Origin of the sequence: Morganella sp. TYF_1 (assembly GCF_043105645.1) — a bacterium.
Lineage (GTDB): Bacteria > Pseudomonadota > Gammaproteobacteria > Enterobacterales > Enterobacteriaceae > Morganella > Morganella morganii_B.
The window spans coordinates 115,098-172,212 of record NZ_JBICLU010000015.1 but is presented as its reverse complement, the minus strand read 5'-3'; the positions used below and the strand labels follow the sequence as shown (position 1 = coordinate 172,212).

Below are 57,115 nucleotides of genomic sequence, written 5' to 3'. Positions count from 1 at the left end.
AGCCAGATACACAGCAACCCGGCGGTTGCCCCCACCGCTTCAATCCAGGACAGCGAATAAGACCCTTCTTCCCAATAGGGGATCACCACGAGAATATTATGAATATCAAAAAATTCCATTCCGTCACCTGTACTAAGTCTGTTTCCTGTCATCGGTGGTCAGCCACTGAGACCAGGTTTAGTTAACTGTATCCTGCCCTGCTGTTTCCGGTAAAATCATCCCATGGTAACAGCATTTGTTTAATATGCTAAACATCATAACGTTTTTTTAACCTGAACTCTCCCGCTATTTTTGATTATGACGTACTATCAGCCCAGCGATTAATTATATGAATGAGATGTAAGATGGAATCAATTGAGCAAATTATAAACACTATAATTTCTTTTGCCCTATTAGATCCCCGTATCGATGCGGTTATTATCACCGGCTCTGTGGCACGCCAGAACCAGGCAGACCGTTTTTCGGATATTAATGCCGAACTGATCGGCAGCAGTCATGATGATTTATTTCAGGACAGCCGCTGGCTGAGCCGGTTTGGTGTGCCGCTGATTATCCGCAAAGAGGCTTCACGTGATGACGACAGCCTCTGCTGGCCGTCTTGTCAGGTTCTGTATGAAAAAGGCCGTAAAGTTGATTTTGTGCTGGCCGGGCGCGAACGTATCAAACATATGGCTGCACACGGACTGGACAGCATCTATCAGCGCGGTTATGCCGTTCTGCTGGATAAAACCGGTCTCACTGCCGGGTTGCCTGAGTATGCTGATCCGGCTGCCGTGCTCACTCCGCCGGATCAGCAGACCTTCCTGTCAAACTGGCAGAATTTCTGGCTGGAAGCCTCACAGGCACCGGTTTATTATCTGCGCAATGAACTCTGGACTGCCCGGCTGAAAGATACCGCTATGAAACAGTGGCTGATCACCCTGCTGGAGTGGCATGTGCTGCTGCGCAGTGACGGTACACAGGATGTCTGGTATGCGGGTCGTCATCTGAGCACCTGGTTGCCTCCGGGCCTGTACGGGCGTTTTATGGCAACACTGGACAACCGTGATCGTGTCCGTGCCGCACGGGCGCATATGGCGATGCTGACACTCTACCGCGATGTGGCACTCCGCGTGATTGAAGCACAGAAATTTGATATCGATATCACGCTGGCAGATAAAATTATTGCACTGGTCACTGACCGGCTGAATGCCGATGATTTACTCGCGCCGGAGAATGAATAATAACAAACAGGTGATCGCCGGTGTGATACCGGTGAAAACAAAAAATCAGAGGGAAAATAGTGACGATGGTGGGTCGTACAGGATTCGAACCTGTGACCAATTGATTAAAAGTCAACTGCTCTACCAACTGAGCTAACGACCCATCGTAATACTGCTGAGGGAGGTCTGAAATGGTGGGTCGTACAGGATTCGAACCTGTGACCAATTGATTAAAAGTCAACTGCTCTACCAACTGAGCTAACGACCCGTTTCAGATTTCGGGCAAAAGAGAATGGTGGGTCGTACAGGATTCGAACCTGTGACCAATTGATTAAAAGTCAACTGCTCTACCAACTGAGCTAACGACCCGTACTCTCTTGCCAACGGCACGATATAATACTGATTTATCCGGCCGGTGCAACGATTTTTTCAAATTAACTTATTCAAACGCTTATAATTCACTCACTTAGCCCCGGTTGAGCAAAAAACTCTCCGGTCGGGGCTATACTCTGAGCAAAAAAACAAACCGGCGGTTATAAACCAGCCAGTTTTTTCTCAGCCAGCTTCGCACCGGCAGAGCCCGGGTATTGTGCGACAACCTGCTGATAAATCGCTTTCGCTTTCGCTTTATCCCCTTTCTCCTGCATGATCAGCCCGACTTTATAGAAGGACTCCCCTGCTTTCTGGGATTTCGGCCAGTTTTTTACCACAGAAGCAAAATACGCCGCAGCGTCATCTTTTTTGCCTTTGTTGTAGTTCATCTGACCTAACCAGTAATTGGCATTAGGAAGATAACCGGATTTCGGATAGCTTTGGATAAAACGCTGAAATGCGCTGATTGCACCATCGTAATCTTTGGTGTTCATCGCCATGTTTACCGCGGCGTTATAGTCATCTTTCTCATTGCCCTTACTTGCAGCAGCAGGAGCGGAGGTTGCGGCAGTATCCGCAGAACCCGTATTACCGGATGCCGCGGATGTATTATCTGTTGATGCACTGCCGCCACCGGTGAGGGAATCCACCTGTGAGAAAAGTTCGCGTTGGCGTTCTGTCAACTGATTCAGCTGGTACTGACTTTCCTGGATTTGCCCGCGCAGCATATCGATATCGCGCTGGTTGTCCATGACTTGTTGCTGAAGTTGGGTTAATAGCTGACCATGAGCGTTAGAAATACGCTCGAGCTGCGTGAGGCGGTCATCAGTGGAGCCTGAGCCGATATTGATGATGGGTGCCTGAGCAATAGCGGCCCAGGGGGCCGCTACACCTATCAATAACGACAGACTCACCATCAGGCGTCTGAAGTTACTTTTCATGTATATCTCTTAGTATACGATGACTGCACGACGGTTTTTAGCGTAGTCAGCTTCGGTGTGACCCAGAACTGCCGGCTTCTCTTTACCGTAAGAAACGATAGAGATTTGTTCGCCGTTAACGCCTTTACCCTGCAGGTACATTTTCGCTGCGTTAGCACGACGCTCGCCCAGTGCGATGTTGTACTCCGGAGTACCACGTTCGTCAGCATGACCTTCTACAGTCACTTTGTAAGACGGGTTGTTACGCAGGAATGCAGCGTGTGCATCCAGCATCTGCTGGAATTCAGGAGAGATATCGTATTTGTCGAAACCGAAGTATACGATATTGTTGTTCTGAAGTTCCTGCAGCTGCTGGCGTGCCAGTTCTTCCGCAGACATACCAGCGTTTGCGCCATTATCGACAGTGCCCGCATCAGTCTGGTCGTTTTTGTTAGAACTACATGCAGCAACAGCCAGAACAGGTAAAGCTAACATCAGCCCTTTAAGCACTTTGTTAAGTTGCATCTCTTTGATCCTTTTATAATTTGCCATACATATTTTTAATGCATCACAGATACGGCGACCAGGCAGGGAATTTTACCTGTCCGTCAGTCGCCGGAAGACGCGCTTTGAAACGCCCATCGGTCGAAACCAGCTGCAATATAGTTCCCATACCTTGCGAGGAGCTATAAATAACCATAGTGCCGTTAGGTGCGATACTTGGCGTTTCATCTAGGAACGTATCCGTTAAAATCTGGAAATTGTTCGCTACTAGATCTTGTTTGGCGATATGCTGTTTCCCGCCGCCTGAACTGACCATTACCAGGAAACTGCCGTCAGCACTGACGTCACCATTCTGGTTCTGAGTCCCATCCCACGTCAGGCGCTCAGGCGCACCGCCATTAATCCCAACCTTATAGATCTGCGGACGACCAGCCTGATCAGACGTGAACGCTAACGTCTGGCTGTCCGGGAACCATGAAGGTTCGGTGTTATTACTGCGACCATCTGTTACCTGACGCATCTGGCCTGAGCCGAGATCCATCACATACAGATTCAGACTACCGGTTTTTGATAACGCAAATGCCAGTTTGGTTCCGTCCGGTGAAAATGCCGGGGCACCGTTGTGACGCGGGAATGAGGCAACCTGGCGCACCTGTCCGCTGGACAGATTCTGAATAACCAGGGCTGAACTTCCGCTCTCAAAGGTAACATACGCCAGTTTCTCGCCATCCGGTGACCATGCCGGTGACATCAGCGGCTCCGGTGAACGGTGAACGGTGAACTGGTTGTAGCCGTCATAATCAGACACGCGCAGCTCGTGACGATAGTCACCGCTGTTTTTAACCACCACATACGCGATCCGGGTACGGAATGCACCACGAATACCGGTTAATTTCTCAAATACTTCATCACTGGCAGTATGTGCCGCATAACGCAGCCACTGTTTGGTGACTTTAAACTGGTTCTGTGCAAGTACGCTGCCCGGAGCACCGGAGGTGTCCACCAGCTGATAGCTCACCAGATAGTTGCCGTCAGCGCCCGGCTGAACCTGGCCGACAACAACAGCATCAATGCCTAACGCCGTCCAGGACTCAGGAACCACTTCAGATGCGGTACCCGGTAACTGCGGCATACGATTAGGGTCGATCGGGTTAAATTTCCCGCTGTTACGCAGATCCGCGGCAATGATCGCGCCGATGTCTTCCGGAACAGCGCCACCGCCGGCGACCTGGAAAGGTACGATGCCGATAGGACGTGCTGAATCAACACCCTGAGTAATCTCGATACGAACTTCAGCCTGAGCAACTGCCGCCCACAGCATCAGAAAACCGAGCATGTATTTCACTGCCTGCTTCATTCTCTCTCCCTCGTTGTGCCAATGCCCGCATCAGACTCATATTTTAACAAACGTTCCTAACCAAAACCAGATACCGCAATAAAAACTAACAACCGGATATATTTGGTTAGTCACACTGTATTACAGCTTATTCCGGCTTAAAGTCCAGTTTAGTATTCTTAAACTGCTGCCAGACCGATTTGCTCGGCGGAGCAGGAATACGGGCCTGCTTCGCCGCCGCGAGTGCAGCCTGACATAAACCGTCATCACCACCAACCGCATTCACACTGATAAGTGTTCCCTTATCTGTGATATTAATTTCCAGCGTACAGGTCTTACCGCGGTACAGATCCGCATTGTAGAACTTCGCCTGGATCGCTAACCGGACCTGTGCGATATAACCGTTCATATCACCATCCGAGTTTGTTCCGCTCTTCTTGCCACCGCCCTGACCGGCTGCGGATGCACCGCCGCTTTCTGTGCCCGGGGCGTTGGATGCCAGTCCGCCGAGGAGGTCATCCACTTCGCTGGCCTGTTTTTTCGCGGCAGCTTTGGCGGCTTTTTCTTTAGCCGCTTTGTCTTTGGCTGCTTTTTCAGCTTTGGCGGCTTCTGCTTTGGCTGCTTCTGCTTTAGCGGCTTCAGCCTTGGCGGCTTTTTCCTGAGCCGCTTTTTCGGCTTTGGCTTTTTCTTCTTCAGCCGCTTTCTGTGCAGCAGCTTTCTCGTCAGCCTGCTTCTTCGCCAGCGCCTGCTCTTTAATTACGTTTTCTTTTTCAGCCTGTGCTTTGGCTGCGGCTTCTTCCGCCAGCTTCTGCTCTTCTTTGGCTTTCTTCACGGCTTCCTGAGCTTGTTTTTGCTGCTCTTCAGCCTGTTTTTTCTGATCTTCCACTTTTTGTTCGGTCTTCAGGCGCTCTTCTTCAATCGCTTTTAAGCGCTCCTGCTCGCGCAGTTCTTTCTGACGTAATTCTTCTTCCTGCTGCTTCGCTTTTTTCTCACGCTGCGCCTGAGCCTGTTTTGCGTTGGCCTGCTGCTGTTGCTGCTGGTTGAAGTTTTCCACCATCGCGTTCGGATCAACCATAATGGCGTCGATCACCTGACCGCCTTCACCACCGCCGGTCAGTCCTGATTTGGTGACAAACGATCCCCAGATCACAAGCGCAATCAGCAAAAGATGCAACACCACAGAGGTGATGACAGAACGATTTAATTTATCTTTACGCTCTTTCAGCTTTCCCACGCTTAATTCCCTAACCTTCTGAGTGAAAACATCTGCATAACAAACCTTACATCGGCTTCGTCATCAGGCCCACAGATTTCACTCCGGCCTGTTTCAGAATATTCAGGCCGTTAATAATCTCTTCGTAAGGCACATCTTTAGCGCCGCCGACCAGGAAGACAGTCTTCGGATCTTCAGCCAGATACTGTTTTGCCGCTGCAATGATCTGCTCTTCCGGTAACAGTTCCAGACGATCCTGCTTCACCACCAGGGTGTAGCGGCCGACACCGGAGACTTCCAGGATCACCGGCGGATTATCATTAGTGGAAACGGCCTGAGAATCGGAGGCATCCGGCAGATCCACTTCCACACTCTGACTGATGATCGGCGCTGTTGCCATGAAGATCAGCAGCAACACGAGTAACACGTCCAGTAAAGGAACAATGTTAATTTCGGATTTCAGCTCCCGCCGGCGTCCGCGATGACGTGCCATGATAATCTCCTGCCTTATTTCTTATCAGCAGTAGCAAAGGCCTGACGGTGTAAAATCGCCAGAAATTCTTCGCTGAAGTTGTCGTAGTTCTGTTCTAATTTATTCACGCGCTGATTAAGACGGTTGTATGCCATAACCGCAGGAATTGCGGCAAACAGACCGATTGCGGTTGCAATCAGGGCTTCCGCGATACCCGGCGCCACCATCTGTAATGTTGCCTGTTTTACCGCACCGAGGGCGATAAAGGCGTGCATGATCCCCCAGACTGTCCCGAACAGGCCGATATACGGGCTGATAGAACCGACAGTACCAAGGAACGGGATGTGGTTTTCCAGATTTTCCATCTCACGGTTCATGGAGATGCGCATTGCACGCGCCGCACCGGTTTCCACCGCCTGCGGAGAGTGCACATTCGCCTGATGCAGGCGGGCAAATTCTTTAAAACCGGAGTAGAAGATCTGCTCAGTCCCGCTCAGTTCATCACGGCGGGCCTGGCTTTCTTTATACAGACGGGACAGTTCGATTCCTGACCAGAATTTGTCTTCAAACGCTTCTGCTTCACGGGTGGCCGCATTCAGGACTTTGGTGCGCTGAATAATAATGGCCCACGAGGCAACAGAAAAGCCCAGCAATACCAGCATGATAAATTGCACGAGGTAACTTGCTTTCAGGAATAAATCCCAGATATTCATGTCAGTCACTGCTTAAACTCCGCGACAATAGACTCAGGAAGCGCTACCGGCTTCATTAAAGAAATATTCACGCAGGCGACCAGTACCTCTGCGCGACATAAAAGAGTTCCGTTTTTATGCATAAGTGTCTGCGTAAATGTCAGAGACGCACGACGGATATCGGTGATCTCACTGCGTACCTCTAACAGATCGTCTAACCTTGCCGGATGGTGGTAATCGATAGTTAATTTGCGGACCACAAAGCCGAGCTGCTCTTCCAGCAGACGCTGCTGGTGAAAGCCCCGTTCCCGTAACATTTCGGTTCTGGCACGCTCAAGAAATGCCAGATACTGCCCGTGGTATACCACACCACCAGCATCGGTATCTTCGTAATAAACCCGTATAGGCCAACTGAACATTGAATATCCCGCAACTTACTTTTATCAGACAACATGCCTTGCAAACTATACGTGAAGAGCAAACGTATTGAAAATGCTTAGTTCGTAAAGATAAGAAAAGCCCGTTTGTCCGCGCGCTAATCATACTCGCCTTTATCCAACACGCAAGCCCCCGGAAGGGTTGAGATGAAAAAATATTTTGTTACGTATTACAATGCCTTAGCGGCATTATTTTTTGCTCAGAAAGCTATCATTAAACACTTATTAAAAGACATTTTTCCTCACGAACACGCAAAAATCCGGAATTATCCGGATTTTTCTGCTACCGATTTATTTACAGGATAATCTAACTTATTGTAATTTCATAAATTAAATCACCTTGTTTTTATTTTGTGAAAACAGGATTTATGACCCCTGTTTACCGGCTGAAAAACCGGCCGTCAACCCGCCGGTGTTGTTTTATGCAGACAGCGGCGTTTCATGTAAATAATGCCACCGCCACTTTCCGGTATCCTCCCGGCGGAGAATAGCCAGCGAGCGCCGTACGGTGGTGCTTCCGGCAAAATGCTGTGTCTCCAGATAACGTACTGACAGGGTGTTTTCTGTCAGGCTGACACAGTGATATTCCGACGTTTCAATCGGTGCTCCCTGCCTCTTACCCTGTATACGGGTGAACATCTCCGTCACCGCCGCAAGGTCAATAACAGCCCCGCTGATACCGGTCATGGAAAACTCAGATGTGAAGTGGGTCAGCAATTCAGACAGTGCTGCCTGCCCTTCTGCTCCCGAAACCGTAAAGGTTTTAAAAATCAGGTCATGAACATGATGAATTTCATCACACGCCTGCTGAAACAACATCGTATTACTCACGGATAATCTCCTCTGCGGGTTTTAATGAAGTACGACACTGCGGGCGGATCAGGAAAATCAGCGGGATTAACCCAGCCAATGCGCCCCCCAGAAATGTCAGGGCAAATGCCTGCCCCGGAACAACCGTATTCAGGGTCTGATACAGCGTCATCATGACGGCGGCACCAATACTGAACACCACCTGACGGTTAATATTCCAGATCACACTGGCTTTGTTCAGCTGTGCGCCGTGAAAATCATACAATGCAGTAGTTTGTGCGCAGTTGGCAGCGATACCGCCGCCGGTGCCTGTCAGCAGGTAAATCAGACCGATGAAATACAACGGCGTGTGGCTGTCTGTCAGGGCAAACAGCGCGATACCGCCGCTGTGCAGCAGCAGACTGATAATAAACAGACGCCCGGCACCGGTCCGGTTATACACTGCGCCGCTGATCAGCATTGCCACCATCGCCCCCGCCGCATACAGCAGCATAAATGCACCGGTGACGGCGGTACTCAGACCGGGAACCGTGGTCAGATAAAAGATAGCGAGGATGTTCGCCCCGGTAAACACCCCCGGTACTGCGTAATACACCGCCACCGACAGCCACAGCCGGGTATTTTTCAGCAGCGATAAATCAATAATCGCCTGCGGGGTCTGCCGGTAATGGCGGTAATAAAGCCCGGCACTGCACAGCATCAGCCCGCCGAGCGCCAGTGCGCCGGTGATATTGTGATATTCCCCGTATAGAGAGAGGGCAATCAGCAGGGATGCCAGCGTCAGGCTGACCAGCAGCAGCCCTTTGAGATCCGGCGCATCTCCGGCAGCGGTTTTCGGTTCACGGATCCAGCACCAGGCCAGCAATGCTGTAAAGAGTGCCACCGGCGCATTGACATAAAAGACAGGCCGCCAGCCGGCCAGATCAACAATGATCCCCCCGGCCATCGGGGAAAGCGCAGGCGCAATCAGCGCGATCATCATAATAATGGTGGATATTTTGCTTCGCTCACGCCCCTGAAAATACTGAAAAGTCAGTGACTGCCCGGCGGGGATCAGTAATCCGCCTGCCACGCCCTGTAAAAAACGCCAGAAAATCAGCGAAGCAAAGGATCCTGCACTGCCTGCCAGCACAGCCGCTGCGGCAAACAGCAGCATGGAAGCCGTCATCAATTCGCGGATCCCGAAACGGGCCGCCAGCCGGGGACTGAGCGGAATAATCAGTGTCAGCCCGAGAATATAGCTGTTTGCCACCCAGGTCACCGACAGGGATGACACCTGCATGGCCTTCGCAATAGCAGGCAATGTGATGGCCGACATAAAGATATTGATGCAATCAATAAAAAAGCCCAGCAAAAAAATCAGGGCGATACGGTAACGATAAGTCATGGTTTCCTCCGGTCAGCAGTGTAAAAGCAGTTGACCACAGCCGTCTATGCATCAAAATAGACAATACTGTTTGAGAAAACGAAACAATCTGATGCTGACATCCGTTGAGAAGATCAATACCTTTATTTATGTTGTGGACACCGGTTCCTTTACCCGGGCCGCTGCACGCCTGAATCTGAGCAAATCGGTGGTCAGCCTGCATATCAAAGCCCTGGAATCCGAGCTCAGTACCACACTGCTGCACCGGACCACGCGGCAGTTTACCCTGACGGAATCCGGCCAGGCGCTGTATCAGCAATTCAAACCGCTGTTACAGCAGTTTGACAGTGCGATGGATGCCGTCAGAACGGGAACCGCTCAGCCACAGGGGCCGCTGAGTTTCAGTGCTGCCGCCGAATTCGGCGGTCAGTTTCTGCTGCCGCAACTGCCCGCCTTTACACAACGCTATCCGCTGATCAGGGCGGATTACCGTGTCGATCACAGCCTGAGTGATTTGATTGCCCTGAAACTGGATGTGGTGTTCCGGCTGGGCACGCTGAGTGACAGCGGTCTGCGGTTCCGCAAACTGGCTGATTTTCCGGTCTGCTATGTGGCAACGCCTGAATTTATCCGGCAGTACCGGATAACGGAAAACAGTGACCCCGCCGCCCTGCCCTTTATCGCCAACAGTAATTTCACCGCCCGTTTAAGCCGTCGTCAGCATCTGCCCGCGCCGGACAACCGGGTGTTTATCTCTAACGCGATTCAGGCGATCCGCACCATGACACTGGCACATCAGGGTTACAGCCTGCTGCCGGTCTGGTATATCCGGGAACAATTAGCTGAGGAGAAGCTGGTTCCGGTGTTCACCCGTCAGCCGGTGCCGGATCAAAGTATCAATATGGTATTTCCGCCCGCTGCGCATTTGCCGCAGAAGGTCCGGGTGTTTATTGATTATTTTGCCCGGTTTTTTGCCGGTAATGCCGCATTGCTGCACTATCCGTGAACCGGAGCGGAGGCAAAAAAGAAAAAAGCCGTTCATATGAACGACTTTTTAGTCATAAACGTTTGTATCAGCTGAACAAATGATAAAGGCCGTAACCCAGAATCACCACCGCCGGAAGCGGATGGAACAGAATCTTCCAGATTGTGCGCTTCGGCCGGAATGCCAGACCGAAAATGGCACCGTTACATACCGCCCAGATCATCAGCAGTCCCTGCCAGATCTGTAATGAGCTGGTGTTTGCCGCAAAACGCGACGGATCCCAGATCACACTCAATGCCAGCCCCAACGCCATCAGCAGGACAAGGACCCGGATGGGGCCCTTATCCAGTAGTTGGTAAGACTTATCCAGCATCCGTCTTACTCGCCTGAAGCGGCTTTATCTTCCTGGTGCTCAATAGCCAGTGCTGCAATAACAGCAATACTGCAGGCCAGGAGCGTTCCGAGGATCCATGCAAAATACCACATATTCGTCTGCTCCTTAGTACAGTGAATGTTTGTTCTCTTCGATGAAGGACTTATCAAGACGCCCTGCCATCTTCACGTAACACCAGATGGTGTACAGGAGAACAATCGGCACAAAGATAATCGCAACAACCGTCATCACCTGGAGAGTAAACAGACTGGAGGTTGCATCCCACATGGTCAGGCTGACGTTCGGGTCGATGCTTGAAGGCATAACGAACGGGAACATCGCTGTACCGCAGGTCAGGATCACACCGGCAATGGTCAGTGAGGTGAACAGGAATGCCCATGCACCTTTATCCATGGCAGTGAACATCACAACCAGCAGCGGTGATACCAGACCAATAGCAGGCAGGATCCACAGGATTGGATACGCATTGAAGTTTGCCATCCATGCGCCGGCTTCCTGTACCACTTCTTTATTGACCGGGTTAGACGCACCGAAATGGTCGATGTCAGAGACAACACGGAAACCTTCGATACCGCCCCACATCAGCCATGCACCCGCCGCCGCAAACAGAACAAATGTCAGCAGCGCTGTGATCGTGGTGGCTTTACGCACACGCACATGCAGATCACCGGTGGTACGCATCTGCAGGTAAGTCCCGCCGTGCGCCACGATCATCATCAGGCTGATTAAACCGGCTAACAGACCGTACGGGTTCAGCAGACCGAAGAAGCTCCCTGCATAAGACACCTGCAGCTGGGAGTTAACTTCTACCGGTACACCCTGTAACAGGTTACCGAAGGCCACACCGATCACTAATGACGGTACGAAACTGCCGATAAAGATACCCCAGTCCCACATACCGCGCCATTTTGGTGATTCCAGTTTTGAGCGATAGTCAAAACCGACCGGACGGAAGAATAATGCCGCCAGGACCAGAATCATTGCGATATAGAAACCGGAGAATGCTGCCGCATAGACCATCGGCCATGCTGCGAACAGTGCACCACCTGCGGTGATAAGCCATACCTGGTTACCGTCCCAGTGCGGTGCGATCGCGTTAATCATGATACGGCGTTCAGTGTCATTTCTGCCGATAACACGCAGCAGAACACCCACGCCCATATCAAAGCCATCAGTTACAGTGAAGCCAATCAGCAGTACGCCAATCAGGATCCACCATACAAACCGTAATATTTCATAATCAAACATAAGTGGGCTCCTGTTTACTTAGCGTCTTGTGCCGGGGACGTTTCGAAATGATAACGGCCGGTTTTTAAGCTGCTTGGACCAAGACGTGCAAATTTGAACATCAGGAACATTTCAGCAATCAGGAATAAAGTATACAGACCGCAAATCAGCGCCATAGAGAACAGAATGTCTCCGGCTGCCAGATGTGACGTTGCATATGCTGTCGGTAATACTTCACCAACTGCCCATGGCTGACGGCCATATTCTGCAACGAACCAGCCCGCTTCAACACCAATCCACGGTAACGGCAGGCTGAGGAAAGCAGCACGCAGCAGCCATTTTGATTTGCCGACACGGTTACGCAGTACACTCAGGAATGACAGACCGAGAACGATCAGCATCAGACCACCGGCTGCCACCATCAGGCGGAATGCCCAGAACAGCGGTGCAACGCGTGGAATGGAGTCTTTGGTTGCTGCCTGAATCTGCTCTTCCGTTGCCTGACCGACGTTGTCGGTATAGCGTTTCAGCAGTAAGCCGTAACCAAGGTCTTTTTTACTCTGATTAAAGGCATCACGGACTGCCGGGTCGGTATTACCACCGCGCAGCTGCTGTAACAGATCATACGCCACCATACCGTTACGGATACGCGCTTCGTGCTGCACCATCAGGTCACGCAGACCGAGAACCGGCGTATCAATGGAACGGGTGGTGATAAGACCCATCAGGTACGGAATCTCAATCGCAAAACTGTTTTCCATTTTTTCCTGATTCGGGAATGCGATCACGTTAAATGATGCAGGCGCAGGCTGGGTATGCCATTCACCTTCAATCGCGGCGAGTTTGGTTTTCTGCACGTCACCCATTTCATAACCGGATTCATCACCCAGCACGATAACGGATAACACGGCGGCGATACCAAAGCTTGCTGCAATCGCAAAAGAGCGTTTTGCAAACGCGATATCACGGCCTTTCATCAGATACCACGCACTGATAGACAGTACGAAGATCGCACCGGTACAGTAGCCGGCAGCCACTGTGTGCACAAATTTAACCTGTGCAACCGGGTTGAGAACCAGTTCGGAGAAGCTCAGCATCTCCATACGCATGGTTTCAAAGTTGAAGTCAGCAGCAATCGGGTTCTGCATCCAGCCGTTTGCCACCAGGATCCACAGTGCAGAGAAGTTGGAACCGAGTGCAACGAACCAGGTCACCATCAGGTGCTGTTTCTTGCTGAGGCGATCCCAGCCGAAGAAGAACAGACCCACAAAGGTGGATTCGAGGAAGAATGCCATCAGACCTTCGATTGCCAGAGGCGCACCGAAGATATCACCGACATAGTGAGAGTAGTATGACCAGTTTGTCCCGAACTGGAACTCCATGGTCAGACCGGTAGCAACACCCAGAGCAAAGTTAATACCAAATAACTTACCCCAGAACTTCGTCATATCTTTATAGATTTGTTTACCGGACAGGACGTAGACCGTTTCCATGATCGCTAACATGAAGGACATCCCTAATGTTAGCGGTACAAATAAGAAATGGTACATCGCTGTTAAGGCAAACTGTAATCGCGACAGTTCGACAATATCAAACATCTTGACTCCTTGCTCCTAGCAGGAAGACACCGACATGCGGCAACCCAAGCTTTCCTGAAGAAAGAAAGCAACATAACTACCAGCAATAAATGCCTCTAAATGCAATAACAAATTAGCAACAAAAAAACACCTAAATAGACACCCTAATAATAGTACGCTTATATTTGCACACAATAAACCGCTTTTGCGTGATTCAGATTGGAATTCTGAGGATATATCAAATAATGCGCAGCGTAGTCATTTTCGGCTATTTTGATCTGCCACAATTTAAACAAACTACCGAAATAATGCCAGTGCAATATATTGATTTACGTCAATTTTCCCGTTACGTGTTAATTAAAATCGCAGATATGGTCATTGCGTTATTTTATTGTTAATGTGATGTACACATAAATACAACCAAACAGAAAAATACCAATAATATATGCGCTTTTTATTAACCTTTTATTTTCATCAGCAATCCTGGTTAATTTTATGAGCCGGATAATTCAATTATAAATAAATTATCACTAAAACTGTTATTGTCTGTTTGTATTAACGCATGACAATAATCGTTTTCGGCGCAAAAATTAAGTATAAATCAAGATGATAAAAAACGCTCTTTTATACCTGAGACTTTTTGCTGTGTAAACGATACAGCAAGCGTTTCAGAACAATTCAGAAAATTGATTAAAACAACAGCAATAACAGAAGGCAGCGCGTAAACGCGTGTAATCAGGCAGAAATGGCGGAATTGTGTTCAGATCAAAAAACAGCCGGAAGCGGCATGAAACCAGCCCCGGCTGTATAATACTGGCAGAAATTATTTATTCAGAATCGCTTTTACCGCATCACCGATATCGGCCAGACTGCGGACCGTCTTCACACCGGCAGCTTCAAGGGCCGCAAATTTCTCATCTGCGGTGCCTTTTCCGCCTGCGATAATCGCCCCCGCATGACCCATACGTTTGCCTTTCGGTGCAGTCACACCCGCAATGTACGCCACAACCGGTTTGGTGACATGGTCTTTGATAAAGGCAGCCGCTTCTTCTTCCGCACTGCCGCCGATTTCACCGATCATCACAATCGCTTCTGTCTGCGGGTCATTCTGGAACATACGCAGGATATCAATAAAGTTAGAGCCCGGAATCGGGTCACCACCGATACCCACACAAGTGGACTGTCCCAGACCGGCATCCGTCGTCTGTTTCACTGCTTCATAAGTCAGCGTACCGGAACGGGAAACGATCCCCACTTTACCCGGCAGATGGATATGTCCCGGCATGATCCCGATTTTGCACTCACCCGGAGTGATAACACCCGGACAGTTCGGGCCGATCATCCGCACACCGGCTTCATCCAGCTTCACTTTGACGGTCAGCATATCCAGAGTCGGGATACCTTCCGTGATGGTGATAATCAGCTTGATCCCTGCATCAATCGCTTCCAGAATGGAGTCTTTGCAGAACGGTGCCGGAACATAAATAACAGAAGCGGTCGCACCGGTGGCTTCCACCGCGTCACGCACCGTGTTAAAGACCGGTAAACCTAAATGTGTTGTACCGCCTTTGCCCGGCGTCACACCGCCGACCATTTTGGTGCCGTACGCAATTGCCTGTTCAGAGTGGAAAGTCCCCTGGCTACCTGTGAATCCCTGACAGATAACTTTGGTGTTCTTATCGATTAAAATAGACATTATTTCGCTCCCACTGCTGCAACAACACGTTTCGCAGCATCCGTCAGGCTGGTTGCCGCAATAATATTCAGACCACTTTTCGCCAGTTTTTCCGCACCCAGTTCCGCGTTGTTCCCTTCCAGGCGCACAACCACCGGCACGCTGACACCGACTTCCTCAACGGCACCGATGATCCCGTCCGCAATCAGGTCACAACGGACAATCCCGCCGAAGATATTGACGAAGACCGCTTTGACGTTTTCGTCAGACAGAATGATTTTAAAGGCTTCCGTCACACGTTCTTTGGTTGCGCCGCCGCCGACATCCAGGAAGTTTGCCGGTTCACCGCCGTGCAGTTTGACGATATCCATGGTGCCCATTGCCAGACCGGCGCCGTTCACCATACAGCCGATATTGCCGTCCAGTGCCACATAGTTCAGTTCCCACTGTGCAGCCTGTGCTTCGCGGGCATCTTCCTGTGACGGATCATGCATTTCACGCAGTTCCGGCTGGCGGTACAGGGCGTTACCGTCAATACCTAATTTGCCGTCGAGGCAGATAAGTTCGTCCTGTGTGGTGATCACCAGCGGGTTGATTTCCGCCATGGCCAGGTCACGCTCCAGGAACATGGTTGCCAGTCCCATAAAAATTTTGGTGAACTGGCTGACTAACTTACCGGTCAGACCCAGTTTAAAGGCCAGTTCGCGCCCCTGATACGGCATCGGGCCGGTCAGCGGGTCAATCACCGCTTTGTGGATCAGTTCCGGTGTTTCATGTGCCACTTTCTCAATTTCGACACCACCTTCAGTGGAGGCCATAAAGACCACACGGCGTGAACCGCGATCCACCACGGCACCCAGATAAAGCTCTTTGGCAATATCTGTTGCGCCTTCCACCAGCACCTGATGCACAGGCTGACCCAGTGCATCTGTCTGATAGGTTACCAGACGTTTGCCTAACCACTGTTCGGCAAACGCGCGAATTTCATCTTTGCTTTTAACCAGTTTCACACCGCCCGCTTTCCCGCGGCCGCCGGCATGAACCTGGCATTTTACGACCCACGGGCCGCTGCCGATTTTGGATGCTGCTTCTTCCGCTTCACGGGGTGTGGAGCAGGCATAGCCTGCCGGTGCAGGTAAACCATACCGAGTGAAGAGTTGTTTTGCCTGATACTCGTGTAAATTCATGATGTTCTATCCATAATTTGTCTGATGAGAGCGGACTCTCTTATTGTTGTTGCCTGGATAGCGCCGGTTTCCCGGCGCAGGGACACAGATTCACTGTCGCGAGTTCAGCCGGGCGGTTTTAGCGCGATGCCGCCCGGATGAGGGGTGACTACACGTCGAGCAGTAAACGTGCCGGATCTTCTAACATCTCTTTAATGGTCACGAGGAATCCGACAGATTCACGGCCATCAATCAGACGGTGGTCATAAGAGAGTGCCAGGTACATCATCGGCAGGATCACCACCTGACCATTTACCGCCATCGGACGATCCTTAATCGCATGCATTCCCAGAATCGCACTCTGCGGCGGGTTAATGATAGGTGTGGACATCAGTGAGCCGAATACCCCGCCGTTGGTAATGGTAAAGTTACCGCCGGTCAGATCTTCCACGGTCAGTTTGCCTTCCTGACCTTTGACAGCCAGCTCTTTAATGCGTTTTTCGATTTCCGCCATGCTCAGCGCATCTGCATCACGCAGGACCGGGGTCACCAGACCGCGCGGTGTGGAGACCGCAATACTGATATCGAAATAGTTGTGATACACCACATCTGTACCGTCGATAGAGGCGTTCACTTCCGGATAACGTTTCAGTGCCTCAACCACCGCTTTCACATAGAAAGACATGAAACCGAGGCGCACACCGTGGCGTTTTTCAAACGATTCGCCGTACTGTTTGCGCATATCCATCACCGGCTTCATGCTCACCTCGTTAAAGGTGGTCAGCATTGCGGTGTTGTTTTTCGCTTCCAGCAGACGCTCTGCCACACGCTTGCGCAGACGGGTCATCGGTACACGTTTTTCACTGCGGTGCGGTAAACCGGCCTGAGAAACCGGCTCAGCAGCAGCTTTCTCCGGTGCTTTCGGCTGCTGTGCCAGGTGTTTCTCAACATCTTCACGGGTCAGACGACCACCGACACCACTGCCGGCAATATCTGACGCTTTCAGGCCGTGCTCTGCGAGCAGGCGGCGCACCGCCGGGCTTACCGCATCATTGGTTTCTTCATCCAGACCGGCGTTCTGACGCTGTGCCGGTGTGGACTGTACTTTTTCTTTTATTTCTGCTGGCAGACCGGTGCTGTCGCCCAGACGGATGCGTCCGAGCAGTTGTTTAGAGAGAACCGTCGCCCCTTCTTCTTCCAGCACCGCTTCCAGAACGCCGGAATCACTGGCAGGTACTTCCAGCACGACTTTGTCTGTTTCAATTTCCACCAGCACTTCATCACGTTCGACGCTGTCACCCGGTTTTTTGTGCCAGGTTGCCACCGTGGCATCGGCAACAGACTCAGGGAGATCAGGAACCAGAATTTCTATGCTACTCATTGCTTTTCCTTAATTTATTCAACGTTCAGTGCATCATTAACCAGCTCTTGTTGTTGCTGCTGGTGAACAGACGTATAACCCACGGCCGGAGAGGCGGATGCCGGACGGCCCGCATAACGCAGTGCCGCACCTGCCGGAACCGCATCACGGAAATTATGCTGACAGCAGTACCACGCGCCCTGGTTGAGCGGCTCTTCCTGACACCAGACAAAATCTTTCACATGGCTGAATGGTGCGAGAATCGCATGGATATCTTCATGCGGGAACGGATAGAGCTGTTCAATACGGATAATCGCCACATCCGTCTGATTATTCTTACGGCGCTGCTCCAGTAAATCGTAGTAAACCTTACCGGAACACAGCACAACGCGCTTCACATCTGCCGGATTCAGCTCATCAATTTCACCGATAACTGCTTCAAAGCGGCCTTCGGCCAGTTCTTCCAGAGAAGAGACCGCCAGCGGATGGCGCAGCAGTGACTTCGGTGACATGACAATCAGCGGACGGCGCATACCGCGCAGTGCCTGACGGCGCAGCATATGGTAAACCTGAGCCGGGGTTGACGGAACACAGACCTGCATATTCTGTTCGGCGCAAAGCTGGAGATAGCGTTCCAGACGGGCGCTGGAGTGCTCCGGCCCCTGACCTTCATAGCCGTGCGGCAGTAACATCACCAGTCCGCACATCCGGCCCCATTTCTGTTCGCCGGAGCTGATGAACTGGTCAATCACGACCTGCGCCACGTTGGCAAAGTCACCAAACTGCGCTTCCCAGATAGTCAGACCGCGCGGATCCGTGGTTGCATAGCCGTATTCAAAGGCCAGTACCGCTTCCTCAGACAGGACAGAGTCCCACACATTGAAGCGCCCCTGGGCGTTATGGACATTCATCAGCGGCACATAACAGGAGCCGTTGCTCTGGTTATGGATAACCGCATGACGGTGGAAGAAGGTACCGCGACCCGCATCCTCACCGGACAGACGCACCGGAACACCTTCATCCACCAGCGTGGCGTAAGCCAGATTCTCCGCCGCACCCCAGTCGAGCAGTTTGTTGCCTTCCGCCATTTCCGCGCGGTCGGTATAGATTTTTTCGACACGCGGGTGCATATGCACTTCTTCCGGCACGGTACTGATACGGCGCGCCAGATCACTGAGGCGTTTCAGTTCCACTTTATTGGCGTAGCCGTCATTCCAGTTGTGATTCAGGTACGGTTCCCAGGTGAGCGCGGCTTTACCGATTTCACGCCACTCTTCCACCACACAGTCACCGCGATCCATGGCATCACGGTACATATTGACCATTTCAGTCACATCACCGGCAGCCACCACCCCTTCCGCAATCAGTTTATCGCCGTAGATTTTACGCGGTGTCGGATGCTGTTTGATTTTCTGGTACATCATCGGCTGGGTTGCACTCGGCTCATCCGCCTCGTTATGGCCGTGACGGCGGTAGCAGACCAGATCGATCATCACATCGCGGTTAAAGGTATTACGGAAATCCAGTGCCAGACGGGTCACAAAGGCCACTGCTTCCGGATCATCCGCATTCACGTGGAAAATCGGTGCCTGTACCATCTTCATAATGTCAGTACAGTATTCTGTTGACCGGGTATCTTTCGGGTTGGAGGTGGTGAAACCAATCTGGTTATTGATAACAATACGGACAGTCCCGCCCACTTCATAGCCCCGTGCCTGTGACATGTTCAGGGTTTCCTGAACAATCCCCTGGCCGGTTACTGCGGAGTCACCGTGGATGGTGATCGGCAGAACCATTTTGCTCAGATTTTGCGGCAGACGGTCACGGCGGGCACGGACAGACCCAATCACTACCGGGCTGACAATCTCAAGGTGAGACGGGTTAAAGGCCAGCGCCAGATGCACCTGAGCCCCTTCTGTCACAAAATCGGACGAGAAGCCCTGGTGGTATTTCACGTCACCGGTACCCAGATGATCTTTGTGTTTACCGGCAAATTCATCGAACAGATCCGCCGGTTTTTTACCGAACAGGTTGACCAGGACGTTCAGACGACCACGGTGCGCCATACCCAGCACCACTTCGCGGGTGTCCTGCTTACCGGCATGACGGATAAGATCTTTCAGCATCGGAATAAGGGAATCGCCCCCTTCCAGTGAGAAGCGTTTTGCCCCCGGGAATTTCGCCCCGAGATAGCGCTCCAGCCCTTCAGCCGCAGTCAGATCGGCCAGGAAACGCCGTTTTTCATCAGCACTGAACAGTTTACTGACGTCAACGGATTCCAGACGTTGCTGGAGCCAGCGTTTCTCTTCGGTATTGGTGATGTGCATGTACTCGGCACCGATGGAGCCGCAGTAAATGCGCTTTAATGCATCAAACAGTTCACCCAGCGGCATGGTTTCACGGCCGATGGCAAAAGAACCGACGTTAAAGGTTTCATCAAAATCGGCTTTGGTCAGGTTGTGGAACGCCGGGTCCAGATCCGGAACCGGTTCCTGTTTCCACAGGCCGAGCGGGTCAAGATTGGCATTCTGATGACCGCGGAAGCGGAATGCGTTGATAAGCTGCAGGACTTTAACCTGCTTGGAATCCGTTGCCGGATCGCTGACCGAGGTGTGGTAGCGGGTTGAATCTTTGGCCAGACGACGAAAGTAGTCGCGCGTCTGTGAATGAGGTTGTTCTGTGATGTCCGCTTTCGGCAGTGAGTCGAAAATCTCCCGCCAACTTCCATCGACGGAGGACGGATCGTTCAGATAATCTTCATAGATATCTTCTATGTAGGCCTGGTTTTCTCCAGCCAGAAAGCTGGAATCCAGCCAGTCCTTCAGTGCGCCGTTCTGCATTATGATCCCTTAAGCTTAGAGCTTCATTCCCGTTGTCTTTCCGGCTGCGGTGTACCGGCTGCGTGTCTGTCCGGAAAACAGAGTGACTCTGTTCTGCGGATTACCCCGTCTGCCGCTGCCCTGCAACCTGAATGAGGCCGGGTTTAGTTTTCGCCGTGATAACTAATACCGCGATACATTGCGGTGCGTAAAGGATTCCCGGGTGGTGCTTATGCATCTTATGTTCTGTGTATCCCTGAGGAACCTTTAGCAACGGAATAACCGTTGCTGAAGATCCCTGTGCTGTCTATAACCATACTTACATTTAAGCCAAAAAACTCACATCTTAATCACAATTAACTACATTTATTGCCGCTTCTAACACTTACTACGATAGATTATGCCTATTGTTACGGGTTAGTAAAAGATGCCTGCCGGGCAGGCATCTTATTATTATCAATCGTTTAAGCAGAATAAAGTCAATTATGCACTACGTTTCAGTAACATTGATTTAATATGACCAATTGCTTTTGTCGGATTCAGCCCTTTCGGACAGACACTGACGCAGTTCATGATGCCGTGACAGCGGAATACGCTGAACGCATCACTGATATCGTCAAGACGGGATTCTGTCTCAGTATCACGGCTGTCCGTCAGGAAGCGGTATGCGGCTAATAAACCGGCCGGGCCGATAAACTTGTCCGGGTTCCACCAGAAGGACGGGCAGGATGTCGAGCAGCAGGCACACAGGATACATTCGTACAGACCATCGAGCTTTTCGCGCTGCGCCGGTGACTGCAAATGCTCACGTGCCGGCGGGTTTTTGTTGTCGTTGATCAGATACGGGCGGATCTTTTCATACTGCGCGTAGAACTGCCCCATATCCACCACCAGATCCCGCACCACCGGTAAGCCCGGCAGCGGACGGATCACCACTTTTTTGCCGCCTTTCATCAGTGCCGACAACGGTGTGATACAAGCCAGACCGTTTTTGCCGTTCATATTGATGCCGTCAGAACCGCACACCCCTTCACGACAGGAGCGGCGGAATGACAGGCTCGGATCCTGCTCTTTCAGCAGAATAAGTGCATCCAGCACCATCATGTCCCGGCCTTCTTCCACATCCAGCTGATAGTTCTGCATGTGTGGTGCGTTATCCACATCCGGGTTATAGCGATAAACTGAAAATTCAACTTTCATAGTATTCTCTCCGCAAATGCCTCATCACCACACATCAGTAAGTACGAATCTTCGGCGGGAAGGGATCACGCAGCTTCGGCTGCATGTTCACCGCACGACGTGTCATGGTTTCAGATTGCGGCAGGTACAGGGAATGACACAGCCAGTTCGCATCATCACGATCCGGATAGTCAAAACGGCTGTGCGCACCACGGCTTTCAGTACGGAAGTTAGCGGCCATTGCAGTGGAATACGCCGTTTCCATCAGGTTATCCAGCTCCAGACACTCAATGCGCTGGGTGTTGAATTCTGATGAGGTGTCATCCAGACGCGCGTACTGCAGGCGCTCTTTAATGGCTTTCAGTTCTTCCAGTCCTTTGGCCATTGCATCCCCTTCGCGGAATACCGAGAAGTTGTGCTGCATGCAGGATTGCAGGGCCTTGCGGATAGCAACCGGATCCTCACCGCTGCGGGTGTTGTTCCAGCGGTTCAGACGCACCAGCGCCGCATCAACATCCGATTCACCGGCATCACGCATTGCGCCCTGCTCCAGAATGGATTCTTTCAGATGCAGACCGGCTGAACGGCCGAAGACCACCAGGTCAAGCAGTGAGTTACCGCCGAGGCGGTTTGCGCCGTGAACAGAAACACAGGCAATTTCACCGACCGCGAACAGACCCGGCACCAGCACATCCTCACCCTGCTCATTCATGGTCACAACCTGACCGGTGACTTTGGTCGGGATGCCGCCCATCATATAGTGGCAGGTCGGGATAACCGGAATTGGCTCTTTGACCGGATCGACGTGGGCGAATGTCCGTGACAGTTCCAGAATACCCGGCAGACGGGATTCCAGCACCTCTTTGCCCAGATGGTCGAGTTTCAGTTTGGCATGCGGTCCCCACGGACCGTCACAACCCCGCCCTTCGCGGATTTCGATCATAATGGAACGGGCAACCACGTCACGCCCGGCAAGATCTTTGGCGTTCGGTGCATAGCGCTCCATAAAGCGCTCACCATCTTTATTGAGCAGATAACCGCCCTCACCACGGCAGCCTTCAGTGACCAGCACCCCGGCACCGGCAATCCCGGTCGGGTGGAACTGCCACATTTCCATATCCTGCAGCGGAATACCGGCACGGACCGCCATACCGACACCATCACCGGTGTTGATATGGGCGTTGGTGGTGGACTGATAGATACGCCCTGCACCACCGGTCGCCAGAATCGTGGCTTTGGCTTTGAAATAGACCACTTCACCGGTTTCGATACAGATAGCGGTGGTCCCCATAATGGCGCCGTCCTGGTTTTTCACCAGATCGAGGGCATACCATTCGGAGAAAATCGTGGTGTGATTTTTCAGGTTCTGCTGATACAGCGTATGCAGCAGTGCGTGACCGGTACGGTCAGCCGCAGCGGCAGTACGGGCTGCCTGCTCGCCCCCGAAATCTTTGGATTGTCCGCCGAACGGACGCTGATAAATACTGCCGTCGTCCAGACGGGAGAACGGTAACCCCATGTGCTCCAGTTCCAGCACCGCTTCCGGGCCGGTTTTACACATGTATTCGATAGCGTCCTGGTCACCGATGTAATCCGACCCTTTTACGGTGTCGTACATGTGCCATTCCCAGTTATCCGGATGGGTATTCCCCAGCGCCACCGTGATACCGCCCTGGGCGGATACGGTATGAGAGCGGGTCGGGAATACTTTGGATAACAGGGCGCAGGACAGGCCGGACTGAGAAATCTGAAGTGCCGCGCGCATACCTGCGCCGCCTGCACCGATAACAACTGCATCAAACTCTCTGACAGGTAAGCTCATTTAGACACCCCACACAATGATTGAACCGTAAATGACATAAGCCGCCAGTACAATAATGACAATAAATTGCAGCAGCAGGCGCAGGCTCAGGCACTTGACGTAATCCGTCAGTACCTGCCATAACCCGACCCAGGCATGGGCGAGAACGGCGATCAGTGTCAGGGTGGTGAACACCTGAGTGAATGATGCGGTAAAGAAGCGGTACCAGACGTCATAAGTGATGTCGGAGGTAAAAGCTACAAAACCGATGAGGTAGAGTACATAAAGTGTAATCACAATGGCGCTGGCACGCAGAATTAACCAATCCTGTATCCCGTTACGGCCGAGCGTGGTCGCACTGATTTTTGAATTTTTCACCATACCAGAACCCCCGCCAACACGGCTAAAATCACAGTCAGAACCATGGAAATCTTCGCGGATGAAATGCCGGCAGCCAGCGTTTCATCAACAACTCCGAAATCCATTAACATGTGACGAATACCACCGCAGATGTGGTAAGCCAATGCAGTGAGGATGCCCCAGAGGATAAACTTCGCGAAGAAACCGCTCATGATATCAGCAGCCTGCGCAAACCCTTCCGGCGAGGACAGCGACAGCCCTAACAGCCACAGCAGAATCGCTACAGCAATAAAGGTAATGACGCCTGAGACACGGTGTAAAATTGAAGCGATTGCAGGGATCGGAAAGTGGATCGTCTGCAAGTCTAAATTGACAGGTCGTTGTTTTTTCACAATTTTGCCCACACAGCTCTTTATTATTTTTCCTTCCTCCGGACCCGGGCGGAAATCAGACAGCGCTGGGGTAATAAGAAAAATCCTTAAGTAAAATCCACATCCGTATTGTTTTACAAAAGTAATGATTCAGTTACGCTGGGTGCTCCTGCTTCAGGGAATTCCGGAGACCTTGGGGCAGTATATGGACTTCACAATATGATTACAATTCCCATACAAAATGTTTGGTCAGATTTAGCCAGAACAGTGAATAAGATCACGGTTCACACAATAAAAACGCCCATTATTATTACTTGTGACATTTTGACAACATTTGGGTCACAAAGTATGGTTAAATACAAAAATTAAAACGACAATTACCGGCAAGAAAGACTTCCCGTAAGTGCAAACTTATGCAAAAGTGTAACTTGCAAAAAATGCACAATATCTTGCTGTACAACATAACTTTTATCGCAACACAAAGTTTCATTAACAATCTGATAACCCATCATGCGCCGTACCGGATAACGTAATACCAGGTACGGTATCCATTCAGGTAACGCATCAGTGGTTATCACAAAAGATTGCAAAACAAATAATAAATGCGCTAAGGAGACCTACATGTCTAATACAAAGGCGGAGCTGACACTAAACGGCGTCAGGGTTACAGATCTGGATATTCTGAGCCCGACTCTCGGCCAGCCCGTGGTTGATGTCCGGACGCTCGGCGGGAAAGGCTACTATACCTTTGACCCCGGTTTCACCTCCACTGCGTCCTGTGAATCAAAAATCACGTATATCGACGGTGATCAAGGTATCCTGTTACATCGCGGCTTCCCGATAGAAGAGCTGGCGATGAAATCTGATTATCTGGAAGTGTGCTATATCCTGCTGTACGGCGAAGCACCTGACCAGAAAGAGTATGACGAATTTAAAGAAACCGTTAAACGCCACACCATGATCCACGAGCAGATCACCCGCTTATTCAACGGGTTCCGCCGTGACTCTCACCCGATGGCCGTGCTCTGCGGCGTCACCGGCGCACTGGCGGCGTTCTACCATGATTCGCTGGATGTGAATAATCCGCGCCACCGCGAAATTGCGGCCTACCGTCTGCTCTCCAAAATGCCGACTGTCGCGGCAATGTGTTACAAATATTCTGTCGGGCAGCCGTTTGTCTATCCGAAGAACAATCTTTCCTACGCCGCTAACTTCCTGCGTATGATGTTTGCCACCCCGTGTGAAGAGTATGTGGTCAATCCGGTGCTGGAACGTGCCATGGACAGAATCCTGATCCTGCACGCAGACCACGAACAGAACGCCTCTACTTCCACTGTCCGGACCGCCGGTTCTTCCGGTGCCAACCCGTTCGCCTGTATCGCAGCCGGTATTGCCTCCCTGTGGGGACCTGCTCACGGCGGCGCGAACGAAGCCTGCCTGCGTATGCTGGAAGAGATCCAGACGGTCGATCACATCCCGGCCTTTATTGAGCGCGCGAAAGATAAAAATGACTCTTTCCGTCTGATGGGCTTCGGTCACCGCGTGTACAAAAACCATGATCCGCGTGCCAAAGTGATGCGCGAAACCTGTCACGAAGTGCTGAACGAACTGGGCCTGAATGACAGCCTGCTGGAAGTGGCGATGGAGCTGGAACGTATCGCACTGAACGACCCGTACTTCATTGAGAAAAAACTCTACCCGAACGTGGATTTCTACTCCGGTATCATCCTGAAAGCACTGGGTATTCCGTCAAATATGTTCACGGTGATCTTTGCCATCGGCCGCACCATCGGCTGGATCGCCCACTGGAGCGAAATGCACGACGACGGCCTGAAAATTGCCCGTCCGCGCCAGCTTTATACCGGTTACACTGAGCGTCCGTTTGAAACCAAAGTCACCAAACGCTGTTCATCGTGACAATACCGTATCAATCCTTATAAAACCCTCTCCGGAGGGTTTTTTTATGCATTTTTAACTCCGGACTATTCATTTACCCATATATTCACCGGGTGTTTTCCCGGTCATCTTACGGAAGAAAGAGACAAACGCGCTGTCACTGGCAAATCCGAGCGCCTGTGCAATATCACTGCTGCGGTATTTTTTCGCCAAAAGTTCAACAGATTTTATTAATCGCCACTGCTGCCGCCACTGCTGGTAACTCATACCGGTTTCCCGCCGGAAAATCCGGGTGATCGTCTTTTCCCCGGCACCGCAGCGGGATGCCAGTTCATTAAGCGGCGGCGGCAGTATCCGGGTATCCAGGGTTTTCAGCCGCCGGTCCGACGGCAGTGGTAACTGCATATCTTCCCGCCCGGCCAGCAACAGCTCATCCAGAAACACCGCCAGCAGATGCTGTAAGCGGGGTTGTGTCCAATTACTGTCAAACGGCAGCCCGGCAAAGAGAAACAGGATCTCACGCAGCAGCGGCGATACGCCGAAAATTTCACAGGTCGGCGGCAGACAGGCACTGAGCCGGGCATCCGGATACAGCGAGCGGTAACCGACAGCCTCAAACATCTGCGCGCGGTGCAGCATCTGCGGCGGGATCCACGCCACCCGCGTCGGTGGCAGAACAGAGAGCGTGTCCGTCAGGGTGATCTGAATCGCCCCCCGTTCGGTAAACAGCAATTGTCCGCGCTGATGGCGGTGAAAACCGGAATCATGCTGTGCCGCCATCTCTGCGGCAATGCCAATCAGTGGTGCGGAATAGCTGTCCGCATCAAATGCATCACTTTGCTTCAGCCACGCCATATTGTCCCTTTTGATAAACAGAATGTCCTTATTATTATAATAAGACATCCCGCCTTTTGCTAATCTGCGTCCCGTTCATTTCAGTTACAAAAAAGGGGGACAAAATGACAATACAAAAACCCGCATTAACACTTGCCGTTGCCCTGATGATGTTTCCGCAGATAGCGGAAACCATCTACAGCCCGGCGCTGACGGATATCGCACAAGGATTCGGCGTCAGTGCAGCGCAGGCAGGACAGACACTGTCCCTGTACTTTTTCGCCTTTGCACTCGGTGTGGTCACCTGGGGACGTTTATGTGATATCGCCGGGCGCAGACGCACCATGCTGAGCGGTCTGATACTTTACGCTGCCGCCTCCTGTGGTGCGGTTATCACGCAGGATTTCAGTGTGTTACTGATCCTGCGGATGCTGTCTGCTTTCGGGGCGGCGGTCGGCTCAGTCGGCACGCAAACCATCATGCGCGACTGTTACCGTGGTGATGAGCTGGCAAAAGTGTTTTCTGTCATGGGAATAGCACTGGCTGTCAGTCCGGCACTGGGGATGTTCAGCGGCGCGGTACTGACCGCTTTTGCCGGTTATCAGGGCGTCTTTACCGGACTTGCCGTACTGGCGGTGACGCTGCTGGCATGGACAGCACTCCGGTTACCGGAAACACGTCCGGCACATATCGCGTCCGTTTCACTGCCGGAAACAGCCGGTCGTATGCTGTGTGACCGCTTTATTCTGCGCAACGTGCTGCTGATTGCCTTTCTGAATATCAGCCTGTTCAGTTACTACCAGTTAGCGCCGTTTTATTTCAGCAGGCTGGGTTTCACACAACAGGAATTCGGTTACAGCGGATTACTGCTCGCACTTGGTGTGGCCGCCGGCTCTGTGATCAACCGTGCCCTGCTTAAACGCGGATGGCACAACCATTCACTGATCCGTCTTGCTGCCATCATCGGTATGGTCAGCGCTGCTGCGGTCTGGCTGTTGTCCGGATCGATTTTATTTGTGCTGCCGGTGACAGGTATCGTGATTTGTTACGGGCTCGCCATTCCGAATATTCTTGCCGGTGTGTTACAGGATTACCGTGACCGTCTCGGCACTGCCGGTGCGCTGCTCGGTCTGATGTATTACCTGCTGATTGGCGGCGGTCTGGCACTGGCCGGGCTGAGTCAGAATCTCGGTATGTCACTGTGTGTCTGTGCTGCGGGGACACTGCTCTGCGCACCGCGCAAGGCTGTACAACATACATAAACAACGCAGTAAAAAGCCGGTCTTCTGACCGGCTTTTTATGTTACTGATTATGCAGGATTCGGGATATCCACAAAAATGACATCCAGTCCGTGTGTTTTCTGCAACCATTCACCCAGAGCACGGATCCCGCCGCGCTCGGTGGCATGGTGACCGGCAGCAAAGAAGTGCATCCCGCATTCACGGGCGATATGAATTGTCTGCTCTGACACCTCGCCGGTGACAAAGCCGTCAAGCCCCGCATCTGCGGCGGCCTGAATAAAACCCTGACCGCCGCCGGTACACCAGCCCAGCGTTTTAATCTGAGCAGGCGCATTATCCCCGCAATGCAGAATTTCCCGATCCAGCCCCTGCTGTAAACGCTGCGCCAGTTCCTCACCGCTGACCGGCTGCGCGAACTCGCCGTACGGAAGCAGCGAATCAACCTGTCCGGTGACCGTGACCCCCATCAGTTGCGCCAGTTTCGCGTTATTACCCAGCTCCGGATGCGCATCCAGCGGCAGGTGATAACCGTATAAATTCATATCGTTACACAGCAGTGTTTTGATTCGGCGCTGCTTCATGCCCCGGATACTGACCGGCTCGTTTTTCCAGAAATAGCCGTGATGTACCAGAACTGCATCGGCATTCAGTCTCACCGCTTCATCCAGCAATGCCTGACAGGCGGTCACGCCGGTCACCACGCGCTGAACCTGTTTACGCCCTTCAACCTGTAAACCGTTCGGGGCATAATCCTGAAATTCCTGTACTGCCAGCTTTTCATTAATAATCTGTTCTAATTCAATATGATTCATACATTTTTCCTGTCCGTGCGGATAGATTTACCATACCTTCCCTGCCCGCCAATAGCAATTTGCAGGCATAAAAAAACGCCCCGCGATAACATCGCCGGGCGTCTCTTTTGCTTTCCGGATGCCGGTATCAGTGCTGCTGAGTGCTGCTTACCGCATTTTCTGAACGTGCCAGCCAGACCGGTTTATCACTTGTCTTGGACCACACGCGGTACAGATAGCTCCAGAAGCGGGCGCGATCCCGGTAGAACAGCATAAACGGGAACGCCAGGATACCTAAAGATACTGCACCGGTACGGCGCAAGAGAACCTTATGCAACGGATATGCCTGAAATGTTGACATTGAGACCCTCCTTAATAACGGATTATCGCAAAATGGCAATAATCACCGAATGTATTTCGCTTCCATATTAGCCCGTTTGGTGAAACTTTACCACTCATCTGACCACTTATCCCCGGTATGATACGCACGAAATGCCTCTTTCCCGTAATTAAATTACAAAATTGTTATTTTTTATCATTTTGATAACATTTTTATATTTTAAAATTAGACTAACACAGTAATGAAAATGCCTCATGATATTCACACCACTAATTGATAATGGGAATTATTTATTATGAGTGCCTGGCTGGTTTATGCCCTGCTGTCTGCTATCAGTGCCGCCATGGTTGCGGTCTTCGGGAAAATGGGGTTACAGCATCTGGATGCCAATACCGCAACCGCAATCCGCGCCGTCATTATGGCGTTGTTTTTAGTCGGTGTAGTCATCGTTCAGGGAAAACTGAATTTAATCAGTGAAATAATCGAAAATCGTAAAGCGCTGTTCTTTATTGCGCTGAGCGGTATTGCCGGTGCGCTTTCCTGGCTGTTCTATTTTATGGCGATAAAAAACGGGCAGGTTTCACAGGTTGCCCCGATTGATAAACTGAGTGTGGTCTTTGCCGTCATTTTGGCTGTGATCCTGTTCGGTGAAAAAATATCCCTGATTGCCGCAGGCGGCGTTGCGCTGATCACGCTCGGTGCGCTGATGGTTGCACTGGGGTAAAGCAGGCAAAAAAAACGCGGAGGGAAAGATCCGCTCCGCGCTGCTTTTCCGGGGGAATGCGTCAGTCCGCAATCACCTGGTTAACTATTTCAATCGCTTCTTTTTCTATCTGTGCCAGATGTTCCGGTCCCCGGAAACTTTCACAATAGATTTTATAGGCATCTTCCGTACCGGAAGGACGCGCGGCAAACCACCCCTGCTCACTCATGATTTTCAGGCCGCCGATCGACGCGCCGTTACCCGGCGCGGCTGTCAGGCGGGCGGTGATCGGATCACCGGCCAGGGTATCAGCGGTCACCATTTCCGGAGACAGTTTCGACAACCGGGACTTTTCCGCGTGACTGGCTGCTGCCTGGATCCGGCTGTAGCACGGCGAACCGAATTTTTCCGCCAGATCATCATAATGCTGCTGCGGGTTTTTGCCGGTCACAGCGGTCAGCTCGGCGGCCAGCAGGCAGAGGATAATACCGTCTTTATCGGTTGACCACGGTGTACCGTCAAAGCGCAGGAAAGAAGCCCCCGCGCTCTCTTCACCGCCGAAGCCCAGCGTACCGTTATACAGCCCGTCCACAAACCACTTGAACCCGACCGGCACTTCCACCAGATCACGCTGTAAATCAGCGACCACGCGGTCAATCATTGCGCTGGACACCAGGGTTTTGCCGACACCGACAGAAGCCGGCCACTCCGGACGGTGCTGAAATAAATAGTTAATCGCCACCGCCAGATAATGGTTCGGATTCATCAGCCCTTTCGGCGTCACAATCCCGTGACGGTCGTAATCCGGGTCATTGGCGAAGGCCAGTGAGAAGCGATCACGCATGCTGAGCAGCCCTGCCATGGCCCATTTTGAGGAGCAATCCATACGGATAACCCCGTCGTGATCCAGCGGCATAAAGCGGAATGTCTGATCCACCTGCTCATTGACCAGTTCAATATCCAGATCATAAAAATCACGGATGCGTTTCCAGTACTCAATCCCGGCACCGCCCAGCGGATCCACGCCGATTTTGAGTTTCGCGTTACGGATAGCATCCATGTTGATCACCTCACTGAGCGAGCTGACATACGGCTCAATCAGGTTCACCGCAGTAACCAGCGGGCTGCACAGGGCATCAGACACCGGCATCTGTTTCACCTGCGCCATATTACCGGCCAGCAGCACATTGGCACGCTTTTCGATCACAGAGGTGAGGTCAGTATCTGCCGGGCCGCCGGTCGGCGGATTATATTTGATGCCGCCATCTTCCGGCGGGTTGTGCGACGGGGTGATAACAATGCCGTCCGCTTTATCAGTATGATCGCGGTTGTAAGTCAGAATGGCATGAGACACCGCCGGTGTCGGGGTGAAGCCATTGTTTTCCTGAATAATAACGCGGACACCATTTGCTGCCAGTACGGATAACACCGTCTGAAACGCCGCTTCAGAGAGGGCGTGAGTATCTTTGCCCACATAGCACGGCCCGGTAATGCCCTGCTGCTGACGGATTTCAGCGATTGCCTGAGTGACCGCCAGAATATGTGCTTCATTGAAACTGCCGCGCGCCGCACTGCCGCGGTGGCCGGAAGTCCCGAATCTGACCTGCTGTGCCGGATCCGCCGCATCAGGTGCAAGGGTATAATACTGAGAGGTTAGCTGCGCCACATTGATTAAATCGGATTGTTGCGCAGGCTGACCAGCCCGCGGGTGCGTATGAGCCACTGTGTCATTCTCCCCTGATTATGCCGTCACCGGCAGATAAATACCCCTTACAGGGTATTGCAGACTTTCTCGACAGTGTTTGCCGGGAAGCCCATTCCCTGCATAATCTGTTCTACCATGCTCTGCTTGCGCTGAGTATTGGTGTTGGTGATAACCCAGAACGGCGTGCCCGGAATGTGGCGCGGCTTGCTGGTCTTACCGCTGGCCAGCAGCGTGTGCTCATCACCGGCAAAATAGACGCGGGTGCGGCCATGGAGCTCATCAGTGCTTTTGCTGAACCCTTGCGGATCAATATTATACAGTGCGGATAACACCAGCATAAAACGGTCGATGGTTTTCTTTTTCTCTGCATAACTGTCAGATAACAGCAGTTCGCGCATGACCCTGACCGGATCCTGAGAAACGGTTTTTACCGGGCGCGGGGTGACCGGCGGGGTTTTATTCTCAGCGCGGTCAGTTGCAGCAGGCGCGCAGGTGGCACCCGGCGTCTGTGGCCCTAAATTCAGCATACGGCGTAAAATTACCGATGCGCTTTCACCAATGTGCTGTGTGTGGCTGGCAATATAACTGTAAAGTTCTTCATCTACATCGATTGTTTTCATTTCTACCCGGTTCTTTTATTCGTTAACGCGGAACATCTTATTATAAGATAGAAAATCGCAAAACAAAACAAGTAAAATTTCAATAACTTAAACTAAAAATCACCGCGGTTTTCCCCATCCGGCATTTAAAAAACAAATCAGTAAGTTATCGTTTCCGGACACACAATCAGTCAAAGAAACATTTACTTAACATGTTGGTTTCCGGAGTCTGCCGTGTCATCATAACCACCTGTTTTGCTCTGCGGATCGGTTATTACTATGAAATTACCTGCATTACTTCATCATGAAATATTCACGCCTGAAATATCACATCACACCACACCCATTGTTCTGATCCACGGTTTGTTCGGGGATCTGCATAATCTCGGGGTGCTCGGCCGTGAACTGCGGAAAACGCATACCGTGGTACAGATTGATGTCCGTAACCACGGCGATTCACCACGCGCACAAACCATGACGTACCGGGAAATGGCACAGGATGTGCTCGACCTTATCCGCTCCCTGCATTTCGGGAAAGTCATTGTGATTGGCCATTCTATGGGCGGAAAAATCGCCATGGCGCTGGCTGCACTGGCTCCGGATGTGACTGAAAAACTGGTTGTTATTGATATGGCACCGGTTGCTTACGGTGTGCGCCGTCATGATGAGATTATCGCGGCACTGGAAGACGTTACCGCCGCCGGTGTCACTACCCGCACGGAAGCGACCACAATCATGGCTCAGCGTATCCGTGAGGACGGTGTCATTCCGTTTTTGCTGAAATCCTTTAAGCAGGGAGAATGGAAATTCAACCTGCCGGTTATCAAAGCACAGTATGAGTCCATCATCGGCTGGGAAACCCTGCCGCCACAACAGGTTCCGCTGCTGCTTATCCCGGGGGGGAATTCATCGTATGTGAAACCGGAATACCGCGACACGATTATGGCGCAGTTCCCGCAGGCAACCGCGCATGTGATAGCCGGATGCGGTCACTGGGTACACGCTGAAAAACCGGAGGCCGTTTTACGCGCCATCAGCCGCTTCCTGGATAAAGCCTGACAGCAGTGCCGCCGTCACGGTGGCATCATTTACTGACGAAAGCTCAGTATCCGGTTGTCAGTGTCACTCTCCTGCCACCAGGCCACGACCGCACGAACCTGGTGTCTGACATCCTGCCCCGGCAAATCAAAACAGATATCCAGCAGGCAGCAACCGGATAAAATCAGACACAGATACTGAAGCGGACGAATAAGTACCACCAGTATCTGCTTTATTTTACTGCCGGTATCGTGTTTTCTGTGCGACATCTGCGATAACACCGCCGGTTTTGAGATACGATCCATGTGCGCGTCCTCTGTTGTTCCCTTGCTGAAAATACATACTACGGAATACCTGCCCTCAAAAATACTCTGTTATCCTGATATGAAACCTCTCTTTTTTCTAATATATTCATAATGATAATTACAAAAGAGAAAGCATCAATCCGACTTATAATCCGCAGTAACACTGCCGCCGTGCGGTGCGATGTTAATCAATCGTCACAAAATCCGCAGCAACAGACCGTGAAGCGGTGGCGGTAAGCGGGATGGCGGTGTATCATTGCGCGTTTATCATTGTAATCCGCCTTTTCGTAGTAAAATTATGGCCAAAGAACAAACGGATCGTACCACGCTGGATTTGTTCGCTGACGAACGCCGGCCCGGGCGCCCGAAAACAAACCCGCTCTCCCGTGATGAGCAGTTGCGGATTAACAAACGCAATCAGCTGCGGCGTGACAAAGTTAACGGATTACGCCGCGTTGAGCTCAAACTGAATGCGGATATTGTCGATGCCCTGAATCAGCTGGCATACGAAGAAAACGTGAACCGGGGCGAACTTATCGAGCAAATTCTGCTTGATTACCTTCAGCGTTCAGATTTATGCACCAAATTGTGAGACGACACACCACACAAATTTGACAGACTTCAAATACTGTTTTCGTCAGAATAGTATTTATGAAGATGAAATAGTTATAATTTCTGCTTGTTGTCGCTGCGGCGTCCTTTTGCAGGCACAGAGATTTTCGGTTGAGAGGCTTATTTATGGCAATCGCAGGTATATTTTTTGGTAGTGACACCGGTAACACAGAAAATATCGCTAAAATGATTCAGAAATTACTCGGCGATGACGTTGCTGAAGTCCGGGATGTTGCCAAGTGCAGCAAAGAGGACATCGAAGGGTTTGATTTCTTACTGCTGGGTATCCCGACCTGGTATTACGGCGAAGCACAGTGTGACTGGGATGATTTCTTCCCGACGCTGGAAGAAATTGATTTTAACGGTAAAATTGTGGCTATCTTCGGTTGTGGTGACCAGGAGGATTACGCGGAGTATTTCTGTGACGCCATGGGCACCATCCGTGACATCATTGAACCGCGCGGTGCAACCATTGTGGGTCACTGGCCGACGGAAGGCTACCACTTTGAAGAATCAAAAGGCCTGGCGGATGACAGTCACTTTATTGGTCTGGCCATTGATGAAGATCGCCAGCCGGAGCTGACTAACGATCGCGTGGCAAAATGGGTTGAGCAGATCCGCGAAGAAATGAGTCTCGATGAGATTCTGGCAATTTAAGGTTTTCCCTTAAATTGCGAATGATAATTCTGCTTATTTATGTAATGATATTATTATCCGGTCCGGTATCGGTCAGGCGTATCGCACCTGACACTTTTTGATAGCCGGGCATTGTGTTCAGCCGTTGAGCGTTTTCCTTAGCATATGCTCACCAGCGACAATATAGGACTAAATCCGCATGACCGATAACAATAAAGCATTGAAAAATGCAGGACTGAAAGTCACACTTCCCCGCCTGAAGATTCTGGAAGTGTTGCAGGATCCGGAGTGCCACCACGTCAGTGCGGAAGATCTCTACAAAAAACTGATCGATATCGGTGAAGAGATTGGGCTTGCCACTGTCTACCGCGTTCTGAACCAGTTTGATGACGCCGGTATTGTCACCCGTCATAACTTTGAAGGCGGCAAATCCGTTTTTGAACTGACCCAGCAGCAGCACCACGATCACCTGATCTGCCTGGATTGCGGTAAAGTGATTGAGTTTAGTGATGAATCCATTGAATCACGTCAGAAAAATATCGCGGAACGCCACGGTATCAAACTCACCAACCACAGCCTGTACCTGTACGGCCATTGTGCGGATGGTGACTGCCGTTCTGATGAAGGTATCCACGACGAGAAAAAATAATTCTCTCCGCTGACCGTTTTATGAAAAAGGCGCTATTGCGCCTTTTTTATTGCACACAGAAACCCTCCGGCCAGGCCGGGGGATATTTATTACCGTTTTTCAGGCTTCGGATTTAAGACGGGCCAGAATCGACAAATTCCGTGCATTCCCGGCAGCCCGGGCAGATTTATCGTCATCTCTTGTTATTTGATAGACCCATTTTTTGACATGCTGATAAACAGCCCGCGGAAAATCATCCTGACTATCATCTTGGTTTAAACCAATCAGTTTTAGTGCTCCGAGCAACGCGGGATTTTGCTTCAGAAACTCGTTTTCGCTGCTGAGTACTGAATCAGCCGTTCTGTCAGGCTCAGATCCGACAGAGAAATGATGAAACTCAGAGACAATATCATTCCCGGCATACTTCATCGACAAAAGCAGATGGCATACATCGCCGGGATTAACAGTACTGCGGTTTTCCGGGACGATTTCCTGAGTCGTATCGTGACACCTGATTTCACTATCCCCTATTTTGAAACAGGAACCATGATTGTCATCGAATTGCCAGGTTAGTAAATTCTGCCATGCAGCTGATACGTACTGCTTCAGTTCAGCAAATAAGGCCAGTTGTTGTGCCGCTGTGTCCGCACGAGCCAGACGAAACAGAGCGAGCTTCGCAGCCTCTTTTTGTGTGCCAAGGAACCAGTCTGCGATTTTTCCCCGCAGGCTGGTCACCTCTTTCTCATGGTTGGCTGTTATACATGCAGAAATATCATTTTCGGTTATGGCGCAATGATACCGGAATCTGCTGGTAAGATGGATATCCATAGTGACCACCATTGAATGTAACGGATTGGAATTTGTATGAAACCGGGAAAAAACTAACGTATAGCCGGTAACAGGGCATCACCACTTTGTGTCAGAGGAAATCGTCCGGAATATACATTAATTATAAAAAATATCAGAACCTCTTAAATATTCTTTTTATTTCCTTTCCTGTTTTATTTAAAGCTTTTCCTGCTTCATTTTTTGCTGTATTCAGACCTTTTCCTGCTTCATTTTTTGCTGTATTCAGACCTTTTCCTACTTCATTTTTTGCTGTATTCAGACCTTTTCCTACTTCATTTTTTAATGTATTCAGACCTTTTCCTACTTCATTTTTTAATGTATTCAGACCTTCGGCTGCAGCGCGCTCATACCTACTTTTACATTCACCTGAATTTAACATGTCCTCCATTTCATGTGTCAGGTTATTAAGCTGGCTTAAATTCGCCTTATTATCCTCACCCATTGCGATATTATCCTTTATCGAATTCATCACGCTTAGTGCAGTCAACAATTTGTCACTGATTGCCGTGATATCCCTCATTTTGGTTTCATTTTTTTCAATGAAATCTGTGAAATATCTGATTTCATGAGTTGTTTTGTTCGGTTCTATTGCATTTAATTTTTCCTTCAGAAGATCAATTTTCCCGGAAATTGCCGGGCAATGATTTTCCTGCCGTGAAACCGGGATAGCGTCTACAGAAATAGAGTTTGAAGCAGATGAATACATAAATAGCCTCCGTATAGTACGTTACATAAGAAAAACAAATTATGCCCTTAAAACGCCATCTGCTGCATCAGGTCATTACCCTATTGCTGGTCAGATTTTCTTAGCGAAGTTAATACGATTGCTACAGAAAACTAAAATAAGGTTATTGCCCTATTAAATATAGTGGTAGTTTTATATATATATTTACATGAGCTTTTACATTCTTCTTGGATAAAAAACAAAGGAGCTATATTATGACAACGTCAGTAACTGCTACAGGTTCTATGAATTATGACCACTTTGTTGAAATTGCAAAAAAAAGTAATCAAGACGATATAGTAACATTAAGCAGTAACGGAAGAGAATCACGTTTAACTGCAGGGCGTTCATTATGCGAGCGTTTTATTATTATGTTGAATAGCACCTGCTTAGGATCTATTTGTTTTATTAATGCAATGTATAAAAAGCTGCAACACAGGGAAGCCCAGGCAGTTACATCTTTCTGTAAATCAATAAATGACATTTATGAGGAAAGATCCCAGGATATTGTTAATTCACATATTACAGGCAAAAAAAAATTAGTGGTCACAGATGTAATTAATATCCTGGATAAAATTAAAATAAATGGTACTAATTACAAAAAATGTCTTGAAAAAGATAAAACAATCTCACTTTTAATCAAAAAAGATGGCTTTGCTGATTTTTGTATGTCTCAATTAAATCATTTCGACTTAGCTTTACTTTCCGACCTCACTAACCGCGTTGATGAATTAATGGTAAATACCATTAACAGAAAATCATTCTGCAACGATTTTAAATCTGCTTTGAAGACTGCACTTGTCGACTTTGTTACCGCTATGCCAGCATCATCATACAAATTTATGGATACAGTAGCCGGTAAAAATATTTCCGGATTCAATACAGCCGAAGAAAAATATGAAAAAAATGAGATTAACATTTATGGCGAGTTAGATCCTAATTTCACAACAGAAGACTTTGAACAGATATCTGAAGGGGCGGCCATGATTAAAGCTCAATTAATCTGTACAGGTAAGCATGATCAATATCGTCATAATGTGTATGCAGATCTTTTTTATAAGTTTAATGAGATACTGCCACAAGCACATATCAACGCTGCCGCAACGGAAAATACAAAACAACAACAATCGCCTTCGTCATCACAAATACATACCGATGCCGCCGCAACGTCACAGTTACGCGAAAATGGGCAACCTAATTCGATAAATCTGACGGCATTGCAGAATACACAAAAGAGCCTGGATGAAACCCCGGATACTAAATCTATCCTGCACAGCACTCTGACTACAAGGAGGAGAGGTATCACTGGGTCAACAAAGAGCCCCGATCAACCTAAGATGCCGGCACCACCACCACCACCACCACCAAATATCGACATCGCCGCATCGAAAAATAAACAACTTCCACCAATAAATCCAACAGCATTACCGAGTGAACAAGTTGAACTGAGGAAGAAAACTGAGAATAATAAACCACCTGAAATAGATTTCAAGACCGCCATAGAAGCAGCTATAAATAGACATCGAATTGCCAAAGCATACAGTGTTGATGGTGTTGATGGTGTTGATGGTGTTGATGGTGTTGATGGTGTTAAATTTTATGATTGTAATTGATGCCCCGACTTCTGATACTAATAATAAATTGAAGGAATAATTAAATATGGAATATTACACAGAAAAACAAATAGCTTTTTTGGCAGAAAAATTAGGTGTTAACATTATTCCCGATATTCAACAGCAGTTTTTACTGATTATCGATGGCCATCATTTTATTGTACGGTTACTGGAGGGAAAATGGTATTTTCACGCAAAAATTTGTTATTCCCGTGATATAAAATGCTCAAGTTCTCACTATAAGAAAATGCTGGCAATCAATATGAACGAACATCGGTTTGGGTTCGGCGTATTGTGTCTTTCTGAAGAAGAAGATGTAATCATGTATGTATTAAGAAAAGCGTGTGATAATAACGAGGATAGTTTGTATAATATGCTGGATATGTTTGTGAATCGTGCTGATGCTATTCGTAAAATGATTTTCATGAACTCTTCACCAAATCAGAACCGGCGCTTATCGGCGCAGAACCATACCAACTCAATGTAAACACTAAAGGATAAAATTTTTCATCTCCCGGTTCATTCAATGCCGGGGGATGAAAATACGTGTATGTGATCTGTGACCGGATCGCTATTATTCCACTGAATGAAAGTAAAATAAATGATTGAGTCACAGAGGGCATATGTTTCCGGGTCCGGGACTCCGGGTTATTATGGTCAGGGCGAACCGGATTTTACCGGTGCGATGAACACAGGACTCCGTTAAGACCATCGCGCCTTCAGATATTCTCCCAACATCTCGTCCACCAGAGAACCAAGTCCATCCAGGAATGCCCGCTCTGCACTCTTCAACGCTCTTACTCCGACAGTCCGTTCAGCATCGATATCACCAGCCAGTCCATGCGGTTTCAGCTCCGTGTCAGACAGCATCCGGTATGTGTCACTATAATCTGATCTTTTCTTTTCACAGCATTTTTCCCAGTGTTCCGGGTTTGTACGCTTCAGCACGCTGTGTAACGGTACCCACTGCAGTATCCATTTCCTGAACTCGCTGTTTTCATCGGTTTTCACCTGAATCTCAGCGGTCTGCAGGTCTGACTCTGTAATATATGAAACCTCAAAGAACCGCATTTTTGCTGCTACACTGCTCAGTTCAAGCTGTTCTTTCAGTTTATTCTGGTAGCCCAGATAAACTTCTATTTCATCAACGTTACGCAGTGTACGGACCTTATCGCGGGCAATCAGTTCCAGCTTCTCCAGCCGGAACATTTCACGCCCTGCGGATACCAGTTCAGAGAGATTGTTATCGTATTTTCCTTTTTCTGCATCGTGGATCTGCACCACGTTCTTCATCTGGTTCAGCGCAAGTGTGACCCGGTCCTCACAGCTTGACATTGCCTCGGTTGCCATGGCAAAGGTTTTTACTCTCAGTGCATCATCTTCAGCCAGTTGTGTCAGCCAGGAAGCTATCTGAGCTTTAAAACCGGGATCTTTTCTGAAGTTCTCCGTCTCCTTCAGCCTGTTCAGGAAGGCACTGAAGGCGGCAGCATTATCTTCCTGTCCGAAGCACTGCCATCTGTCTGCGGGTACTGGTTCATCCGACTTCTCTTTTGCCGGTGTCAGCCAGCCAGCGACCGCCAGGTGCAATGGACGAGCCTTCCGGTATTCGGGTGAATTGACCACACTGAAAGATAGCACGGGCTCCGAATAGCCCAGATCACGGGTTATAGTCTCCAGGAACTGGCGCGTGTGCGCTGAAAGAGGATTACCGGATACATCTATCTGTGCAGCCCGGAGCAGGCCGGCGACACTTTCAGGCAGGGTAGTCAGCTGGTTATTGTTGACAAACAACTCCTGCAGCTCCCCGGGCAATACCGGCAGACTGGTCAGCTGGTTATTGTTGACAAACAACTCCTGCAGCCCCCCGGGCAATACCGGCAGACTGGTCAGCTGGTTATTGTCAACACTCATCTCCAGTAACCTTTCCGGCAGTACCGGCAGGTGGGTCAGCTGGTTATTGTCAACTATCAGCTTTTCCAGCTTTTCCGGCAGCACCGGCAGGCGGGTCAGCTGGTTATTGTCAACTATCAGCTTTTCCAGCCTTTCCGGCAGCACCGGCAGGCAGGTCAGCCTGTTGTTTGCGCCAGTCAGATATTGCAGCCCTCCGGGCAGTGCCGGCAGACTGACCAACCGATTATCACTGCACAACAGCGCCTCCAGCCCTCCGGGCAGTGCCGGCAGGCTGATCAGCCGATTATCACTGCACAACAGCGCCTCCAGCCCTTCAGGCAGTACCGGGAGGCGGGTCAGGTAATTACCCCCGCACGCCATCCTCAGCAACCTTTCCGGCAGTACCGGCAGGCTGGTCAGCTGGTTATTGTCAACACTCATCTCCAGTAACCTTTCCGGCAGTACCGGCAGGCGGGTCAGCTGGTTATTGTCAACTATCAGTTTCTCCAGCCTTTCCGGCAGCACCGGCAGGCTGGTCAGCCGGTTATTGTCAGCACTCATATCCAGTAACCTTTCCGGCAGTACCGGCAGGCGGGTCAGCTGGTTATTGTTAACTATCAGTTTCTCCAGCCTTTCCGGCAGCACCGGCAGGCTGGTCAGCCGGTTATTTACGACAACCAGCTTCCGCAGCCCTGCCGGAAGTACCGGCAAATAACGCAATGAAACGCCGACTGTGCTCAGTTCAGTAATATCCGGCGGCAAATAGCCGGGTAAGGAGGTGAGTTTAAGGTAGTTCAGATTAAGCTCTGTCCCGCCATTATTCAGGCAGTCGCACATTCTCTGTACCGCAGTCGCCCGGCCGGGAGCCTCTCCTGCCGGTGCTGCATTTTCCCACGCAGACCAGATCGCTTCATAATCCGGTGCAGTCTGTGGTGCCGCTGTGGCGGTAAAATGGGAAATTTTATGGTACTCCTGACACCTCACGGTATAGTTCCCGGTATCATCAACGGTGACTGACAGCATCTCATCACCATTTTCGTCCAGAATACAGGCGTGATTTTCCCCGTCCCGGCCAAACTGAACATTCTCCTTAAATCCGCTATACGTGAGTGTTTTGAGCCGTTCAAATTTTTCAGTCACCATCTTCCACTCTGTTCCGTCCGGCGGATGACAAATCTGCCGGATGAGTGCCAGCACTTCAGGCTTATTCGCTGAGCAAAAAAACGGCTTGATTTTTTCCCATATACTCATCTCCGGCGGGGTATCAGAGCAGGTTGCTGTGTTAATGTCGTTACCGCTGACGACAACAGGAAAACGTTCGTTTCCAATTTGAAATGGCATAATAAAAACTCTCTTTAAATTGATATGCGTATAAGCGAATGTGAGGCGGTAAATATTGCCCTTCACGTTATTTTCCATCCGGTGCCTGATTGTTGAATCAGGTGATCAGCTGATAGCGTTTTTCTTCATCAATTACAATCATATACCTTAAAAATTTATTAACTTTAAGGGAATGTGTTATGAACGTACAAGCATTGACAGTGTCATTGATGTTGGCGCATCTGATGACGGCCAGTGCCGCACCCGGTACAGAAAAATATCAGACCATCATGGACAGTCTTACAGCGGGAAAAGTCAGCAGGATTATTCACACTGATGTTTTACCGTTTTCCGGTGAAGATCACGGGGAAGTGATAAGCAGGGTGTCATCCGCCTTTCCCGGTACGCCTTACCAGGCTGATACGCTTATCGGCGGACCTGGCACGCCCGAATCGCTTGTCGCGAATTTTAACGGTGTGGACTGTTTTACGTTTATAGATTACACCGAAGCCCTGACCCGCAGCCATGATCCGGCATCATTTCTGCGCAATCTTGCGGCGGTTCGTTACACCGGAGGGAATGTTAGCTATCTCAGCCGCCGGCACTTCTTCTCTGACTGGTCCGCCACAAAGCCGTACAACGCCCGGGATGTCACACCGGATATCAGCCCTGACTATGCCGTTGCAGACAAACAACTTAACCGCAAACCGGATGGAAGTGAGTACATCCCGGGTCTGGGCATTCATCCCCGTAAAATACATTATATTCCGGGAAAAGCCATCAGCCGGCAGGTGCTGGATAATCTGAAAACCGGCGATTATGTCGGCGTCTACTCTGCGCTGGACGGTCTGGACGTTTCGCATGTGGGTATCGTAGTTCGTCACGATGGCAAGGTATGGTTCAGAAATGCCTCCTCGCTGACCGAAAACAAAAAAGTGGTGGACTCTCCGTTCGCGGAATACATGCGCGCGAAACCAGGCATCGTTGTTTTGCGGGCTGAGTCGTCCGCCATGACAGGAGATACGCAATGAAAAGAGTCCGGATCCCCGCAAGCATAAAGCCCCTCTGTCTGGTTGTTCCCCTGCTGTTATCGGCATGCCACTCTGCCCCGCTCAGACAGGTGTCAAATAAAGTGACAACGGCCGGTCATGTACCGGCAGACTATATTGATCCAACCAAATCACTGTTCCCGCTGAGCAATTACCCGCAATCCGCCGATAAATGGTTCCCTCCCGGCCCGGATATGCACGTTCCTGTCATGGCAGCCGCGGCACAGCAGCGCCACTTTTCTGACCTGAAATCCCGTTATTTTGGTATGGGTGCGGGCGAAAAGTCGCCCTGGAATCCATCTTACATCGCATCAGTTCTGCGCAAAGGGGCGGATGTTAGTCGTGATGCCAACATCAGGATGTACCTGAGTGAGCGAAGTGTTTCCCGGGGCGGAAACTTCAGAGTCCACCCCGCCGCCTGGAAACAACAGATAAGAGATAACATGACGACCAGCATTAACCGGGTTTATACCCCGTCAGCAAGGGGGATTGCTGTCAGGGAAACGCTGGTCAGGGTTCTTCCGACAAACGACCCGGCTTATGGTGACCCCCGTCAGGCCGGACAAGGCTACCCTTTTGACAATTTACAGATGTCCTCTGTCCGTCCCGGCACCCCTGTATACGTACTGGCAGCCAGCCGCGACAGCCGCTGGAAATACGTATTATCCCCCACTGTGACCGGGTGGGTACACAGCGAAGATATTGCAGAGGCGGATCAGCAGTTTGTCACTGAATGGCTGACTCTGGCTACTGACAACCTGGGGGCGTTTATTAAAGAACCGGTTTCCGTTCATGGGGGAGGACAATATTATTTTACTGCACGTCCCGGAACCCTTCTGCCATTCAGGAATGGACGGCCCGGCTTTTTTGACGTTATTGTGCCGGTGCGTAAAAGTGATGGCCGCGCACAAATTCGCCGGGTCAGTGTAAAGGAAGGTGAGTTTGTTGCCATGCCATGGAAAATGATACCCGCTAATATGGCTGTGCTGATGAAGTCGATGAGCGGCAGACCCTACGGATGGGGAAATTATAATTTTTATAATGACTGCTCTGCCGAAATGCGCAGCCTCATAATGCCTTTTGGTATATTTCTTCCCAGAAACTCTGCAGCACAGATACAGTCGGCCACACGAATTGTCGACCTCAGCCGGGAGAATACCGCCACCCGTCTTCGTTATCTTACGGAGCATGGCAAACCCTTTACCACGCTTGTCTATATTCCCGGACATATCATGCTGTACATCGGTAACACGGTCATTAACGGACAGACAGTACCGATGACATACCAGAATATATGGGGACTGCGACCGGCAAAGGCCGACAGCCGGCGTATTATTGGCGGTGCCGTTTTTTTACCCCTGCTTGCCGCTTATCCGGAAAGCCCGGATCTGGAATCACTGGCTGGTAAGTCACAGTTTAAACTGGGTTTTATTGAATAGCGGAAACACTTTACGCTTTGTTGTAAATATGATGGTGACCGCCCCGGCGGTCACCGGACGACGTCTGCTGATTTGCCATCACTGACGCAACATAACCTGTCAAAACCCTCACTATGGAAAAATGATGCCATGGAAATTATGCCGTCTGCTTTTAAGCCTGTATCTGATTTCATTGAATCCAACAGACGTGAACAGATGTCTCCTGTTGCCCGGTTAATCGATTTAATTCTCTCGTTTACAGGGCTTCGCCCCACTTCCTCACAACATTCAGAATCCCTTGCCAAAGAACTGGCAGTCCCCCTGTACCGGGCAATGACGGATGGCAGTGAGGAGATCATCGTTCTGACGGACGGAATAGTCCTGTCGGTCTGTCCCGCTAAAAAGACAGCGGTATTGCGTTCTCCGCACAGAACCGATGTCTGCATTCCTTATCATATTCTCATTACAGCCTGCCTGAATTCACATCCTCTGACTATTCAGGCTGATGCGTTTATTTCCCCTGATCTCATCTCTTATCAAAAAGCATCACCAGAGGAAGAAACCGAACAATTCCTGAAAGATCACCGGCGGGGGTTCAACAACAGAACAACAGTAGACTACTGCGCTGAACACAGCGGGAAATCTTATCATCTGACCGGAGACAGTTTGTCTCTCCTCTCGAAGGCTTTAGCTGATCGCAAAGAAAAACAGGGCGCGTACTTTACTGAAAGTAACGCAGGTTCATTATCTTTTCAGTATATGGATGAGGAATATTGTCTTGATAAGACCGATATTTATCATATCGCATCGGTCTGCAATCAGGGGTTCCTCTCTGCGCTGACCAATAATGTCGTTATAGGTATCCGCAACGCCGGGGGAACCGTTCATGTGACAGATAATATTACCGCGCTGAGTATTCTTGATGCATCAGGCGTATCTGATGTGTTAACAGCGCAATTAATGTCCCGCACCTCGTTGCCCGGGGAGTCCCCGGTAAGCCATACGCTGAGAGGGGACGATATCACTTCAGTATGGTCTGATGTCAGCCTCCCCGTCTATGATCCGTTCAGGGACGAATGGGAATACATGACATGTGATGTGACACTATCCCACTTCAGGGACGGGCAGGCCCGGATGAGTGTGAACGTTAATTCCCTGACAGCAGAGCACCTGAAGAATATCTCCGCGCAATCAATATGTCCGCCATTAATAAATGATAAGGCCCCCTTCAGACTCGCCACCGAAATAAACAGATTATATCCGTGCGTAAAAGAGAACGCTTTAGAGAAAATAAACAGAATAATTATTTTTGGCGACAGTCTTTCTGATTCCGATGGCCGGATGCTGAAAAAATCGCATCACCTGTTACCTTCCCGCCATCAATATTATGAAGGCCGGTTTACCAACGGGTTTGTCTGGAATGAGTTCCTGTCATCACCTTCATTTTTAAATAAAAAAGTAATCAATTATGCGGAAGGAGGGAGCACCTCTGCCCGCTATTCCTGTTTTAATATCATCGGCGATTTTGTGTCAAACCTGGATAAGCAAATAAAATTATACCCGCCTTCTGACAACGATCTCGCGATTTGTATGCTGGGTGCGAACGACTATTTGACTTTACACAAAAGTAACGTAATAAACGTGGTTGAACAGCAGGCAGACCAACTCGAAAAGCTCCTTAAACGTAACGTCGGCAATGTTCTTGTGCCGGGCCTTCCTGATTTATCCGGCACACCTTATGCCGGCCAGCACCATAACACGGTGTTAATGAACGATATTACAATAGCTCACAATGTGCTTTTGAAAGAGAAGACGGAGGAATTACAGAAGCGCTATCCAGAACAAAAAATTTCGTACTTTGACACATATTCAGCATTTGAGACGATCAGAAAAACAGCGGACGAGGTGGGTTATGACACCACACATCCGTTTAATGAGCATGGCTACATTCATATTCCCGGCGAACGCGATCCGGTTATAAACATTGCTCCCGGATATATTTATAATGATATGCTTCATCCCACTCAGGAAGTCCATCAGTGTTTTGCCGCGATATTGGGAAATTTCATCATCAATAACTTTAATTAGCTGAATTCATTGTGTGACGCGGCTTACCCGGATTAATATCTCTGTCTGCGCCGGTCACACATCAGCATCATAATCAAGTTCCAGTACCATGCGCAGCAACGCGGCAACGGGTTCGAACAGCGATTCAGGGATCACATCACCCGTGTTAACACTGAAAAACAGCTGCCGTGCCAGCGCAATATTCTCCACCACAGGAACAGACTGTCTGGTGGCAAAAGCAACAATATGTTCAGCCCGCGCATCTGTTCCTTTTTCAAGAACCGTTGGAATCGGTGTCTCTGCAGGGTCATAACCCAGACAAACAGCAATGTGCGTGGGATTGCGGATAACAACGGCGGATCGCTTAATATTCTGCGCTAAGCTGCCGCTTTGTATTTCATGTTGTACTTCACGCAGCCGTTTTTTCACCTGCGGGTCGCCTTCCGTATTTTTAGCCTCCTGTTTGATATCCTCCTTACTCATTCGCTGTTTTTTCATCACGTTGTGTGCCTGAAAGGCATAATCAATAACGCCCAATACCACGTAAAACATCAGCAAGGCATACCATATCCAGCGGATCATAACAGTGAAAAGCGGGATGGCACAGCCTGCGTCACAATATGGCAGCGCCTGAAATGTCGGCAAAAAAGAGTGGAAAAGAAAGATGAAAACGGAACATAGCAAAATGACTTTCAGACAGGATTTAAACAATTCCATCAGACTGTGTACGGAAAAAATTTGTTTAAAATTATTCACCGGATTAATTTTATCGCTTTTGAAACCTATCGCCTTTGTGGCAAGCAGAAAACCGACCTGTGCAACCAAACCCGCAATGGTTGCCGCCGCCAGCATGCCGCCGAACAGCGCAAAAAAAACACCTCCTGAATGCAGTAATGCCTGTATCAGCTGTCCGAAGGCATAGTCAAATGGCTGATTGATGAGTCGTGAAGCCAGCAGTATCAGACCGGCAATCCGCTGTATAACCTCATCGGCAAAAAAATGAAAAAAAGCCAGTATCGTCAGCAACTGAATGCCGGAAATTATTTCCGGACTTTTGATAACCTGTCCCTTCAGACGGCTGTCACGCTTCTTTTTTGCGGTAGGCTTCTCGGTTTTTTCACTCATGACCGGCTAACCACTGACTCACATGCCGGTAAAGAGATTCACTCTCCAGTGCATAGTGGCGGAAGGCGTATGACAATGAGAGCAGCAATAGCAGGAGCGCCAGCACACTTTTCACCGGCATGGATAAAAAGAATACGTTAAGCTGCTGTGCGGATCGGTTGAGCAATCCGAGCGCCAAATCCGCCAGCACCATGCAGAACACGGCCGGCAGAGAAAAATTCAGGCACAGCTGGTACAACACACTCCACTGCGCCAGCAGAAAGTGTAAAAATGGTCCGTTGAAACGCAGTGTCCTGCCGGGAGGTAAATAGTGGTATGAGTCATACAACGCAGTCAGAAGCTGACTGAATCCACCGGTAATAAAGAAAAGCACACACAGGAACTGGCTGAACAACAGACCAAAAATGGATGTTTGTACCGACAGAGCCGGGTTGAACACGGTTGCCATGGTAGCACCGCGTAACGTGTCAATCAGAAATCCTGCCATATCCACGGCCCAGAAAGGAATTGCTGCGAAGAATCCCAGCATCAGACCGATGATCAGCTCTCCCGGGATCTCACTCAGCCAGTCCCATCCCCGGTAAGTAACCGGCTGGGTATAAAAAACGGGCAGTACCGGCAGCATCAGCGCCAGAAGCACGCCATTGCGAATCGGCGCCGAGCCGAGATTACCGGTCTGCAGCAGCGGAAAAAGCAGTGTCAGTCCAAGCGGTCTCATTAACATCAGCGTTAAGGTGACCAGTCCGTCACTGAGAGAGATCATCACCCGTGCACTCCTATCTGCAAAAACACCTGACGGGTATAGGCGAGAAGCTGTCCGCCTATCCAATGATAAGTCGCCATAATAACTAACACCACGGCGAGCAGCTTTATCATAAACTGCAGCGTTTGATCCTGAATCTGGGTCAGTGCCTGAAGGAGACTCACCGTCACGCCGACCACTGCCGCGACCAGCACCACCGGTAATGACGTCATGAGTACCAGCCACAGCAGCTCTGTGACGAGGTGGGTTATGCCGGCATCCGTCATCTGAAACTCTGCACCAGCTGAGAAAGAATCAAATCCCAGCCGCCGGCCAACAGAAAAATTAATAACTTGAACGGCAGAGAGATAGTCATCGGGGACACCATCATCATTCCCATCGCCAACAGAATGTTGGATACCAGCAGATCGATGGCCAGAAACGGGAGGTAGATAAGCAGACCAATACGAAACGCCTGCGACAACTGGCTGACGGTAAAGGCAGGCAGCAGGATCAGAAGTGAATCCGGTTTAATACGGCGCCGTGCCTCTTCCGGCCAGGTTCCGGCTATCAGATGACGAAAATAATGCATCTCTTTTTCATCGGCGTTTTTTTGCAGGAACCGGCGGTAAGGGTCAAGCGCCCGGCTGTCCCAGCCCTGTAACCAGGGTACGGTCGCGTCTTCCTTCTCAGGATGCCACCCGGCTTTTACCTCCAGGGCTGTCGGGGCCATGATAAAGAGCGAGAGCACCAGCGCCAGACCATAAAGTGCCATATTGGGCGGCACCTGCTGAATACCCAGCGCATTGCGTAAAATAGAAAACACCACTGCCAGTTTCAGAAATGAGGTTCCCATGACAATAGCAAGCGGCAGCAGAGAAAGAAAAAAAAGCAGTGCTATCAGCTGCCATGGAGAGTCAGGTAACGGCATATTATCTCCTGTTTATTCGGCTATAAAATAGTTATAGCCGTACCATGACCCACCCTCCATCAGGTGTTAACCGTATCCTCATTCGTATTCACATCATCAGACGGATGCACAAACCATTGGGTGATTCGCACCAGAAAACTGTCCCCGCAGGCTATCAGTTCTCCCTGACCTATCACGCAGCCATTCAGCCTTAACGTCACGTCGGGTGAGAGCCTGGCACCGGTCGCAATAAGATCACCTTCACGCAGCGTCCGCAACCGGCCAAGATCGATATCAATTTGTCCAGCCTCTACCAGCAGCTTTTGTGGCAGGGCATCAAGATGATACGATAAAGGCGGGGCCGTACCTGCGCGATCGCAGTCCTCCGCTAACAGGCTTTCCATATCATTGATCAGCGCTTCAGTTTTCACTTCTCCTCCCTCCTCTATCCGGATACGTACCGCACTTCCCGTTACCGGCAGTACAACCAACTCCCCCTCCCGCAGATGGCCAAAAGGATTCATCCGCAACCCGGTCCCTGGACCGATACTCTTCATCTCATGTACCGATACCTGACACCACCCGGCATAACAGGCGGACGCCACCGGTGGTAATAAACGTACCGGCCGGATACAGGGGCTTATCTGCTCAGCAAGGGTCCGGAACCAGGTGGCGGGCCAGCCAAACAGCACACAGCGGAACGTATAGCCGTCAACCTGCCAGGCAAATACGACCGCAATATACTGACTGAGCATGCTGCAATGTCCGGGCGTTCCCGGCAGGTTGTGTAATGTCGCACCGCTTGCCTGCAACAGCGGCGACAACCCCCATTCCGCAATACCCGCCAGCAGACAGGGGTCGGCCTCCTGATCTGACGCGGTACCGAGAGTTCCTTCACACCACTGCTGCCAGTCACTTTCAGCTAACCAGATGCCGCACGGGGTATCTTCTGCTGTGACTGAAAACAATCGCCCCGCCGGGCTGCCGGTCCAGCACTGAGCCGCAACATGCAGTGCGCCAAACGCCATCCCTTCTGTTTGTACTATCCCGGCAAGGCTGCTTTCTTCAGCAGAGATCTGCATCATACTCTACCTCCAGCGTAACGTTGTGCCCGATCTCCAGCAGCCCGGCATTCAGCCAGGTGAAAAAGTCCTTCAGCCTGCAGTATAAGTCACGCCGGGGCACCAGAACTTTCAGCAGGGTGATACCTTCCCGCATTTCAATTTCGCAAATAAGTCCCGCCGCAGAGCCTCCCTCCAGCCGGTAGCGTTGTTTTTTTTGCCTTAGCACCGCTTTTCCCGCGCTGCCGTCAGGCATTTCCGCCACCTGAGCCATCAGCTGAATAAATCCGGTGGTTTTCGTTGATTGTCGTTTCTCCTGTTCAGGCAACAGGTTATGCCAGAGACAACCTTCTGTCCGGTTAACGTTCATTGCTCAGCAGACTCCTCAGTTTTTCTTTTTTTTTTCATCACGATCACCAGCATCTGCTGCAACCCGCTGATTTTCTCCCGCAACCGTTTTTGCTCGTCCGCAAGCTGCTGCTGCTGCTGCGCCAGATCGTATTCCTCATGAAATAAATCATGCATAATCTGTTTCTGTTCCATCAGTTCGCCCGCAGACAATGTACCGGACCAGAGAAGCAGTTGATTGAGCTTTTGCATCAGATCGTGACGACCGCTCTGATACTGAAAATCCAGCAGCTCCGTTTGCTGTCGCTGCTGATCCAGTTCCTTCATTTGCCGCCGCAGCCTCTCCTCGCGGCGATCTTTTATCCTGAGTAAACAATTCAGCATCAGGTGCCTGTCAGATAACGCATTTGTGCCAGCAGTTCGTCGCGATCGCATGGTTCATTACTCTGTTGTTGAAGGAAGTGACAGATAGCGGCATAACGGTCTACCGCAAGGTCGGCCAGGTCGTCTTCTCCCCGCACAAACTCACCGACCCGCACCAGAAGCTCCACATCACGATACGTCGATAACAACGTCCGGATTGCGTTCGCCAGCATCTGATGTTCACCGCCGGCCACCATCGTCATCAGCCGGCTTATGCTGGCTAAAATGTCAATAGCAGGAAAGTGAGCCGCTTCCGCCAGGCGGCGGGAAAGAACGATATGGCCATCGAGTAACGACCTCACTTCATCTGCCAGCGGTTCGTTCATATCGTCGCTTTCCACCAGTACGGTGTAAAATGCAGTGATACTGCCAAGAGTGCTTCTGCCCGCCCGTTCGAGCAGCCTCGGTAATGCCGCAAAAACGCCCGGCGGATAACTGCCGGAAACCGCAACCTCACCACCGGCGAGCGCTATTTCACGGGCGGCGCGGGCAAAGCGGGTTAACGAATCGGCAAACAACATGACTCTCTTACCGCGATCGCGAAACGCTTCGGCGATCGTGGTCGCCACCGACAACGCCCTCATACGCTCAAGCGCGGGCCGGTCAGATGTTGAAACCACTATCACGCAGCGCTGCCGGGTCTCTTCCTCCAGCGTTTTCTCAATGAACTCACGGACTTCCCGGCCACGTTCACCGATGAGCACCAATACGTTAATGTCGCTGTCAGGGCTGCGGCACAGCATCGACATCAGCGTGCTTTTCCCTACCCCCGCTGCGGCAAAAATCCCCACACGCTGTCCTTCACCACACGTCAGAAGACCGTCAATGGCACGGATCCCGGTAAACATCGGTTTATCAATCATCCGGCGCAGCAGCGCCGACGGCGGCGGCGCATCGTAATCCCGCCAGGGACCCTGCGGAGCAGGGCCGTCATCAAGAGGCAATCCCATACCGTCCAGTACCCGCCCTAAGAGATCCTCCCCGACCGGAACACGATGCCGCCGTCCCAGGGAACGCACCTGCTGCCCGTAATGCAGACCAGCCGTACTGGCAAAGGGTGAAAGCTGCACTGTTGAACCGTCGATACCCACGACTTCCGCCAGCCCGCCTTCCGGCAGCAGACAACACACCTCCCCCATAAAAACCCCCGGCAGGTAAGCTTTGATCAGCGTTGCACCAACGTGCAGTAACCGGCCGGTCCTGAGATAACCTTGTGGTACATCCCGCAGCGGTGTCAGTGATTTTTCGAGGGCGGTCAGCATTTCTGCGTTAATCTTCGTCATCGGCAAACTCCTGTTGCATAAAGTCGATACTATGCACAACCTGCACCGTACAGTTTTCCCCCAACTCCTGCCAGGAGAGCACGGGAACATGAAATAGTCTCGTTTCCGTTATTTTGCGCAGAAAGCGGCGCGCATCAACGGAGATGACAATGTTCAGATCACCGTGCTCATCCAGTGCCTCCTGAATTAAACTCAGAATACGCGCACTCTGTCCGGGGCTCAGCGCCGCATAGGTCCCCACCGAGGTCTGACGGACAGACTCACGTATCAGGTTTTCGATCCCCTCTCCCACCCGCAGTACGCGCAGTGCCCCGCCATCCGGTTGCAGTCTGTGCAAAATATGCCGGCGCAGCGCCATGCGCACATATTCGGTCAGCATCAGTACATCTTTTTCACGCGGCGCCCATTCAATCAGGGCGCCAAAAACTGCACGTAAATCGCGGATCGAGATACCTTCCGCCACTAACCTTTGGAGTGTTTCCGTAATCTTGCTTATCGGCAGTTGCCGCTGAAGCTCTTTAACCAGCTCCGAATAGCGTTTCTCCATAGCATCCATCAGATAGCGCGCCTCCTGCACGCCGATAAACTCGGCCATGTGACGCAGCAATACCTGACGCAGTAATGCTGTGATGCGTTGATTTCCCCCGGCAACCGTGAGCCCCATGGCCTGCGCTTTTTTCTCAGCCGCCGGATCCAGCCAGCCGATGCTTCCCATTCCGTCAGGCAATTGCTGTACTTCGCAGCCCGGATAGTTACCCGGCTCCGGCAGCAGACACGCGTTCCCGGGAATGGATAATGAAAAAACCGGCTCCTGGTAAAGCAGTACCGACATCCCCTGCACGCCGTCCCCGTGATCCGCCATGATCGTGATTTCCGGCAGCGGCACACCGTACTCTTCGAAAAGCATCCGGCGTAAGGCATCAATATCCCGGGCCAGCGTATCGCTGATAAGCGATGGCATCACGCACAGCGTTAACGGCCTGGCTCCCGGCTGCATCCGGTCTTCGCTCATCTCCCCTCCCGGCGATACATCGTGTTGTGAATGCCCGGCACGACGCCGGAATAAAAAGAACGGCAGTGCGGTGAACATCGCCGGGATAAAAAAGTCCAGAAAGGGAAAACCGGGGATCAGAGCGAATAAAGTCAGGATAGCCGCCGTAAGCATCAGTGCCTGCGGCTGCCGGCCAAGCTGAGTGGTTAATTCACTGGCAAGGTTCTGTTTCTTCTCCCCGGGAACACGGGTAACAATGATACCGGCGCTCAGCGAGATAAGCAGCGAAGGGATCTGTCCGCACAGCCCGTCACCAACAGACAACACGCTGTATGTTTGTATGGCATCACTCAGCGGCATACCGTACTGTACTACCGCGATAATGATGCCGCCGATAATATTGACCAGAATCACAATGATGCCGGCGATTGCATCGCCTTTAACAAACTTCATGGCACCATCCATAGCGCCAAGAAAGCGGCTCTCCTGCTGAACCTGCTGACGTAACTGCTGTGCCTGAACAGCATCAATCACCCCGGCCCGCATATCGCCGTCAATACTCATCTGCTTTCCGGGCATCCCGTCAAGCGAGAAGCGGGCACTGACTTCAGCCACGCGCTCGGTTCCTTTAGTAATAACGATAAACTGAATAATGGTGATTATCGTAAAAATAACCAGCCCTACTGTCAGGTTCCCCCCCACCACAAAGTGACCGAACGCGTCCACAATATTGCCTGCATCATGCTGCAGCAAAACCAGCCGTGAGGTGCTGATGGTCAATGACAGACGGTACAACGTGGTAATCAGCAGCAAAGAAGGGAAAACCGACAGATCCAGCGGATCATTAATATAGATGGCAATCAGCAGCAAAATAATCGAAAAAGCGATATTAACGGCGATCAGTATATCCACCATGAATACCGGCAACGGCAGGATCATCATGACGATAGCAATCAGCATCACCACTGCCAGAATGATGTCCTGACGCCCGGCGCAAACAGCAAGCACTTTTTGCAGGCCCTGTATACCCCTGCTTTTTATCATTGAGATTTGCATAGCGACTCCAGAAAAGCCTGCTGGCAGCGATGTACCCGCAGCCACAGTTCCGCCGTGCTATCGGCTGCAGGACAACAACTCATCGCCAGCCCGCCGCGCAGCTGAAAAATACGCTGCGGAATACCGGCAAAATCAGCAGGCTGCCAGCGCCGGAGAGCCAGCGGCAGCAGGTTGTCATCAAAGGGGGCCAGCGGCATACACTGGCTGATGTGGATCCGGTCATTTTGCCAGCTAATCCAGGTTTGAAATTTCTCACCCTGCCAGTACATGCCGGCGGTGGCCTGCCGCACCGGAAGTCCGGCTAACTGTATAAACAGCAAAATATTAAGCTCTGTCACCCTGTCTAACTCCATACAACCTCCCGCTTGCGTAGAGCTACAGAGTTCCAGATAAGACACACACAGGTAATCAGGTGATAACCCCATCTCCCTTCATACTGCGCAGTACGCCGAGAATTTGTTCACGCTGATCCTCATCGTTAAAACAGGGTTCGGGCATCAGCGAGAATAACCCATCCAGATGTTGCAAAAGCCGGTTGTATAAACGCACAGATGCAGTACACTGCGCCAGACGCGGCGCGAGCCATTCATCAAATAACCAGCTTTCATTCGTCATCTCAACAAGCAACGGAAGCAGCGTTCCCTGAGTCATCCCGCACACGGATTCGATTCGCAGACACTCCTGTTCAAGCCCTAAAAACAACAATACGCGGCGTAAGCGTACCAGTACCGCCGCCAGCCGTTGCTGCTGAGAACCGGCAACGCAGGCAGAAAGCTCAAACACCATCATCCGCAGCAACACTTTCACCCGCCGCCGGCGATCCGGCCAGTCCATAATGCGCTGAAACCATGCAGCCAGTGAGGCAACCTCTTCATCCATTGCCTGCTGGAATAAACGATTGATTTGCGCCAGCGTGCCTTTACTCACCTGCCCCAGCTCCAGCATGCCAAACAGTGATATCTCCCAGCCCTGCTGACTCATCAGTTCAGCAAGTTTGTCGCTGAGTGCTTTACGTTTTTTTCTGTCTGCTTTTTCAGCGAGCAGTAACGCCGCAATACCTAACAGCTGCTGACCGGGGAGCGAATCCGAATATTGTGTCAGCTGAGCAGGTATACCGCCTGCCTGCTCCTGCATCCGCTGTACCATCCGTAACAAAGCGTCCAGTCGTTGTTTCTGCCTGTCCCTGCATTCTGCCCGCTGAAAATCTTTGAGCTGTCCGCTCAGCGACATGCCCATATCCTCGAGCGTTTCTGTCAGCGCACACCCTAACGTTTCTTCAAGCTCAATGAGCGCCTGCGCCATCGGCGATGGCGCGTCTTTCACCCCCCCCGGTTCCCGGGGGCCGGCGTCATGGTTCTGCAGCGCAGCTATCTCAGAGGCTTTCATTTTCATCCCCTGTATCAGCACCAGACGGACGCAACCACTGCAGCAATTGCTGAAAATGGCCTTCGGGCGAAAATGTCACCGACAGCTGTGACGATGCCAAAACCACACTATCCGGGGGAAGCTCAGGTGCCGCGAGCAGCACAAAGCGTGAGCCGAACGCCTCCTTTATACTCTGCTGAAGATCAGGATGGCACTGCAGGGTTAAAACCCCTTCACCCGCCATCTGTTCTGCCTGTAAAGCGAGCCGGGCGCACAGCGTTTTATCCGGAGGCTGCTGCCCGAACCATGCGCTCAATACCTGTTCAATACAGTGATGGATCCTGTCCGATACCGCGCTGACCAATGCCTGTTCCAGGGCTTCATCACGCACCAGGCGGATGACGTGCTTTCGCAGCCAGCGGGCTTCCAGACGCCTGAGCGTATCGCGTTGCCATGCGCGGAACTCACGACGCCGGGAGGCTTCCGTTTCGCGGCAGTTTTTCTTCGCTTCCAGCAGGATCCTCTCTGCTTTACGCCGGGCCGCATTGATAATCCCTTTTGCCTCAAGATCCGCATGGCGCACACCAGCGGCCTGTTGCAGTAACTCCGTCAGCTCTCCTGCCGGGATAATCCGTCCTGCCGGCAGTGGTACGGTCAGTTCAATCAGCGGAACCCGGTACATAACGTTCGCTCCAGAAAATTCATCGCCGGTGCCGGTACCGGCATCCATAACGCACGTTCGCAGGGTGCAAGCGTAATCAGCAGCGCATGCAGTACGGGATCGCCCCGCCCGGCGCGGCTGAGTACGGCAGTCCCCAGCTGCAATGCAACTTCCGCCAATTGTGCCGGTGAAAGCAGAGCACGGTTGCGGCCTCGGCAAAGTCCGAACAGTTGCCGGATAAGCCCGTCATCAAGCAAATGCAATAACTTCCGCCGGTAGTCCGGCAGCAGAAAATAGTCGTTGCAGTCCAGCACCAGCAACCCCGCAGCCAGTGCAAAGGCCTGAAGGCGGGGTGCAAGCTGAACCATCCGCTGTTGCCGGGAGCTGAGCATGACGGGCAGAGGTGGTGTCCCTCTTCGTGCCCGCAATGCTCTGTTCAGACAACGGTCGAGCGGAGGGTTAGCGCCGTAGTACCATGTCGCTTCAGACGTAAAACCAAGCAGTGTCAGCCAGCGGGGATGAGCATAACGCGCGGGTGTCCGGAGATAACGGTGCATCCGCAGCAGGGCTTCATCAGGTCTGCGGCAGGCTATATTTTTTTGCGCCAGACTATCAGCATCAGGGAAATCAACAGCAGCACTGCCACCAGAAAC

Annotated in this window: 60 protein-coding genes and 3 tRNA genes (3 of these 63 cut by a window edge); 15 read left to right on the top strand and 48 right to left on the bottom strand. The window is 50.9% G+C overall.

The features are described from left to right. Positions 1-119, bottom strand: partial view of a nicotinamide riboside transporter PnuC gene (pnuC, locus tag ACF8OF_RS06185; RefSeq protein ID WP_392496042.1) — the 5' portion only. The gene continues 583 nt to the left of window position 1, outside the view; only the first 119 of its 702 coding nucleotides appear in the window; it begins with the start codon at positions 117-119; its stop codon lies beyond the left edge, outside the window. Positions 120-344: 225 nt separating this feature from the next. Here pnuC and ACF8OF_RS06180 point away from each other — a divergent pair, with 225 nt between their 5' ends. After that, positions 345-1,223, top strand: coding sequence for an aminoglycoside 6-adenylyltransferase (locus ACF8OF_RS06180; RefSeq protein WP_392496041.1), 879 nt, complete (start codon positions 345-347; stop codon positions 1,221-1,223). Positions 1,224-1,289: 66 nt separating this feature from the next. On the opposite strand, the gene ACF8OF_RS06175 is transcribed toward ACF8OF_RS06180, so the two are convergent. The 10 genes from ACF8OF_RS06175 to ybgC form a co-directional block, all read right to left on the bottom strand. Continuing rightward, positions 1,290-1,365: transfer RNA gene (locus ACF8OF_RS06175), tRNA-Lys, on the bottom strand. Between the two features lie 29 nt (positions 1,366-1,394). Further along, positions 1,395-1,470 (bottom strand) — tRNA-Lys (locus ACF8OF_RS06170). Between the two features lie 25 nt (positions 1,471-1,495). Continuing rightward, positions 1,496-1,571: transfer RNA gene (locus ACF8OF_RS06165), tRNA-Lys, on the bottom strand. Positions 1,572-1,735: 164 nt separating this feature from the next. Then, entirely contained in the window at positions 1,736-2,515 is a 780-nt protein-coding gene (cpoB, locus tag ACF8OF_RS06160) for a cell division protein CpoB (protein WP_025153441.1), read from the bottom strand. A 9-nt stretch (positions 2,516-2,524) separates the two neighbouring features. After that, positions 2,525-3,019, bottom strand: a complete 495-nt coding sequence (pal, locus tag ACF8OF_RS06155; RefSeq protein ID WP_025153442.1) for a peptidoglycan-associated lipoprotein Pal — start codon at positions 3,017-3,019, stop codon at positions 2,525-2,527. Between the two features lie 43 nt (positions 3,020-3,062). Then, on the bottom strand, positions 3,063-4,355 hold the full coding sequence (gene tolB, locus ACF8OF_RS06150; protein WP_025153443.1) for a Tol-Pal system beta propeller repeat protein TolB: 1,293 nt from the start codon (positions 4,353-4,355) through the stop codon (positions 3,063-3,065). Positions 4,356-4,482: 127 nt separating this feature from the next. Next, the gene (gene tolA, locus ACF8OF_RS06145) at positions 4,483-5,568 is read right to left on the bottom strand and encodes a cell envelope integrity protein TolA (RefSeq protein WP_262861085.1); all 1,086 of its coding nucleotides are present in this window, start codon (positions 5,566-5,568) and stop codon (positions 4,483-4,485) included. Between the two features lie 46 nt (positions 5,569-5,614). Then, on the bottom strand, positions 5,615-6,040 hold the full coding sequence (tolR, locus tag ACF8OF_RS06140) for a colicin uptake protein TolR (protein WP_025153445.1): 426 nt from the start codon (positions 6,038-6,040) through the stop codon (positions 5,615-5,617). A 14-nt stretch (positions 6,041-6,054) separates the two neighbouring features. Further along, positions 6,055-6,741: a Tol-Pal system protein TolQ gene (gene tolQ / locus ACF8OF_RS06135; protein ID WP_004241620.1), complete on the bottom strand. Its 687-nt coding sequence runs from the start codon at positions 6,739-6,741 to the stop codon at positions 6,055-6,057. Further along, on the bottom strand, positions 6,738-7,130 hold the full coding sequence (gene ybgC / locus ACF8OF_RS06130; protein WP_045138323.1) for a tol-pal system-associated acyl-CoA thioesterase: 393 nt from the start codon (positions 7,128-7,130) through the stop codon (positions 6,738-6,740). Before ybgC ends, tolQ begins: the two co-directional genes overlap by 4 nt. A 165-nt stretch (positions 7,131-7,295) precedes the next feature. Between ybgC and ACF8OF_RS06125 the strand changes: the two genes are divergently transcribed. Next, positions 7,296-7,454 carry a hypothetical protein gene (locus ACF8OF_RS06125; protein ID WP_262861084.1) on the top strand — a complete coding sequence of 53 codons (159 nt, stop codon included), beginning with the start codon at positions 7,296-7,298 and terminating at the stop codon, positions 7,452-7,454. 114 nt (positions 7,455-7,568) lie between these two features. Here the strand turns inward: ACF8OF_RS06125 and ACF8OF_RS06120 are convergent, their stop codons facing one another. Beyond that, complete coding sequence (locus ACF8OF_RS06120; protein ID WP_392496038.1) at positions 7,569-7,979, bottom strand: hypothetical protein; 411 nt, start codon at positions 7,977-7,979, stop codon at positions 7,569-7,571. Next, on the bottom strand, positions 7,972-9,345 hold the full coding sequence (locus ACF8OF_RS06115) for an MFS transporter (RefSeq protein WP_392496037.1): 1,374 nt from the start codon (positions 9,343-9,345) through the stop codon (positions 7,972-7,974). Before ACF8OF_RS06115 ends, ACF8OF_RS06120 begins: the two co-directional genes overlap by 8 nt. Before the next feature lie 91 nt (positions 9,346-9,436). Between ACF8OF_RS06115 and ACF8OF_RS06110 the strand changes: the two genes are divergently transcribed. Beyond that, a complete protein-coding gene (locus ACF8OF_RS06110) occupies positions 9,437-10,330 on the top strand; it encodes a LysR family transcriptional regulator (RefSeq protein WP_392496036.1) in 894 nt (297 codons plus the stop codon). 67 nt (positions 10,331-10,397) lie between these two features. Here ACF8OF_RS06110 and ybgE read toward each other — a convergent pair whose 3' ends face one another. From ybgE to sdhC, 12 genes are all read right to left on the bottom strand, one after another. Further along, positions 10,398-10,682: a cyd operon protein YbgE gene (gene ybgE / locus ACF8OF_RS06105; protein WP_262861080.1), complete on the bottom strand. Its 285-nt coding sequence runs from the start codon at positions 10,680-10,682 to the stop codon at positions 10,398-10,400. A 5-nt stretch (positions 10,683-10,687) separates the two neighbouring features. Then, the gene (gene cydX / locus ACF8OF_RS06100) at positions 10,688-10,795 is read right to left on the bottom strand and encodes a cytochrome bd-I oxidase subunit CydX (RefSeq protein ID WP_262861079.1); all 108 of its coding nucleotides are present in this window, start codon (positions 10,793-10,795) and stop codon (positions 10,688-10,690) included. A gap of 13 nt (positions 10,796-10,808) precedes the next feature. Continuing rightward, positions 10,809-11,951, bottom strand: a complete 1,143-nt coding sequence (gene cydB, locus ACF8OF_RS06095) for a cytochrome d ubiquinol oxidase subunit II (protein WP_025153451.1) — start codon at positions 11,949-11,951, stop codon at positions 10,809-10,811. 14 nt (positions 11,952-11,965) lie between these two features. Beyond that, positions 11,966-13,528, bottom strand: coding sequence for a cytochrome ubiquinol oxidase subunit I (gene cydA, locus ACF8OF_RS06090; protein ID WP_025153452.1), 1,563 nt, complete (start codon positions 13,526-13,528; stop codon positions 11,966-11,968). A gap of 802 nt (positions 13,529-14,330) precedes the next feature. Next, entirely contained in the window at positions 14,331-15,203 is an 873-nt protein-coding gene (gene sucD / locus ACF8OF_RS06085; RefSeq protein WP_004235649.1) for a succinate--CoA ligase subunit alpha, read from the bottom strand. Next, a complete protein-coding gene (sucC, locus tag ACF8OF_RS06080) occupies positions 15,203-16,369 on the bottom strand; it encodes an ADP-forming succinate--CoA ligase subunit beta (RefSeq protein ID WP_004235648.1) in 1,167 nt (388 codons plus the stop codon). Before sucC ends, sucD begins: the two co-directional genes overlap by 1 nt. A 148-nt stretch (positions 16,370-16,517) precedes the next feature. Further along, the gene (gene odhB, locus ACF8OF_RS06075; RefSeq protein WP_354621345.1) at positions 16,518-17,729 is read right to left on the bottom strand and encodes a 2-oxoglutarate dehydrogenase complex dihydrolipoyllysine-residue succinyltransferase; all 1,212 of its coding nucleotides are present in this window, start codon (positions 17,727-17,729) and stop codon (positions 16,518-16,520) included. Between the two features lie 14 nt (positions 17,730-17,743). After that, positions 17,744-20,548, bottom strand: coding sequence for a 2-oxoglutarate dehydrogenase E1 component (gene sucA, locus ACF8OF_RS06070; protein WP_025153454.1), 2,805 nt, complete (start codon positions 20,546-20,548; stop codon positions 17,744-17,746). A gap of 462 nt (positions 20,549-21,010) precedes the next feature. Beyond that, positions 21,011-21,727: a succinate dehydrogenase iron-sulfur subunit gene (locus ACF8OF_RS06065; RefSeq protein WP_004235644.1), complete on the bottom strand. Its 717-nt coding sequence runs from the start codon at positions 21,725-21,727 to the stop codon at positions 21,011-21,013. Between the two features lie 34 nt (positions 21,728-21,761). Beyond that, positions 21,762-23,528, bottom strand: a complete 1,767-nt coding sequence (gene sdhA, locus ACF8OF_RS06060; protein ID WP_392496035.1) for a succinate dehydrogenase flavoprotein subunit — start codon at positions 23,526-23,528, stop codon at positions 21,762-21,764. Next, positions 23,529-23,888, bottom strand: a complete 360-nt coding sequence (gene sdhD / locus ACF8OF_RS06055; protein ID WP_262861076.1) for a succinate dehydrogenase, hydrophobic membrane anchor protein — start codon at positions 23,886-23,888, stop codon at positions 23,529-23,531. It lies immediately after the preceding gene. Then, entirely contained in the window at positions 23,882-24,271 is a 390-nt protein-coding gene (sdhC, locus tag ACF8OF_RS06050) for a succinate dehydrogenase cytochrome b556 subunit (protein ID WP_025153457.1), read from the bottom strand. Before sdhC ends, sdhD begins: the two co-directional genes overlap by 7 nt. A 588-nt stretch (positions 24,272-24,859) precedes the next feature. Between sdhC and ACF8OF_RS06045 the strand changes: the two genes are divergently transcribed. Continuing rightward, positions 24,860-26,155 carry a citrate synthase gene (locus ACF8OF_RS06045; RefSeq protein WP_025153458.1) on the top strand — a complete coding sequence of 432 codons (1,296 nt, stop codon included), beginning with the start codon at positions 24,860-24,862 and terminating at the stop codon, positions 26,153-26,155. 69 nt (positions 26,156-26,224) lie between these two features. Here ACF8OF_RS06045 and ACF8OF_RS06040 read toward each other — a convergent pair whose 3' ends face one another. Continuing rightward, positions 26,225-26,989, bottom strand: a complete 765-nt coding sequence (locus ACF8OF_RS06040) for an AraC family transcriptional regulator (protein WP_392496034.1) — start codon at positions 26,987-26,989, stop codon at positions 26,225-26,227. A gap of 104 nt (positions 26,990-27,093) precedes the next feature. Between ACF8OF_RS06040 and ACF8OF_RS06035 the strand changes: the two genes are divergently transcribed. Further along, entirely contained in the window at positions 27,094-28,230 is a 1,137-nt protein-coding gene (locus ACF8OF_RS06035) for a multidrug effflux MFS transporter (RefSeq protein ID WP_392496033.1), read from the top strand. A gap of 48 nt (positions 28,231-28,278) precedes the next feature. On the opposite strand, the gene ACF8OF_RS06030 is transcribed toward ACF8OF_RS06035, so the two are convergent. Then, entirely contained in the window at positions 28,279-29,022 is a 744-nt protein-coding gene (locus tag ACF8OF_RS06030; protein WP_392496031.1) for a type 2 GTP cyclohydrolase I, read from the bottom strand. Between the two features lie 127 nt (positions 29,023-29,149). Next, positions 29,150-29,362 (bottom strand): YbfA family protein, encoded by a 213-nt coding sequence (locus ACF8OF_RS06025; protein ID WP_024474161.1) that lies wholly within the window; start codon positions 29,360-29,362, stop codon positions 29,150-29,152. Positions 29,363-29,636: 274 nt separating this feature from the next. Here ACF8OF_RS06025 and ACF8OF_RS06020 point away from each other — a divergent pair, with 274 nt between their 5' ends. After that, complete coding sequence (locus ACF8OF_RS06020) at positions 29,637-30,065, top strand: EamA family transporter (protein WP_279798168.1); 429 nt, start codon at positions 29,637-29,639, stop codon at positions 30,063-30,065. A 61-nt stretch (positions 30,066-30,126) separates the two neighbouring features. Here ACF8OF_RS06020 and pgm read toward each other — a convergent pair whose 3' ends face one another. After that, entirely contained in the window at positions 30,127-31,767 is a 1,641-nt protein-coding gene (pgm, locus tag ACF8OF_RS06015; protein ID WP_392496029.1) for a phosphoglucomutase (alpha-D-glucose-1,6-bisphosphate-dependent), read from the bottom strand. A 47-nt stretch (positions 31,768-31,814) separates the two neighbouring features. Next, the gene (gene seqA, locus ACF8OF_RS06010) at positions 31,815-32,369 is read right to left on the bottom strand and encodes a replication initiation negative regulator SeqA (RefSeq protein WP_262861070.1); all 555 of its coding nucleotides are present in this window, start codon (positions 32,367-32,369) and stop codon (positions 31,815-31,817) included. Between the two features lie 258 nt (positions 32,370-32,627). Here seqA and ACF8OF_RS06005 point away from each other — a divergent pair, with 258 nt between their 5' ends. After that, positions 32,628-33,407: an alpha/beta fold hydrolase gene (locus ACF8OF_RS06005; RefSeq protein ID WP_354621342.1), complete on the top strand. Its 780-nt coding sequence runs from the start codon at positions 32,628-32,630 to the stop codon at positions 33,405-33,407. A 29-nt stretch (positions 33,408-33,436) separates the two neighbouring features. On the opposite strand, the gene ACF8OF_RS06000 is transcribed toward ACF8OF_RS06005, so the two are convergent. After that, complete coding sequence (locus ACF8OF_RS06000; RefSeq protein ID WP_262861068.1) at positions 33,437-33,691, bottom strand: hypothetical protein; 255 nt, start codon at positions 33,689-33,691, stop codon at positions 33,437-33,439. A 298-nt stretch (positions 33,692-33,989) separates the two neighbouring features. Here ACF8OF_RS06000 and ybfE point away from each other — a divergent pair, with 298 nt between their 5' ends. From ybfE to fur, 3 genes are all read left to right on the top strand, one after another. Further along, a complete protein-coding gene (ybfE, locus tag ACF8OF_RS05995) occupies positions 33,990-34,283 on the top strand; it encodes a LexA regulated protein (RefSeq protein ID WP_004235627.1) in 294 nt (97 codons plus the stop codon). A 146-nt stretch (positions 34,284-34,429) separates the two neighbouring features. Continuing rightward, complete coding sequence (gene fldA / locus ACF8OF_RS05990) at positions 34,430-34,960, top strand: flavodoxin FldA (protein WP_392496028.1); 531 nt, start codon at positions 34,430-34,432, stop codon at positions 34,958-34,960. A gap of 178 nt (positions 34,961-35,138) precedes the next feature. Continuing rightward, the gene (gene fur, locus ACF8OF_RS05985; RefSeq protein ID WP_127377165.1) at positions 35,139-35,588 is read left to right on the top strand and encodes a ferric iron uptake transcriptional regulator; all 450 of its coding nucleotides are present in this window, start codon (positions 35,139-35,141) and stop codon (positions 35,586-35,588) included. Positions 35,589-35,687: 99 nt separating this feature from the next. On the opposite strand, the gene ACF8OF_RS05980 is transcribed toward fur, so the two are convergent. After that, positions 35,688-36,395 carry a hypothetical protein gene (locus ACF8OF_RS05980; RefSeq protein WP_349467112.1) on the bottom strand — a complete coding sequence of 236 codons (708 nt, stop codon included), beginning with the start codon at positions 36,393-36,395 and terminating at the stop codon, positions 35,688-35,690. 133 nt (positions 36,396-36,528) lie between these two features. After that, positions 36,529-37,122, bottom strand: coding sequence for a hypothetical protein (locus ACF8OF_RS05975; protein WP_392496026.1), 594 nt, complete (start codon positions 37,120-37,122; stop codon positions 36,529-36,531). A 233-nt stretch (positions 37,123-37,355) separates the two neighbouring features. On the opposite strand from ACF8OF_RS05975, the gene ACF8OF_RS05970 reads away from it, so the two are divergent. Together ACF8OF_RS05970 and ACF8OF_RS05965 are read left to right on the top strand one after the other, a co-directional pair. Beyond that, entirely contained in the window at positions 37,356-38,753 is a 1,398-nt protein-coding gene (locus ACF8OF_RS05970; protein WP_392496025.1) for a hypothetical protein, read from the top strand. Positions 38,754-38,799: 46 nt separating this feature from the next. Continuing rightward, complete coding sequence (locus ACF8OF_RS05965) at positions 38,800-39,240, top strand: CesT family type III secretion system chaperone (protein ID WP_392496023.1); 441 nt, start codon at positions 38,800-38,802, stop codon at positions 39,238-39,240. A 215-nt stretch (positions 39,241-39,455) separates the two neighbouring features. Here ACF8OF_RS05965 and ACF8OF_RS05960 read toward each other — a convergent pair whose 3' ends face one another. Further along, entirely contained in the window at positions 39,456-41,984 is a 2,529-nt protein-coding gene (locus ACF8OF_RS05960) for an NEL-type E3 ubiquitin ligase domain-containing protein (RefSeq protein ID WP_392496022.1), read from the bottom strand. A gap of 179 nt (positions 41,985-42,163) precedes the next feature. On the opposite strand from ACF8OF_RS05960, the gene ACF8OF_RS05955 reads away from it, so the two are divergent. The 3 genes from ACF8OF_RS05955 to ACF8OF_RS05945 all read left to right on the top strand — a co-directional run bounded on the left by ACF8OF_RS05955 (position 42,164) and on the right by ACF8OF_RS05945 (position 46,518). Beyond that, the gene (locus tag ACF8OF_RS05955; RefSeq protein WP_392496021.1) at positions 42,164-42,994 is read left to right on the top strand and encodes a DUF1460 domain-containing protein; all 831 of its coding nucleotides are present in this window, start codon (positions 42,164-42,166) and stop codon (positions 42,992-42,994) included. Further along, complete coding sequence (locus tag ACF8OF_RS05950) at positions 42,991-44,451, top strand: SH3 domain-containing protein (RefSeq protein ID WP_392496020.1); 1,461 nt, start codon at positions 42,991-42,993, stop codon at positions 44,449-44,451. The genes ACF8OF_RS05955 and ACF8OF_RS05950 overlap by 4 nt, the downstream gene beginning before the upstream one ends. A 129-nt stretch (positions 44,452-44,580) precedes the next feature. Beyond that, positions 44,581-46,518, top strand: coding sequence for an SGNH/GDSL hydrolase family protein (locus ACF8OF_RS05945; RefSeq protein WP_392496019.1), 1,938 nt, complete (start codon positions 44,581-44,583; stop codon positions 46,516-46,518). Positions 46,519-46,572: 54 nt separating this feature from the next. On the opposite strand, the gene ACF8OF_RS05940 is transcribed toward ACF8OF_RS05945, so the two are convergent. Then, positions 46,573-47,622 carry an EscU/YscU/HrcU family type III secretion system export apparatus switch protein gene (locus tag ACF8OF_RS05940; RefSeq protein WP_392496018.1) on the bottom strand — a complete coding sequence of 350 codons (1,050 nt, stop codon included), beginning with the start codon at positions 47,620-47,622 and terminating at the stop codon, positions 46,573-46,575. After that, positions 47,615-48,385, bottom strand: a complete 771-nt coding sequence (locus ACF8OF_RS05935; protein ID WP_392496280.1) for an EscT/YscT/HrcT family type III secretion system export apparatus protein — start codon at positions 48,383-48,385, stop codon at positions 47,615-47,617. Before ACF8OF_RS05935 ends, ACF8OF_RS05940 begins: the two co-directional genes overlap by 8 nt. Then, entirely contained in the window at positions 48,385-48,651 is a 267-nt protein-coding gene (locus ACF8OF_RS05930) for an EscS/YscS/HrcS family type III secretion system export apparatus protein (RefSeq protein ID WP_262860290.1), read from the bottom strand. The genes ACF8OF_RS05935 and ACF8OF_RS05930 overlap by 1 nt, the downstream gene beginning before the upstream one ends. Next, positions 48,648-49,295 (bottom strand): type III secretion system export apparatus subunit SctR, encoded by a 648-nt coding sequence (sctR, locus tag ACF8OF_RS05925; protein WP_279797690.1) that lies wholly within the window; start codon positions 49,293-49,295, stop codon positions 48,648-48,650. The genes ACF8OF_RS05930 and sctR overlap by 4 nt, the downstream gene beginning before the upstream one ends. A 59-nt stretch (positions 49,296-49,354) precedes the next feature. Further along, positions 49,355-50,359 (bottom strand): YscQ/HrcQ family type III secretion apparatus protein, encoded by a 1,005-nt coding sequence (locus tag ACF8OF_RS05920; protein WP_274370881.1) that lies wholly within the window; start codon positions 50,357-50,359, stop codon positions 49,355-49,357. Beyond that, on the bottom strand, positions 50,340-50,705 hold the full coding sequence (locus ACF8OF_RS05915; protein ID WP_392496016.1) for a Secretion system apparatus protein ssaP: 366 nt from the start codon (positions 50,703-50,705) through the stop codon (positions 50,340-50,342). The genes ACF8OF_RS05920 and ACF8OF_RS05915 overlap by 20 nt, the downstream gene beginning before the upstream one ends. Next, a complete protein-coding gene (locus ACF8OF_RS05910; RefSeq protein WP_392496015.1) occupies positions 50,702-51,010 on the bottom strand; it encodes a hypothetical protein in 309 nt (102 codons plus the stop codon). The genes ACF8OF_RS05915 and ACF8OF_RS05910 overlap by 4 nt, the downstream gene beginning before the upstream one ends. A 56-nt stretch (positions 51,011-51,066) precedes the next feature. After that, a complete protein-coding gene (locus tag ACF8OF_RS05905) occupies positions 51,067-52,368 on the bottom strand; it encodes an EscN/YscN/HrcN family type III secretion system ATPase (RefSeq protein ID WP_392496278.1) in 1,302 nt (433 codons plus the stop codon). 7 nt (positions 52,369-52,375) lie between these two features. Beyond that, entirely contained in the window at positions 52,376-54,436 is a 2,061-nt protein-coding gene (locus ACF8OF_RS05900) for an EscV/YscV/HrcV family type III secretion system export apparatus protein (protein ID WP_392496014.1), read from the bottom strand. Next, on the bottom strand, positions 54,421-54,789 hold the full coding sequence (locus tag ACF8OF_RS05895) for a type III secretion system protein SsaM (protein ID WP_262882171.1): 369 nt from the start codon (positions 54,787-54,789) through the stop codon (positions 54,421-54,423). The genes ACF8OF_RS05900 and ACF8OF_RS05895 overlap by 16 nt, the downstream gene beginning before the upstream one ends. Positions 54,790-54,844: 55 nt before the next feature. Then, positions 54,845-55,087 carry a TyeA family type III secretion system gatekeeper subunit gene (locus ACF8OF_RS05890; protein ID WP_392496277.1) on the bottom strand — a complete coding sequence of 81 codons (243 nt, stop codon included), beginning with the start codon at positions 55,085-55,087 and terminating at the stop codon, positions 54,845-54,847. Between the two features lie 721 nt (positions 55,088-55,808). Continuing rightward, the gene (gene sctL / locus ACF8OF_RS05885) at positions 55,809-56,483 is read right to left on the bottom strand and encodes a type III secretion system stator protein SctL (protein WP_392496013.1); all 675 of its coding nucleotides are present in this window, start codon (positions 56,481-56,483) and stop codon (positions 55,809-55,811) included. Then, positions 56,465-57,115, bottom strand: the 3' portion of a protein-coding gene (locus tag ACF8OF_RS05880) for a type III secretion system domain-containing protein (protein ID WP_392496012.1). Its footprint extends 36 nt past the window's final position; 651 of the gene's 687 nt are visible here — the last part of the coding sequence; its start codon lies beyond the right edge, outside the window; the stop codon is at positions 56,465-56,467. Before ACF8OF_RS05880 ends, sctL begins: the two co-directional genes overlap by 19 nt. Then, a protein-coding gene (gene ssaJ / locus ACF8OF_RS05875) for an EscJ/YscJ/HrcJ family type III secretion inner membrane ring protein SsaJ (protein WP_354621329.1) crosses the window boundary here: on the bottom strand, positions 57,052-57,115 show its 3' portion. Its footprint extends 656 nt past the window's final position; only the last 64 of its 720 coding nucleotides appear in the window; its start codon lies off the right edge, out of view; it ends in the stop codon at positions 57,052-57,054. Before ssaJ ends, ACF8OF_RS05880 begins: the two co-directional genes overlap by 100 nt.

Coding starts and splice junctions, on each gene's coding strand:
- sucD (WP_004235649.1), bottom strand. CDS start 15,203: ATGTCTATTTTAATCGATAAGAACACCAAAGTTATCTGTCAGGGATTC.
- sucC (WP_004235648.1), bottom strand. CDS start 16,369: ATGAATTTACACGAGTATCAGGCAAAACAACTCTTCACTCGGTATGGT.
- ACF8OF_RS05890 (WP_392496277.1), bottom strand. CDS start 55,087: ATGACTCAGGGAACGCTGCTTCCGTTGCTTGTTGAGATGACGAATGAA.
- ACF8OF_RS05950 (WP_392496020.1), top strand. CDS start 42,991: ATGAAAAGAGTCCGGATCCCCGCAAGCATAAAGCCCCTCTGTCTGGTT.
- ybgE (WP_262861080.1), bottom strand. CDS start 10,682: ATGCTGGATAAGTCTTACCAACTACTGGATAAGGGCCCCATCCGGGTC.
- ACF8OF_RS05960 (WP_392496022.1), bottom strand. CDS start 41,984: ATGCCATTTCAAATTGGAAACGAACGTTTTCCTGTTGTCGTCAGCGGT.
- sdhA (WP_392496035.1), bottom strand. CDS start 23,528: ATGAGCTTACCTGTCAGAGAGTTTGATGCAGTTGTTATCGGTGCAGGC.
- ACF8OF_RS05935 (WP_392496280.1), bottom strand. CDS start 48,385: ATGATCTCTCTCAGTGACGGACTGGTCACCTTAACGCTGATGTTAATG.
- ACF8OF_RS05940 (WP_392496018.1), bottom strand. CDS start 47,622: ATGAGTGAAAAAACCGAGAAGCCTACCGCAAAAAAGAAGCGTGACAGC.
- ACF8OF_RS06030 (WP_392496031.1), bottom strand. CDS start 29,022: ATGAATCATATTGAATTAGAACAGATTATTAATGAAAAGCTGGCAGTA.
- seqA (WP_262861070.1), bottom strand. CDS start 32,369: ATGAAAACAATCGATGTAGATGAAGAACTTTACAGTTATATTGCCAGC.
- cpoB (WP_025153441.1), bottom strand. CDS start 2,515: ATGAAAAGTAACTTCAGACGCCTGATGGTGAGTCTGTCGTTATTGATA.
- ACF8OF_RS06020 (WP_279798168.1), top strand. CDS start 29,637: ATGAGTGCCTGGCTGGTTTATGCCCTGCTGTCTGCTATCAGTGCCGCC.
- ACF8OF_RS05900 (WP_392496014.1), bottom strand. CDS start 54,436: ATGCAAATCTCAATGATAAAAAGCAGGGGTATACAGGGCCTGCAAAAA.
- cydX (WP_262861079.1), bottom strand. CDS start 10,795: ATGTGGTATTTTGCATGGATCCTCGGAACGCTCCTGGCCTGCAGTATT.
- sctL (WP_392496013.1), bottom strand. CDS start 56,483: ATGTACCGGGTTCCGCTGATTGAACTGACCGTACCACTGCCGGCAGGA.
- sdhD (WP_262861076.1), bottom strand. CDS start 23,888: ATGGTGAAAAATTCAAAAATCAGTGCGACCACGCTCGGCCGTAACGGG.
- ACF8OF_RS05930 (WP_262860290.1), bottom strand. CDS start 48,651: ATGACGGATGCCGGCATAACCCACCTCGTCACAGAGCTGCTGTGGCTG.
- ACF8OF_RS06000 (WP_262861068.1), bottom strand. CDS start 33,691: ATGGATCGTATCTCAAAACCGGCGGTGTTATCGCAGATGTCGCACAGA.
- ACF8OF_RS06115 (WP_392496037.1), bottom strand. CDS start 9,345: ATGACTTATCGTTACCGTATCGCCCTGATTTTTTTGCTGGGCTTTTTT.
- ACF8OF_RS05910 (WP_392496015.1), bottom strand. CDS start 51,010: ATGAAGGAACTGGATCAGCAGCGACAGCAAACGGAGCTGCTGGATTTT.
- ACF8OF_RS05965 (WP_392496023.1), top strand. CDS start 38,800: ATGGAATATTACACAGAAAAACAAATAGCTTTTTTGGCAGAAAAATTA.
- cydA (WP_025153452.1), bottom strand. CDS start 13,528: ATGTTTGATATTGTCGAACTGTCGCGATTACAGTTTGCCTTAACAGCG.
- ybgC (WP_045138323.1), bottom strand. CDS start 7,130: ATGTTCAGTTGGCCTATACGGGTTTATTACGAAGATACCGATGCTGGT.
- ACF8OF_RS05970 (WP_392496025.1), top strand. CDS start 37,356: ATGACAACGTCAGTAACTGCTACAGGTTCTATGAATTATGACCACTTT.
- ACF8OF_RS06025 (WP_024474161.1), bottom strand. CDS start 29,362: ATGTCAACATTTCAGGCATATCCGTTGCATAAGGTTCTCTTGCGCCGT.
- ACF8OF_RS05905 (WP_392496278.1), bottom strand. CDS start 52,368: ATGCTGACCGCCCTCGAAAAATCACTGACACCGCTGCGGGATGTACCA.
- pal (WP_025153442.1), bottom strand. CDS start 3,019: ATGCAACTTAACAAAGTGCTTAAAGGGCTGATGTTAGCTTTACCTGTT.
- ACF8OF_RS06125 (WP_262861084.1), top strand. CDS start 7,296: ATGAAAAAATATTTTGTTACGTATTACAATGCCTTAGCGGCATTATTT.
- ACF8OF_RS06110 (WP_392496036.1), top strand. CDS start 9,437: ATGCTGACATCCGTTGAGAAGATCAATACCTTTATTTATGTTGTGGAC.
- ACF8OF_RS05945 (WP_392496019.1), top strand. CDS start 44,581: ATGGAAATTATGCCGTCTGCTTTTAAGCCTGTATCTGATTTCATTGAA.
- tolB (WP_025153443.1), bottom strand. CDS start 4,355: ATGAAGCAGGCAGTGAAATACATGCTCGGTTTTCTGATGCTGTGGGCG.
- ACF8OF_RS06040 (WP_392496034.1), bottom strand. CDS start 26,989: ATGGCGTGGCTGAAGCAAAGTGATGCATTTGATGCGGACAGCTATTCC.
- ACF8OF_RS05895 (WP_262882171.1), bottom strand. CDS start 54,789: ATGGAGTTAGACAGGGTGACAGAGCTTAATATTTTGCTGTTTATACAG.
- ACF8OF_RS05980 (WP_349467112.1), bottom strand. CDS start 36,395: ATGGATATCCATCTTACCAGCAGATTCCGGTATCATTGCGCCATAACC.
- ACF8OF_RS06045 (WP_025153458.1), top strand. CDS start 24,860: ATGTCTAATACAAAGGCGGAGCTGACACTAAACGGCGTCAGGGTTACA.
- ACF8OF_RS06005 (WP_354621342.1), top strand. CDS start 32,628: ATGAAATTACCTGCATTACTTCATCATGAAATATTCACGCCTGAAATA.
- ybfE (WP_004235627.1), top strand. CDS start 33,990: ATGGCCAAAGAACAAACGGATCGTACCACGCTGGATTTGTTCGCTGAC.
- ACF8OF_RS05955 (WP_392496021.1), top strand. CDS start 42,164: ATGAACGTACAAGCATTGACAGTGTCATTGATGTTGGCGCATCTGATG.
- fldA (WP_392496028.1), top strand. CDS start 34,430: ATGGCAATCGCAGGTATATTTTTTGGTAGTGACACCGGTAACACAGAA.
- ACF8OF_RS05915 (WP_392496016.1), bottom strand. CDS start 50,705: ATGAACGTTAACCGGACAGAAGGTTGTCTCTGGCATAACCTGTTGCCT.
- fur (WP_127377165.1), top strand. CDS start 35,139: ATGACCGATAACAATAAAGCATTGAAAAATGCAGGACTGAAAGTCACA.
- tolR (WP_025153445.1), bottom strand. CDS start 6,040: ATGGCACGTCATCGCGGACGCCGGCGGGAGCTGAAATCCGAAATTAAC.
- ACF8OF_RS06035 (WP_392496033.1), top strand. CDS start 27,094: ATGACAATACAAAAACCCGCATTAACACTTGCCGTTGCCCTGATGATG.
- ACF8OF_RS05920 (WP_274370881.1), bottom strand. CDS start 50,359: ATGATGCAGATCTCTGCTGAAGAAAGCAGCCTTGCCGGGATAGTACAA.
- sucA (WP_025153454.1), bottom strand. CDS start 20,548: ATGCAGAACGGCGCACTGAAGGACTGGCTGGATTCCAGCTTTCTGGCT.
- cydB (WP_025153451.1), bottom strand. CDS start 11,951: ATGTTTGATTATGAAATATTACGGTTTGTATGGTGGATCCTGATTGGC.
- sctR (WP_279797690.1), bottom strand. CDS start 49,295: ATGCCGTTACCTGACTCTCCATGGCAGCTGATAGCACTGCTTTTTTTT.
- odhB (WP_354621345.1), bottom strand. CDS start 17,729: ATGAGTAGCATAGAAATTCTGGTTCCTGATCTCCCTGAGTCTGTTGCC.
- ACF8OF_RS06180 (WP_392496041.1), top strand. CDS start 345: ATGGAATCAATTGAGCAAATTATAAACACTATAATTTCTTTTGCCCTA.
- ACF8OF_RS05975 (WP_392496026.1), bottom strand. CDS start 37,122: ATGTATTCATCTGCTTCAAACTCTATTTCTGTAGACGCTATCCCGGTT.
- ACF8OF_RS06065 (WP_004235644.1), bottom strand. CDS start 21,727: ATGAAAGTTGAATTTTCAGTTTATCGCTATAACCCGGATGTGGATAAC.